This is a genomic window from Flavobacterium sp. TS_SC_5 (genome assembly GCF_056156265.1).
In genome coordinates this window covers 3,667,084-3,724,754 of the sequence record NZ_CM149588.1, presented here as the reverse complement: position 1 = coordinate 3,724,754, position 57,671 = coordinate 3,667,084, and the positions used below count along the sequence as shown (strand labels likewise).

The 57,671-nt window shown below is 32.6% G+C and carries 52 protein-coding genes (2 of these 52 only partly in view); 28 read left to right on the top strand and 24 right to left on the bottom strand.

Features of this window, described 5'->3' with window-relative positions:
* Positions 1 to 2,769: the 5' portion of an excinuclease ABC subunit UvrA gene (uvrA, locus tag AC0J6S_RS16040; RefSeq protein ID WP_474954735.1), read on the bottom strand. Its footprint begins 27 nt before the window's first position; only the first 2,769 of its 2,796 coding nucleotides appear in the window; it begins with the start codon at positions 2,767 to 2,769; its stop codon lies off the left edge, out of view.
* Between the two features lie 246 nt (positions 2,770 to 3,015).
* Between uvrA and AC0J6S_RS16035 the strand changes: the two genes are divergently transcribed.
* The 10 genes from AC0J6S_RS16035 to AC0J6S_RS15990 all read left to right on the top strand — a co-directional run bounded on the left by AC0J6S_RS16035 (position 3,016) and on the right by AC0J6S_RS15990 (position 17,839).
* A complete protein-coding gene (locus tag AC0J6S_RS16035; RefSeq protein ID WP_474954734.1) occupies positions 3,016 to 5,757 on the top strand; it encodes a helix-turn-helix and ligand-binding sensor domain-containing protein in 2,742 nt (913 codons plus the stop codon).
* A 476-nt stretch (positions 5,758 to 6,233) separates the two neighbouring features.
* Entirely contained in the window at positions 6,234 to 9,359 is a 3,126-nt protein-coding gene (locus AC0J6S_RS16030) for a glycoside hydrolase family 2 TIM barrel-domain containing protein (protein ID WP_474954733.1), read from the top strand.
* Positions 9,360 to 9,371: 12 nt separating this feature from the next.
* The gene (locus tag AC0J6S_RS16025; RefSeq protein ID WP_474954732.1) at positions 9,372 to 10,778 is read left to right on the top strand and encodes a CIA30 family protein; all 1,407 of its coding nucleotides are present in this window, start codon (positions 9,372 to 9,374) and stop codon (positions 10,776 to 10,778) included.
* A gap of 35 nt (positions 10,779 to 10,813) precedes the next feature.
* A complete protein-coding gene (locus AC0J6S_RS16020; RefSeq protein ID WP_474954731.1) occupies positions 10,814 to 11,395 on the top strand; it encodes a glycoside hydrolase family 16 protein in 582 nt (193 codons plus the stop codon).
* Positions 11,304 to 11,654, top strand: coding sequence for a glycoside hydrolase family 16 protein (locus tag AC0J6S_RS16015; RefSeq protein ID WP_474954730.1), 351 nt, complete (start codon positions 11,304 to 11,306; stop codon positions 11,652 to 11,654). The genes AC0J6S_RS16020 and AC0J6S_RS16015 overlap by 92 nt, the downstream gene beginning before the upstream one ends.
* 27 nt (positions 11,655 to 11,681) lie before the next feature.
* The gene (locus AC0J6S_RS16010; protein WP_474954729.1) at positions 11,682 to 13,484 is read left to right on the top strand and encodes a carbohydrate binding domain-containing protein; all 1,803 of its coding nucleotides are present in this window, start codon (positions 11,682 to 11,684) and stop codon (positions 13,482 to 13,484) included.
* Between the two features lie 170 nt (positions 13,485 to 13,654).
* Positions 13,655 to 15,955 carry a beta-glucosidase BglX gene (gene bglX / locus AC0J6S_RS16005; protein WP_474954728.1) on the top strand — a complete coding sequence of 767 codons (2,301 nt, stop codon included), beginning with the start codon at positions 13,655 to 13,657 and terminating at the stop codon, positions 15,953 to 15,955.
* A 6-nt stretch (positions 15,956 to 15,961) separates the two neighbouring features.
* Positions 15,962 to 16,717 (top strand): glycoside hydrolase family 16 protein, encoded by a 756-nt coding sequence (locus tag AC0J6S_RS16000; RefSeq protein ID WP_474954727.1) that lies wholly within the window; start codon positions 15,962 to 15,964, stop codon positions 16,715 to 16,717.
* 341 nt (positions 16,718 to 17,058) lie between these two features.
* Positions 17,059 to 17,643, top strand: a complete 585-nt coding sequence (locus AC0J6S_RS15995) for an RNA polymerase sigma factor (RefSeq protein WP_474954726.1) — start codon at positions 17,059 to 17,061, stop codon at positions 17,641 to 17,643.
* Positions 17,644 to 17,695: 52 nt separating this feature from the next.
* Positions 17,696 to 17,839, top strand: a complete 144-nt coding sequence (locus AC0J6S_RS15990) for a hypothetical protein (RefSeq protein ID WP_474954725.1) — start codon at positions 17,696 to 17,698, stop codon at positions 17,837 to 17,839.
* A 115-nt stretch (positions 17,840 to 17,954) separates the two neighbouring features.
* On the opposite strand, the gene AC0J6S_RS15985 is transcribed toward AC0J6S_RS15990, so the two are convergent.
* Complete coding sequence (locus AC0J6S_RS15985; protein WP_474954724.1) at positions 17,955 to 18,605, bottom strand: endonuclease III domain-containing protein; 651 nt, start codon at positions 18,603 to 18,605, stop codon at positions 17,955 to 17,957.
* 89 nt (positions 18,606 to 18,694) lie between these two features.
* On the opposite strand from AC0J6S_RS15985, the gene bcp reads away from it, so the two are divergent.
* The gene (gene bcp, locus AC0J6S_RS15980) at positions 18,695 to 19,147 is read left to right on the top strand and encodes a thioredoxin-dependent thiol peroxidase (RefSeq protein ID WP_474954723.1); all 453 of its coding nucleotides are present in this window, start codon (positions 18,695 to 18,697) and stop codon (positions 19,145 to 19,147) included.
* 147 nt (positions 19,148 to 19,294) lie between these two features.
* On the opposite strand, the gene AC0J6S_RS15975 is transcribed toward bcp, so the two are convergent.
* Entirely contained in the window at positions 19,295 to 20,755 is a 1,461-nt protein-coding gene (locus AC0J6S_RS15975) for a TonB-dependent receptor (protein WP_474954722.1), read from the bottom strand.
* A gap of 94 nt (positions 20,756 to 20,849) precedes the next feature.
* Between AC0J6S_RS15975 and AC0J6S_RS15970 the strand changes: the two genes are divergently transcribed.
* From AC0J6S_RS15970 to AC0J6S_RS15910, 13 genes are all read left to right on the top strand, one after another.
* Positions 20,850 to 21,614, top strand: a complete 765-nt coding sequence (locus AC0J6S_RS15970) for an MBL fold metallo-hydrolase (protein WP_474954721.1) — start codon at positions 20,850 to 20,852, stop codon at positions 21,612 to 21,614.
* An 11-nt stretch (positions 21,615 to 21,625) separates the two neighbouring features.
* Complete coding sequence (locus AC0J6S_RS15965; RefSeq protein WP_474954720.1) at positions 21,626 to 22,126, top strand: hypothetical protein; 501 nt, start codon at positions 21,626 to 21,628, stop codon at positions 22,124 to 22,126.
* A gap of 113 nt (positions 22,127 to 22,239) precedes the next feature.
* The gene (locus AC0J6S_RS15960) at positions 22,240 to 22,785 is read left to right on the top strand and encodes a DUF6985 domain-containing protein (RefSeq protein WP_474954719.1); all 546 of its coding nucleotides are present in this window, start codon (positions 22,240 to 22,242) and stop codon (positions 22,783 to 22,785) included.
* A gap of 11 nt (positions 22,786 to 22,796) precedes the next feature.
* Positions 22,797 to 23,258 (top strand): hypothetical protein, encoded by a 462-nt coding sequence (locus AC0J6S_RS15955; RefSeq protein ID WP_474954718.1) that lies wholly within the window; start codon positions 22,797 to 22,799, stop codon positions 23,256 to 23,258.
* A gap of 11 nt (positions 23,259 to 23,269) precedes the next feature.
* Complete coding sequence (locus tag AC0J6S_RS15950) at positions 23,270 to 23,734, top strand: hypothetical protein (RefSeq protein WP_474954717.1); 465 nt, start codon at positions 23,270 to 23,272, stop codon at positions 23,732 to 23,734.
* 33 nt (positions 23,735 to 23,767) lie between these two features.
* Positions 23,768 to 24,835, top strand: coding sequence for a hypothetical protein (locus tag AC0J6S_RS15945; protein ID WP_474954716.1), 1,068 nt, complete (start codon positions 23,768 to 23,770; stop codon positions 24,833 to 24,835).
* Positions 24,836 to 24,841: 6 nt separating this feature from the next.
* The gene (locus AC0J6S_RS15940; protein ID WP_474954715.1) at positions 24,842 to 25,291 is read left to right on the top strand and encodes a hypothetical protein; all 450 of its coding nucleotides are present in this window, start codon (positions 24,842 to 24,844) and stop codon (positions 25,289 to 25,291) included.
* 8 nt (positions 25,292 to 25,299) lie between these two features.
* A complete protein-coding gene (locus tag AC0J6S_RS15935; protein WP_474954714.1) occupies positions 25,300 to 25,596 on the top strand; it encodes a hypothetical protein in 297 nt (98 codons plus the stop codon).
* Positions 25,597 to 25,633: 37 nt separating this feature from the next.
* Positions 25,634 to 27,436, top strand: coding sequence for a tetratricopeptide repeat-containing sensor histidine kinase (locus AC0J6S_RS15930; RefSeq protein WP_474954713.1), 1,803 nt, complete (start codon positions 25,634 to 25,636; stop codon positions 27,434 to 27,436).
* Complete coding sequence (locus AC0J6S_RS15925) at positions 27,429 to 28,157, top strand: LytR/AlgR family response regulator transcription factor (protein WP_474954712.1); 729 nt, start codon at positions 27,429 to 27,431, stop codon at positions 28,155 to 28,157. The genes AC0J6S_RS15930 and AC0J6S_RS15925 overlap by 8 nt, the downstream gene beginning before the upstream one ends.
* 99 nt (positions 28,158 to 28,256) lie before the next feature.
* Positions 28,257 to 28,583 carry a DUF4870 domain-containing protein gene (locus AC0J6S_RS15920; protein WP_474954711.1) on the top strand — a complete coding sequence of 109 codons (327 nt, stop codon included), beginning with the start codon at positions 28,257 to 28,259 and terminating at the stop codon, positions 28,581 to 28,583.
* 49 nt (positions 28,584 to 28,632) lie between these two features.
* A complete protein-coding gene (locus tag AC0J6S_RS15915; protein ID WP_474954710.1) occupies positions 28,633 to 32,433 on the top strand; it encodes a DUF6892 domain-containing protein in 3,801 nt (1,266 codons plus the stop codon).
* Positions 32,434 to 32,456: 23 nt separating this feature from the next.
* The gene (locus AC0J6S_RS15910; protein WP_474954709.1) at positions 32,457 to 32,942 is read left to right on the top strand and encodes a hypothetical protein; all 486 of its coding nucleotides are present in this window, start codon (positions 32,457 to 32,459) and stop codon (positions 32,940 to 32,942) included.
* 13 nt (positions 32,943 to 32,955) lie between these two features.
* On the opposite strand, the gene AC0J6S_RS15905 is transcribed toward AC0J6S_RS15910, so the two are convergent.
* The 4 genes from AC0J6S_RS15905 to AC0J6S_RS15890 all read right to left on the bottom strand — a co-directional run bounded on the left by AC0J6S_RS15905 (position 32,956) and on the right by AC0J6S_RS15890 (position 37,243).
* On the bottom strand, positions 32,956 to 33,600 hold the full coding sequence (locus AC0J6S_RS15905; protein WP_474956378.1) for an alpha/beta hydrolase: 645 nt from the start codon (positions 33,598 to 33,600) through the stop codon (positions 32,956 to 32,958).
* 5 nt (positions 33,601 to 33,605) lie between these two features.
* The gene (locus AC0J6S_RS15900; RefSeq protein ID WP_474954708.1) at positions 33,606 to 33,953 is read right to left on the bottom strand and encodes a hypothetical protein; all 348 of its coding nucleotides are present in this window, start codon (positions 33,951 to 33,953) and stop codon (positions 33,606 to 33,608) included.
* On the bottom strand, positions 33,946 to 35,211 hold the full coding sequence (locus tag AC0J6S_RS15895) for a dihydroorotase (protein WP_474954707.1): 1,266 nt from the start codon (positions 35,209 to 35,211) through the stop codon (positions 33,946 to 33,948). Before AC0J6S_RS15895 ends, AC0J6S_RS15900 begins: the two co-directional genes overlap by 8 nt.
* A gap of 103 nt (positions 35,212 to 35,314) precedes the next feature.
* Entirely contained in the window at positions 35,315 to 37,243 is a 1,929-nt protein-coding gene (locus AC0J6S_RS15890) for a BatA domain-containing protein (RefSeq protein ID WP_474954706.1), read from the bottom strand.
* A 182-nt stretch (positions 37,244 to 37,425) separates the two neighbouring features.
* Between AC0J6S_RS15890 and AC0J6S_RS15885 the strand changes: the two genes are divergently transcribed.
* Positions 37,426 to 38,538, top strand: a complete 1,113-nt coding sequence (locus AC0J6S_RS15885; RefSeq protein ID WP_474954705.1) for a lactonase family protein — start codon at positions 37,426 to 37,428, stop codon at positions 38,536 to 38,538.
* 123 nt (positions 38,539 to 38,661) lie between these two features.
* Here AC0J6S_RS15885 and AC0J6S_RS15880 read toward each other — a convergent pair whose 3' ends face one another.
* From AC0J6S_RS15880 to AC0J6S_RS15845, 8 genes are all read right to left on the bottom strand, one after another.
* On the bottom strand, positions 38,662 to 40,014 hold the full coding sequence (locus AC0J6S_RS15880) for a DEAD/DEAH box helicase (RefSeq protein WP_474954704.1): 1,353 nt from the start codon (positions 40,012 to 40,014) through the stop codon (positions 38,662 to 38,664).
* Positions 40,015 to 40,101: 87 nt separating this feature from the next.
* Positions 40,102 to 40,473: a response regulator transcription factor gene (locus AC0J6S_RS15875; RefSeq protein ID WP_165151554.1), complete on the bottom strand. Its 372-nt coding sequence runs from the start codon at positions 40,471 to 40,473 to the stop codon at positions 40,102 to 40,104.
* A gap of 10 nt (positions 40,474 to 40,483) precedes the next feature.
* The gene (locus AC0J6S_RS15870; protein WP_474954703.1) at positions 40,484 to 42,655 is read right to left on the bottom strand and encodes a DUF4838 domain-containing protein; all 2,172 of its coding nucleotides are present in this window, start codon (positions 42,653 to 42,655) and stop codon (positions 40,484 to 40,486) included.
* Positions 42,656 to 42,724: 69 nt separating this feature from the next.
* Positions 42,725 to 43,996: a YaiO family outer membrane beta-barrel protein gene (locus tag AC0J6S_RS15865; RefSeq protein ID WP_165151553.1), complete on the bottom strand. Its 1,272-nt coding sequence runs from the start codon at positions 43,994 to 43,996 to the stop codon at positions 42,725 to 42,727.
* A complete protein-coding gene (locus AC0J6S_RS15860) occupies positions 43,993 to 45,435 on the bottom strand; it encodes a glycosyltransferase (RefSeq protein WP_474954702.1) in 1,443 nt (480 codons plus the stop codon). Before AC0J6S_RS15860 ends, AC0J6S_RS15865 begins: the two co-directional genes overlap by 4 nt.
* Positions 45,432 to 46,496, bottom strand: a complete 1,065-nt coding sequence (locus tag AC0J6S_RS15855) for a HEAT repeat domain-containing protein (RefSeq protein WP_474954701.1) — start codon at positions 46,494 to 46,496, stop codon at positions 45,432 to 45,434. The genes AC0J6S_RS15860 and AC0J6S_RS15855 overlap by 4 nt, the downstream gene beginning before the upstream one ends.
* A gap of 436 nt (positions 46,497 to 46,932) precedes the next feature.
* On the bottom strand, positions 46,933 to 47,697 hold the full coding sequence (locus tag AC0J6S_RS15850; RefSeq protein WP_474954700.1) for a TIGR02757 family protein: 765 nt from the start codon (positions 47,695 to 47,697) through the stop codon (positions 46,933 to 46,935).
* A 139-nt stretch (positions 47,698 to 47,836) separates the two neighbouring features.
* A complete protein-coding gene (locus tag AC0J6S_RS15845; protein WP_474954699.1) occupies positions 47,837 to 48,499 on the bottom strand; it encodes an ABC transporter ATP-binding protein in 663 nt (220 codons plus the stop codon).
* A gap of 247 nt (positions 48,500 to 48,746) precedes the next feature.
* Between AC0J6S_RS15845 and msrA the strand changes: the two genes are divergently transcribed.
* Positions 48,747 to 49,295: a peptide-methionine (S)-S-oxide reductase MsrA gene (gene msrA, locus AC0J6S_RS15840; RefSeq protein WP_474956377.1), complete on the top strand. Its 549-nt coding sequence runs from the start codon at positions 48,747 to 48,749 to the stop codon at positions 49,293 to 49,295.
* Positions 49,296 to 49,342: 47 nt separating this feature from the next.
* Positions 49,343 to 49,642, top strand: a complete 300-nt coding sequence (locus tag AC0J6S_RS15835) for a hypothetical protein (protein ID WP_474954698.1) — start codon at positions 49,343 to 49,345, stop codon at positions 49,640 to 49,642.
* A 17-nt stretch (positions 49,643 to 49,659) separates the two neighbouring features.
* Here AC0J6S_RS15835 and AC0J6S_RS15830 read toward each other — a convergent pair whose 3' ends face one another.
* The 6 genes from AC0J6S_RS15830 to AC0J6S_RS15805 form a co-directional block, all read right to left on the bottom strand.
* Positions 49,660 to 49,962 carry a DUF6787 family protein gene (locus AC0J6S_RS15830; protein ID WP_474954697.1) on the bottom strand — a complete coding sequence of 101 codons (303 nt, stop codon included), beginning with the start codon at positions 49,960 to 49,962 and terminating at the stop codon, positions 49,660 to 49,662.
* 32 nt (positions 49,963 to 49,994) lie between these two features.
* Positions 49,995 to 50,429, bottom strand: coding sequence for a DUF6146 family protein (locus tag AC0J6S_RS15825; RefSeq protein WP_474954696.1), 435 nt, complete (start codon positions 50,427 to 50,429; stop codon positions 49,995 to 49,997).
* 106 nt (positions 50,430 to 50,535) lie between these two features.
* A complete protein-coding gene (locus AC0J6S_RS15820) occupies positions 50,536 to 51,099 on the bottom strand; it encodes a hypothetical protein (protein WP_474954695.1) in 564 nt (187 codons plus the stop codon).
* 94 nt (positions 51,100 to 51,193) lie between these two features.
* Positions 51,194 to 52,144 (bottom strand): D-2-hydroxyacid dehydrogenase, encoded by a 951-nt coding sequence (locus AC0J6S_RS15815; protein WP_474954694.1) that lies wholly within the window; start codon positions 52,142 to 52,144, stop codon positions 51,194 to 51,196.
* A gap of 122 nt (positions 52,145 to 52,266) precedes the next feature.
* Positions 52,267 to 53,337, bottom strand: coding sequence for a 3-phosphoserine/phosphohydroxythreonine transaminase (serC, locus tag AC0J6S_RS15810; protein WP_474954693.1), 1,071 nt, complete (start codon positions 53,335 to 53,337; stop codon positions 52,267 to 52,269).
* 93 nt (positions 53,338 to 53,430) lie between these two features.
* Positions 53,431 to 54,489: an acyl-CoA reductase gene (locus AC0J6S_RS15805; RefSeq protein WP_474954692.1), complete on the bottom strand. Its 1,059-nt coding sequence runs from the start codon at positions 54,487 to 54,489 to the stop codon at positions 53,431 to 53,433.
* A gap of 139 nt (positions 54,490 to 54,628) precedes the next feature.
* Here AC0J6S_RS15805 and AC0J6S_RS15800 point away from each other — a divergent pair, with 139 nt between their 5' ends.
* Positions 54,629 to 54,979 carry a 4Fe-4S dicluster domain-containing protein gene (locus tag AC0J6S_RS15800; protein ID WP_131909957.1) on the top strand — a complete coding sequence of 117 codons (351 nt, stop codon included), beginning with the start codon at positions 54,629 to 54,631 and terminating at the stop codon, positions 54,977 to 54,979.
* 71 nt (positions 54,980 to 55,050) lie between these two features.
* Here the strand turns inward: AC0J6S_RS15800 and AC0J6S_RS15795 are convergent, their stop codons facing one another.
* The 3 genes from AC0J6S_RS15795 to AC0J6S_RS15785 all read right to left on the bottom strand — a co-directional run.
* A complete protein-coding gene (locus tag AC0J6S_RS15795) occupies positions 55,051 to 55,587 on the bottom strand; it encodes a hypothetical protein (protein WP_113666808.1) in 537 nt (178 codons plus the stop codon).
* Positions 55,588 to 55,704: 117 nt separating this feature from the next.
* Positions 55,705 to 56,445 carry a class I SAM-dependent DNA methyltransferase gene (locus AC0J6S_RS15790; protein ID WP_474954691.1) on the bottom strand — a complete coding sequence of 247 codons (741 nt, stop codon included), beginning with the start codon at positions 56,443 to 56,445 and terminating at the stop codon, positions 55,705 to 55,707.
* Between the two features lie 95 nt (positions 56,446 to 56,540).
* Positions 56,541 to 57,671, bottom strand: the final stretch of a protein-coding gene (locus tag AC0J6S_RS15785) for a TonB-dependent receptor (protein WP_474954690.1). It continues 1,518 nt past the right edge of the window; the window shows 1,131 of its 2,649 coding nt (coding positions 1,519–2,649); its start codon lies off the right edge, out of view; the stop codon is at positions 56,541 to 56,543.

Below are 57,671 nucleotides of genomic sequence, written 5' to 3'. Positions count from 1 at the left end.
AGTAACAGATTCTTTTATTTTCACAACTTGTTCTGGAGTTCCTACCGCGAGTAATTTGCCTCCATTTTCTCCTCCTTCAGGTCCTAAATCTATAATCCAATCCGCGCATTTTATTAAATCAAGGTTGTGTTCAATAACAATAATCGAATGACCTTTGTCAATCAACGCATCAAAGGAAGCCAATAGTTTCTTGATGTCATGAAAATGCAATCCCGTTGTAGGTTCATCAAAAACAAACAAAGCTTTATCTTTTGTCGCTCCTTTCACCAGGAAGGAAGCTAGTTTTATTCGCTGCGCTTCACCACCGGAAAGTGTAGAAGATGATTGTCCTAATTGCACATAACCCAATCCCACATCTTGCAAAGGCTGTAGTTTTTGAGTGATTTTAGTTTGTTTGTTCGCAATGAAAAACGCAATGGCATCATCAATGGTCATCGTAAGAATATCGTGAATGTTTTTACCTTCAAAAGCGACTTCCAAAACTTCTTTCTTAAATCGTTTTCCATTACAGGTTTCACAAGGCAATTGTACATCGGCCATGAAAACCATTTCTACGTTAATAGAACCTTCTCCTTTGCAGGTTTCGCATCTGCCGCCATCAACATTAAAAGAAAAATGTTTCGCTTGATACCCTCTTATTTTTGATAGCTTTTCTTTGGCATACAATTCCCGAATGTCATCATACGCTTTAATATACGTCACAGGATTAGAACGGGAACTTCTTCCTATTGGGTTTTGATCAACATATTCAATATGTTTAATTTGAGAGAAAGAGCCTGTCATTTCAGTAAACTGTCCAGCTTTTTCTCCTACGTTTTCCAACTTTTTCTGCATCGCAGGAAAAAGGATTTTCTTAACAAGTGTACTCTTTCCGCTTCCAGAAACTCCAGTGATTACTGTTAACACATCCAATGGGAAAGTAACATCAATATTTTGAAGATTGTTTTCTCGAGCTCCTTTTATATCGATGAAATTCTTGAATGATCTTCGTTTTTTGGGGACGGTAATTTCTAAATCTCCGTTCAAATATTTTGCGGTAAGTGAAGTCGATTTTAATATTTCATCGTACGTCCCTTGGGCGACTAAATGCCCGCCTAAAGTTCCCGCTTCCGGACCAATATCTATAATCATATCAGCGGCTTTCATGATATCTTCATCGTGTTCTACAACGATAACCGTATTTCCTAAATCGCGTAAGGAAAGCAATACTTTTATCAGTCGTTCGGTATCTTTTGGGTGTAAACCAATGCTTGGTTCATCCAGAATATACATAGAACCCACTAAACTGCTCCCCAGCGACGTTGCTAAATTAATACGTTGCGATTCTCCTCCGGAAAGTGTTGCTGAATTTCTGTTTAATGTCAGATAATCCAATCCTACTTCGGTTAAAAAGGCCAAACGGTTGTTGATTTCCACCAATAATCTTTTTGCAATTTGTTTTTCATAAACATCTAAATCGATGTTTTTGAAAAAGGTAACCAAATGTTTTATCGGTAAGTCTACTAAATCAGAAACTGTTTTCTCATTGATTTTCACATAGGAAGCTTCAATTCTCAAGCGTTTTCCTTTACAGGAATGACATTTAGTTTTTCCTCTGTAACGCGAAAGCATCACTCTGTTTTGGATTTTATAATTTTTTTCTTCCAGTTCTTTGAAGAAATCATTCAACCCTTGAAAATAAGTATTTCCATTCCAAATTAATTCTTTTTGATCTTCAGATAACTGATAATATGGTTTGTGTATTGGAAAATCAAATTTGTACGCCTTGTTGACCAGTTCATCTTTATACCAACTCATGCTTTCGCCTCTCCAAGGGAAAATAGCATTTTCAAAAACGGATAAAGTAGTATTTGGCACCACTAATTCAGCGTCAATTCCTATGATATTTCCATAGCCTTCACAAACGGGACACGCTCCGTATGGATTATTAAAACTGAATAAATGAACGTTTGGTTCCAGAAATGTAATGCCGTCTAATTCAAAATTATTAGAATAGGAATACTTTTTATCGGAGTTAACTTCTTGTAAATGGCAAATTCCTTTTCCTTCAAAGAAAGCAGTTTGCACCGCATCAGCCAATCGATTATAGAATTCTTCTTCACCCGAAGTGTCGTGATTAATGACAATTCGGTCAATGATTAGGAAAATTTCTTTTTTATCCAAAACATCCGGTAAATCGTCTAGACGTACCATTTCATTATTTACTAATATTCGGGCAAATCCTTGTTGTAAAAGTACTTTTAATTTGTCTTCCAGTTTTCGTCCTTCTTCAAGGTGAATGGGTGCAAGAAGTAACCATTTGCTGTCTAATTCAAACGTTTTTACATCAGAAACCACATCAGTAACCGTATTTTTTTTGACTTCACGACCAGAAATAGGGGAGTAAGTACGTCCTATCCTTGCAAAAAGCAATTTTAGATAATCGTATATTTCTGTTGAAGTTCCTACTGTAGAACGCGCGTTAGTCGTATTTACTTTTTGTTCGATAGCAATCGCAGGAGCAATTCCCTTGATATATTCTACTTTTGGTTTGTCCAATCGCCCAAGAAATTGTCTCGCATAAGACGATAGGCTCTCTACGTAGCGACGTTGCCCTTCAGCATATAAAGTATCAAAAGCCAAACTTGATTTTCCGGAACCCGAAAGTCCTGTGATAACCACTAATTTATTACGGGGAATGGCTACATCTACATTTTTTAGGTTATGTACTTGTGCGCCTTTTATTATGATATTTTTCTTTGGATCTAATTTCGAAAGGTCAACTTGCATAAAAATGATAATTTTTACAAAAGTAATCAATTATCAACAGAGAAAAGGGATTGAACAACTCACAAATATTGTTTAAAAAATCGTGTGAAATCTCTTTTTTCTTCTTGTATGGTTTTTATGTTTTCTATCCCGTAAATAAATACTAATTTTAGGTTTATTTTTGAAAAAAATTAACAACAAGACCCTTTGAAAACAAAACTTTACTTTTTTCTTTTTTTAATATCCTTCTGTGCTTTTTCTCAAGAATTGCCCCCAATTGTAAAATATGCATCTAGTATTTACGGTGCGGGAAATCAAAACTGGATGATTGCTCAAGATCAAAATCAGTATGTTTTCTTTGCTAATAATGAAGGATTATTAGAGTTCAACGGTTCTAATTGGGAATTATATCCATCGCCAAATGAAACTATTGTTCGCTCTGTAAAAGTGATTGGGAATAAAATTTTTACGGGTTGTTATATGGAATTTGGTTTTTGGACCCGACAAGCAAATGGAAAACTAAAATATACGTCGCTTAGCAAAACATTAAAAAATAAGATACTTGACGACGAACAATTTTGGAATATTTTAAATTATGATCAATGGATAATTTTCCAATCCTTGGATAGGATTTACATTTATGATACTAAGACGGGAGGTTTCAAAATTATTGCTCCAAAAAATAATATTACTAAATCATTCCGTACCAAAAATGCAATCTACTTTCAAACACTAAACGAAGGACTTTTTGAAATTGAAAGCGGAAAAGGACTCTTGGTTTCTAATAATCCAATTTTACAAACCAATAAAATTGTCAATGTTTTTGCTATTGATGAAGGGCTTTTGATTCAAACACAGCAAAATGGATTTTATAAACTTGTAGGAACTGTTTTGACTAAATTTTCTACTGAGGCTGATTCGGAATTAGCAGCGAGTAGTTTGTATAGCAGTCAAGTGCTTTCAGACGGGAGTTTTGCTTTGGGAACCGTTTCCAATGGGATATTTATTTTAAACAATAGCGGAAAAATTAAATATCACATTACTCAAAACAAAGGATTGAGTAACAATACGGCGCTATCTTTGTATGAAGATGTCGATAAAAATCTTTGGGTAGGACTGGACAACGGAATCAATTGTATAAACCTACAGTCTCCAATACAAAATTTTGTCGATGACACGGGAATTCTGGGGACGGTTTATACTTCAAAACTGTATAATGGAACTTTGTATGTAGGAACGAATCAAGGTCTATTTTATAAAAGTTATCAGAGTAAAGATGACTTCAAATTTGTAAATGGAACTAAAGGACAGGTTTGGTCATTGTTTGAACACGATGGGACGCTTTTTTGCGGTCATGATTCGGGAACATTTATAATTGAAAATGCTGTTGCAAAAAATATATTTTCAGCATCTGGAACATGGAAATTTGAAACGGTGTCGAATCAAAAAGGACTTTTGCTTCAAGGGAATTATTACGGAATTTCAGTTTTGGCAAAAACGAATAACCAATGGGGCTTCAGAAACAAAATAGCGGGATTTGATTATTCTTCAAAATATTTTGAAATCACAAACGATTTGAATGTGTTCGTAAGTCATGAATACAAAGGGGTTTATCGGCTGGAATTAGACAGTAAATTTTTGAAAACAAAGCCTTTTGTGAAATATAAAACACCTATAAAAGGGAAAAATGCCAGTTTGACAAAGTTTAACAATAGCATTTATTATGCAAATAAAGAAGGTATTTTTAAATTGAATGAAAAGACAAAACAATTCAGTAAAGATACTTTGTTAAGTGCTGTTTTTGAAAAAGATGAGTACACTTCAGGAAAATTAATTGTGGATAATTCCAACAAAATATGGTTGTTTTCAAAAAATTATATTCATTATTTCTCCCTGAGTAAATTAAGTAATCAGCTGAAACAAAATGTAATTCCTATTCCAGCTTCATTGACTAATTCGATGTTAGGCTATGAAAATATTACTCAAATTTCTAATTCAAATTATTTGATTGGAACCACTGACGGATATTATATTTTAAATCTTAACGAGTTGAGTTTTAAAAACCATAACGTCTCTATTTCAGCAATAACTACAAATAAGCTTAATGAAAGCACTGAAAATCGTTCGATTCAGGGAGAAGGTAGTTTTAAATATGATGAAAATAATATTACCATCAATTATACGGTTCCTGAATTTAATAAATACATCAATGCGGAATTTCAATATTTATTGGAAGGATTTCAGGAGGAGTGGAGCGAATGGAGTGCTAAATCAACGGTAAATTTCAAAAATCTACCTCCCGGTGAATATACTTTTAAGGTTAGAGCTAAATTTGCTAATTCTCCTCTGGAAGATATAGCGGTATATTCTTTTACGGTTGAAAAACCTTGGTATTTAACAAATATTGCACTGTTAGTATATTTAATTCTTATGATTGTAATGGCTAGATTTATTCATAAGGCATATAAAAGCTACTATCAAAAACAAAAAGAAAAATTGATAGAAGAGAATAATCTTTTATTAGAAATTAAAGAACTTGAGAACGAGCAGGAATTGATGCGCATCAGGAACGAACAACTTTCGCAAGATGTCGATACCAAAAGTAGAGAATTAGCTGTTTCCACGATGAGTTTAAACAGTAAAAATGAGTTATTGGCATTCATTAAAGATGATTTAAAGAAAACACCAGACGATGGCAACAGAAGCATAAAATCAGTTATTTCTACAATCAATAAGAATATTACAGAAGGGGATAGTTGGAGTGTCTTTAAGGAAGCTTTTGATAATGCAGATAAAGACTTTTTGAAAAAAATGAAAGTAGCTCACCCATCCTTAACACCAAATGATTTGAGATTGTGTGCCTACTTGAGGTTAAATCTTTCCTCGAAGGAAGTGGCGCCTTTGTTAAACATTTCAGTACGAAGTGTCGAAATAAAAAGATATCGTTTGCGTAAAAAAATGGAATTAGCGCATGAACAAGGGCTTGTTGAGTACATATTAGCTGTATAGTTTTCTTCAATTCCCTCAAATAGAACTATACATTACCACAACATTAACGTTATTGTTGTGGTTTTTTTGTTTTGTAGAAAAAATGGTTATCACAATTTCTTCTTAATTTTCAATGCTTTTTTAAGTATTGTTGTTTAAACCAGTAATTTTTTACATTGTATGTTTTTTGTTGAGGTTCTTTTTGATTTATTATTAGTGTTTCCGATTAATTTTATAATATCATAAAAAGCCAAAAAATGAAGAAACCAATTTACATTAGTACTTACTTATTATTGAAGACAAGTTATTGTCTTTATAAACCAATATTGATAAATAGAAATTAGTCCAATTAGTTAAGACTTTTTGCAATTCGGATAAATATAAAATTGTGAGCAAGAAACTATAAGCGAAATATGATTTATACTTTATTTGCTCATTGCACTAAAATAATTATCGTTCAATAATTTTTGAAAGAATCAAATTAAATTTATTAAAATATGAAAATCAATATTCTAAGATTACTATTTTTCTTAATAACAACAACTGTTATTGCGCAGTCTAATAACGTTTCGGTCGTTTCTAACGAGAAGGGAATGAAATTAGTTGTTGATGGAAAAGATTTTATGATCAACGGTATGAACTGGGATTATTATCCTATTGGGACTAATTTTTCCTATAGTCTATGGAAACAACCAGATGACGTTATTAAAGCTGCACTTGACTCTGAAATGGGTTTGTTGAAAAACATGGGAGTTAATGTTATTCGTCAATACACTGGTGTCCAACCAAAATGGATTCAATATATTTATGAAAAATATGGTATTTATACTATGCTTAACCATTCTTTTGGACGTTACGGACTAACTCTAAATGGAAATTGGGTGCCTAACACCGAATATTCTGATTCTCGAACTCGTAAATTACTTTTGAAAGAAACAAAAGATATGGTTCAAGAATATAAAAATACTCCGGGACTTTTATTATTCTTATTAGGAAATGAAAATAACTATGGTCTTTTTTGGGATGGTGCTGAAACGGAAAATATTCCATTGGAAGATCGAAAATCTACTGTAAGAGCACATTCATTATACAAGCTTTTCAATGAAGCTGTTTTAGAAATGAAACAAATTGATGCCTCACATCCTATAGCGATTTGTAATGGAGACTTATTGTTTTTAGACATCATTAAAACGGAATGTCCGGACATTGACATTTTAGGTACTAATATGTATCGTGGTGTTTCTTTTGGTGATGCTTTTGCAAAAGTTAAAAATGAAATAAATAAGCCTATTTTATTTACAGAATTTGGAGCTGATGCATTTAATACCATTAATAATAGTGAGGATCAAAAGTCTCAGGCATATTACATGGTGGGAAACTGGAAAGAAATTTATGAAAATGCAGCAGGAATTGGTAAAGCGGGAAATTCACTTGGAGGTTTTACGTTTCAATTTAGTGATGGTTGGTGGAAATATGGTCAAACTAAAAATCTAGACATCCATGATAATAATGCCTCTTGGTCGAATGGAGGGTATTCATTGGATTTAGAAGGTACTAATAATAATATGAATGAAGAGTGGTTTGGTATTTGTGCCAAAGGACCAACAAATGAACGTGGCTTATATGATCTTTATCCACGTGCAGCTTATTATGCATTGAAGCAAGCACATAATGTAAATCCATATGCTTCAGGCGAAAATCTTGAGAGCATACAAAATTCTTTTGCAAATATTGAGTTAATGGATGCTGTTTTAAAAGCTCGTGGAGATAAAGCGGCGCTATTGGGTGGTAGTAGCGAAAAAATTCGTATTAGTAATATGAGAGCTGAGTTTACTACATTTAATACTGGTGGAAGTTTAATTACAACCCCGAAAACTGCAGATCCTGAATCAACTGTATATCCTAAAAAACTTGGATTTGACCACATGCAATCCTTTTTTGTAGGAGTTGAAGGTAATCCTTCTTCAAACATGCGTGCCAATGTCAATTTCAGCATACTTGGAAATGTTGCTGAAAATCCAATTGATGAAGTTTTTTATGAAAACCGTGGTCGTAGTAGAACTGTATTAACTGATAACGGTCCCCTTTTATTAGATGATATAAATAGAGTTAAAGTTTACAATGCAAGTTACACTTGGGATGCAAAAGATTTTGAATTAAGAGGTTTCTACAGGACAGGCCATTATCATTGGGGTTACGAAGGCGATTTTTTCGGATTGTATCCTGAGGCAAATTATGGAGCAAATTTAGATATTTATAATGGAGAAACTTCTGGTTTTGAAATTGATGGTAAAAGAGCATTAAAAGGTTTTAAAGCTGCTTTCGGACCACAATTATGGTGGGGTGCAAATCCAGCAGTTCTATTGAAATATGCTACAAAACTTGGTAGGTTTGATCTTGCTGGTATTTATCATGAAGATATTGCTGATGCTCCGGAAGCTGTTTCATCAATTGCGGTTCCGCTACCTAAAACAAGAAGACTTTCTATTTATTCAAAAACTAAATTTGGAGATTTAGGTGTTGAGCTTGGTGCTATTTGGGGTGGACAACCTTTAAATGGTAGAAGATTTCAATTTACTGAAGGACAACCAGGAAATTATGTAATTTATACTGATGAAGTTAAATCAACTGATAATTGGGGAGGAAAAGCTAAATTAACGTATTCCAAAGGTTCATTCAATTGGTACGGACAAGCTGCAGCTATGGGCTTAGTCGCTAATGGTGGTGCTGATAATACCAGAACATTTACCGGCTGGAGATTAAAAGACAGTGGAAGTGGAAACCAAGTAAATGTTCTTTCTGGATTTACTTATACCACTGGAAATTTCCAAATTGCTCCAAACTTTTTGTGGCAAAAACCAATTGTGGCGGCTATGCCAAATGATGTGCAAGCGCCAGGAAGATTACGAAATATTCAAGATGATCCATTTGCTGTAAGAGGAAATAGAGAAACAGTGGGAGGAGAATTATTGTTGACTTATGATCCAACACCTGCGACTTGGATGTACGATTGGGATAATGACATGACGGAGGACGCTAAGTTTGCCGTAAGTACCGGATTTGTATTTCGTCATTTACCAACTACTCAAGATGCTGCTGTTGGAATTCTTGCCGATGGGCGACAAACGTTTGCTTTTCCTACTTCGGCTCCTGCACATGACTTATGGGAATCAAATACACGTATAGTTTCTAAGTTAACTCCTGATTTTGGATTAATAGGTAATATTTACTTTGGAAATGCGCAAGCAAATGGTGGAGATGCAAGATTAGTGGAGCGTTTAGGAGGTGACATACGAGTTATCTATAATAAATCGAAATTAGTAAGTTCTATAAAACTTAATGATTGGGGTCCATTTGATTATCATCGAGATTTTAACTTGACGTATCCTTTGCAGTTGATGCTAGATTTATCTACTTCAGTAGGAAAGCCTAATTGGTTTATATTACCTGACACTAAAATTGGTATACGTGGAACGTGGCGTACACTTGATCAATATTCTCCACGCTACCTTCCAAATGTTGCTGATGAATTTGCCACTTCACCGATAATAAGTCCAGTAGGATTCCCTAACGGAAATGAATGGGAAATTAGAACATACATACATATTAATATTGGAAAATAATAAAAATAAAATATGAAAAAGAGTAACTATAGAGATTCAAAAATCATATTCCTACTGGGATTGATACTCATTGTAACAGTTGGATGTGAAAGAGAGCTTTCCGATGATGTTGAGTTTGCAACGTTTCCTAAAACAGCTGAAGTTTTTATTGATGGTTTTAGTGGAGGTTTAAATTATTTCCCCTTTAGTGGTTCAAAAGCAAATGCATTTACAGTAGACCAAGAGGTAAAATATAAAGGTACGGCATCAATGCGATTTGACGTTCCAACAGTAGGTGATCCTAATGGTGCCTTTGCAGGGGCAATTTTTCCGGATGCTACGGGACGTGATTTATCGGATTATGATGCATTAACTTTTTGGATTAAATCTACACAAGCAGCAACGTTAAATGAAGTGGGTCTTGGGAATGATTTTGGGGCGAATAAATATTTAGTCACAATGACTAATGTTCCTTTATCTACAAATTGGACTAAAGTTATAATTCCTATACCTGATGCTACTAAATTGACGCTTGAAAAGGGGATGTTTTGGTATGCTGAAGGAGCTGAGAATGGTAATGGATATACTTTTTGGATTGATGAATTGAAATATGAAAAATTAGGGACTGTTGCACAACCAAAACCTGCTATTTTTAATGGTGTGGATAAAAAGGAAAATAGTTTCATTGGTTCAAATGTTACAATTGATGGTCTGACTCAAACTTATAATTTGGCTTCGGGTATAAATCAAACTGTTTTGGCAGCACCTTCTTACTTTAAATTTAGTTCCTCAAATATTGAGGTTGCAAGAGTTAGTGAGTTAGGAATCGTTACAATTGTTGGATTTGGTACAGCCAAAATAACCGCTGCTGTAGCAGGTGTTAAAGCGACAGGTTCCTTGACAATTGAAGCTTCTGGTAGTTTTGGTTCTGCACCTGTGCCAACTCAAGCAGCCGCTAATGTAATATCGTTGTTTAGCAATGCTTATACAAATGTACCAGTTGATTTTTTCAATGGATTTTATGATGGTTCAACAACTAAAACGTCTGATATAAAAGTTGGTTTTGATGATTTTAAATATTATTCGGATTTAAATTATGTGGGTATTGAGTTTAAAAATCCTGCAATAAATGCGACAACAATGGGTTTTCTTCATTTAGATATTTGGACCGCAGATACAACAAATACACCTTTTGTAGTCAAAATAAGAGATAGAGGCGCTAATGGTGTAATTGATACAAATATTTTTACAGGAGGACCAACAGTAGATGATAAAGAAATATCATTTACAGTTCCTGCAAATCAAATAACTCCTGGACAATGGATTTCAATAAATATTCCATTAACTGGTGATATTGCTTCGCAAAAGGGAAATTTAGCACAAATTGTTTTTGTAGGAGATATTAATTTTTTACTTGATAATCTATATTTCTATAAATAATTTATTGGTTTTAATAAATAATAAAAATACTTAAGATGAATAAAATAAATCAATTTAAAATAAGAGCACAACAATTATCCATAATACCTTTTTATGCAGTTTTTTCCTTTTTTGTATTTTCTAGTTGTTCAACTGATGAGAAGCAAACGGTAGCAACATTTAATAATTTGGTAATGTCGGATGAGTTTGATGTTAATGGTAAACCAAATAGCGAAATTTGGAATTATGATATTGGAACTGGAAACAATGGTTGGGGAAATGGAGAGTTGCAATACTACACAGATCGCACTGAAAATGTAACGGTACAAAATGGTGTACTGCTTATCACTGCAAGAAAAGAATCTTTTAATGGTTCTTCCTATACTTCTGCAAGATTGTTGACTAAAGGTAAATTTGAACAAGCTTATGGTCGATATGAAGCGCGTATACGAGTGCCTTATGGGCAAGGGATATGGCCTGCTTTTTGGTTATTAGGGGCTAATTCCGATACTGTTGTTTGGCCAGCAATGTGGGGAAATAGACATTATGGAATATCGCGGACAAAATCCCACAACAATTTTAGGAACAGTTCACGGTCCAGGTTATTCAGGTGGGAATTCAATATCAAAAAGTTATAATCTTTTAAATGATCGTTTTGATACTGGTTTTCATGTCTATGGCATAGAGTGGGGACCTGAATATATTAACTTCTATGTAGATGATGTGTTATACAATCAAATTACACCAAGTGATGTAACAGGAGAATGGGTGTTTGACAAACCTTTTTACATCATCATTAATTTGGCTGTAGGAGGATCTTTTGTTGGTTCTCCAAATAGCGAAACGGTCTTTCCACAAACTATGTTAGTAGATTACGTAAGAGTTTATAAAAAATAATACCAATTAACCCAAAATATAATAATTATGAAATACTTAATCAATAGCGCTAAGCAAATTGCAATTTTGATCTTAACGATATGTTTATTTGGATGTACAAATGATGATTCTAAATATCCTAAAGTTGTTGCTGGATTTACATATACAGTAAATCCAGCAACAGGAACAGTTACATTTATAAATATCTCAGAGAATTCTAAAAACTACGAATGGGATTTTGGAGATGGTGAGACTTCTACTGAAATAAATCCTATAAAGTCATATGCTGCTGGTACGTATACAATCGTTTTAATAGCAAATAATGTAGCAGGTGGTTCGGATACGTTTGAGGACGAAATTACCATTACAATTCCTACTACTCCTTGTACTTCTGAAGCACTAGAATCAATTGATGCCGCAACTTTAAATATGACATTTAAAACAGAACCTGCAGCAGGAACTATTATAAATGACGGGGCTGATTTTGCATGGGTGTCAAACCCTAGTTTCGATAATGCATTAAATAGCTCATGTAAAGTGGGTAAAATTACAAAATTAGGAAACAATCCCTGGGATAACACACAAATTAATTTAAATGCCAAATTAGATTTCAATACTAACGGAGGATTGAAAATGAAAGTTTATTCTGCAAAACCTGGCTTTAAAGTTAGGATTAAATTAGAAGAAATTGGTAATCCAAATAATAACACAGAATTAGAAGTCCCTACAACAAAAACCAGTGAGTGGGAAGAATTAACGTTTCCTTTTGCAGCTTCTCAAACCAATAAGTTTAATAAAATAGTTCTTTTCTTTGATTTGAATGCAAATAATAAAGATACTTATTATTTCGATGACCTTAAAATATATGCAGGAACTGGTGGTGGAGTTATTCCTGGCGCATTTGATGATGGTTTATTAACTAATGGTAATTTTGAAAGCGGTAGCAGCTCTTGGATTATTGGAGTTGGTACTGATCCTGCTCCAGTTAAAACTGTAAACGGTGATACTTTTTATTCGGTAAACGTGACCGCTGCAGGAAATTCTTATGATGTCAATGTAAGTCAGAAATTAGCGATATTACAAGGCGCAACATACACATTGAGTTTTGATGCATGGTCAGATAGAGCAAGATCTATCCTAGCAGGAATAGGATTGAGTGGAGGAGATTTTTCTAATACGGTTCAGACAGTAAATATTACTACAACTCGTACGAAATATACAATTACTGTAACAGCGAGTAACTTTGGCGCAAGCGATGCACGTGTATTGTTTGATTTAGGTGCAGCAATTGGTGAAGTAAATATTGATAATGTATCTCTATTTTTACAAGGTTCAGGAGGCGGTACTGGTGGGTCAGGAACGACTACAGGATTAGCACAAAACAGTGATTTTGAAACAGGAGCGCTTTCTGGATGGATTGTTTTTCAAAATGGAGGTACTGCAGCTTTAGATAATACAACAAGTAATAATGGAGGAACATGGTCAGGTAAATTAGCGACAAATGGACCAAGTAATCCAGCCTTTAAACAAGAAGCTGTTGGTGCTGGAAAGGTAAAATCTGGGGACAAAATAACAGTTAAGTTTGATGTAAAAGGTTCTATTGTACAACCAGGTGCTGTATTTAATATTCTACTTTTTGGTGAAGGTGCTGCTGGAGCTTCGTTTACACATGTTTTCAATCCAACTCCTACTTTAACTTCAACATGGACAACATTTACGGGTACTTTCACAATACCTTCAAATGCGGATGTGTCTAAAGGATTATCGTTCTTAATTGAAGCAGTTTGTGGCGGTGATGCAGGGTGCAAAGTAACTGCTAATATCGATAACGTTTCTGTGACAATTAATTAAATTTAAGTTTTTTAAATAGTTAAAGTGTACGTTTGCTATTTCAAAAAAGAATATAATCTTAGTTTTTACTAATGTTTTTTTACAAGTTTAAAACTATAATAATTTGATATGATGAAAATAAAAAGGTCGAAATTTATTTCGGCCTTTTAAATATAATAAATTGAATAAAGATGAAAAATAAATCCCTGTTAGCATCATTTGCTATAGCAGCTCTACTAGTTGCAGGTTGCAGTAATAAAATCTTGAAATCGCCTGTTGCTTTTTCCAAAGAAAATGTTTTAGAGACTAAAGTAGATTCAGTACTCCGGTTGATGACTCTCGAAGAAAAGGTAGGGCAACTCAATCAGTATAACGGATTTTGGGATATTACTGGTCCAACTCCAAAAGAAGGTCAGGCGGCTAAAAAATACGAAGACCTAAAGAAAGGTTTAGTCGGCTCGATGCTGAATGTGAAAGGAGTTAAAGATGTAAAAGCATTGCAAAAAATAGCGGTAGAACAAACCCGTTTGGGAATTCCGTTACTTTTTGGGTTTGATGTTATTCACGGTTATAAAACCATAAGTCCAATTCCACTTGCTGAAGCAGCAAGTTGGGACTTAGAAGCGATGAAAAAGTCGGCAGCAATTGCAGCTGAAGAAGCCGCTGCTGTTGGATTGAACTGGACTTTTGCACCCATGATTGATATTTCCAGAGACGCCCGCTGGGGACGCGTTATGGAAGGCGCCGGCGAGGATCCGTTTTTAGGGAGTAAAATCGCCGTTGCGCGTGTGCAAGGTTTTCAAGGCGAAGATTTAGCAGCGTCGAATACTATTTTGGCTTGCGCCAAACATTTTGCAGGATATGCTTTTGCCGAATCCGGGAGAGATTACAATACCGTTGATATAAGCGAAACCGTGTTGCAAAATACCATTTTTCCGCCTTTTAAGGCGGCAGTTGATGCAGGTGTACGAACTTTTATGAACTCTTTCAATGAATTGAATGGAATTCCTGCAACAGGAAATGCCTATTTGCAAAGAGAAGTTTTAAAAAGAGATTGGAAATTTGATGGTTTCGTAGTTTCGGATTGGGGATCTATCAACGAAATGATTCCTCATGGTTATGCTAAGGACAGCAAACAAGCGGCTGAAATAGCGATTAATGCAGGTTCCGACATGGATATGGAATCTAGTGCTTATGTGGAACATTTGGTTGCATTAGTCAAAGAAGGCAAAGTCAAAGTAAGTGTTATTGATGATGCTGCAAGACGAATATTGAAAGTAAAATTCGAATTGGGTTTGTTTGATGATCCTTATAAATATTGTGATGAAAGTAGAGAACTGGCAACCGTTGGAAAATCAGAATTTCAAGAAGGAGTTTTGGATGTAGCTAAAAAGTCAATCGTGCTTTTGAAAAATGAAAAGGAATTATTGCCTCTTAAAAAAGAAGACCAGAAAATCGCATTAATTGGTGCTTTGGCAAATGATAAAACGAGTCCGTTGGGAAGTTGGAGAATCGCTGCTGATGATAATTCGGCTGTTTCGGTTCTGGAAGGATTACAAAAGTACTCAGGAAATCAACTCACCTATGTAAAAGGAGCTGATGTTACTGAGGGAAGAACACAATTTATTTGGGAAACTAAAATCAATACAACGGATAAGAGTGGATTTGCGGAAGCTATTTCAGCTGCAAAACAAGCTGACGTAGTAGTTATGGTTTTGGGAGAACACGGTTTACAATCTGGTGAGGGAAGAAGTAGAGCCGATATTGGTTTGCCAGGTGTTCAGCAAGAATTATTGGAAGCAGTTTATAAGGTCAATCCTAACATTGTTTTGGTTTTAAATAATGGTCGTCCATTAGCAATTCCTTGGGCCGATGAAAATATTCCTGCAATAGTCGAAGGATGGCATTTAGGAACACAAAGCGGTAATGCAATTGCGCAGGTTTTATACGGCGATTATAATCCAAGCGGAAAATTGCCAATGACTTTCCCAAGAAACGTAGGTCAAATTCCTATTTATTACAATTATAAAAATACGGGGAGACCAGTAATGAACGAACCTGAAAGTGTATTTTGGTCTCATTATATTGATGAAAAAAATACGCCTTTGTATCCTTTTGGTCACGGTTTGAGTTATTCTATATTTGAATATTCGGATTTACAATTATCCTCCAATAAATTTTCGAAAAATGGTAAAATTGAAGTTTCTGTAAATTTAAAAAATACGGGGAAAGTTGCAGGAAAAGAAGTGGTTCAATTGTACATTAGAGATTTAATAGGAAGTATTACGCGTCCGGTTAAGGAGTTAAAAGGATTTGACATGATAGAATTACAACCCAACGAAACCAAAAAGGTGGTATTTACAATCGATGAAAAAGTAATCGAATATTTCACTGCAAACAGAAAATGGGAAGCAGAAGCTGGAGATTTTAAAGTATTCATCGGAGGAAGTTCAGTAACAAAATTGGAAGGTGATTTTCAATATTCTAATTAAATTAAAATGAAAAAAATACTAGTACTATTACTTGTAGTCAATTTTTCATTTGCACAGCAGAACAAACGAAAATTGGTTTGGGAAGAAAATTTTCGTGGTAAAACTTTAAACGAAAATAGTTGGAATTTTGAGCTTGGCGATGGTTGTCCTAATTGCGGTTGGGGGAACAATGAACGACAATTGTACACGAAACAAAATCACAAGATTGCTAAAAATAAGTTAGTTATTACTGCTAAAAAAGAAGGGAATAAATACACTTCCACACGTATTACTACTAAAGGCAAAAAAGAGTTTCAATACGGTCGTTTTGAGGTCAAAGCTAAGTTGCCTGTTGGACAAGGTGTGTGGCCTGCTTTGTGGATGTTAGGTTCAAATATAAATGAAGTTGGCTGGCCTAAATGTGGTGAAATCGATATTTTAGAATATGTTGGGAAAGAACCTAATATGGTTTTTACATCTTTGCACACGCAGGACAGCCATGGAAATACTATCAATACAAAGAAAACGAGATTTGATGATATTGAGGAAGGTTTTCATATTTACGCAATGGAATGGACGAAAGACAAAATTGATTTTTTTGTGGACGATACTTTAGTGTACACATTTCAGCCTGAAAATAAAACAGAAGCAATTTGGCCCTATAATCAGCCCTTTTATTTTATTGTCAATATGGCGATAGGTGGAAATTTTGGTGGTCCAGAAGTTGATGACAATATTCTACCGCAGGACTTCAAAGTTGATTACATTAGAGTCTACCAATAATGGTACACAAACAGTAAAATAGTTGAAACTAAAATGAGGTTTGATTCTAATCGATTAACAATCAGACTTTATTTTAGTTTTTTTATTTTTAAGAATTCCTTGACATAAACTATTCTTTTTTATTCAACGGCATGCTATTTGGTTGGTAAATGTAAAAAAAGAAGAAAAATTTTAACAAATTTTAATATTGATATGTTAATTTTTATTAATTTTACTTGCATCTTAAATTAATAATTAGCTAAATTTGAAAACTTAACGAACGTAATCCAATTTAGCCTATAATAGAAAATTACTTTTTAGAGAAAACTCTCAATTTTAATTAAAAACTAAAAAGTATTATTATGGTTAATATACAACTCCCAGACGCGTCATTAGTTAAGGAATATGTCGCAGGTAATGAGGATGCCTTAGCTAAACTAATAAAAAGGCATGAATCAAAAATCTATGGATTTATTTATTCTAAAATCCCGGATAGAGATATTACCAATGATATTTTTCAAGATACTTTTATCAAAGTGATAAAGACTTTGAAATCAAATTCTTATAATGAGGAAGGTAAGTTTTTACCATGGGTAATGCGTATTTCCCATAATTTGGTGGTAGATCATTACCGAAAAACCAAAAAAATGCCAATGTTCAGAGAAACAGAGGAGTTTTCGATTTTCTCAATTATGTCTGATGATTCTATGACGATAGAAAATAAAATAATTTCGGAACAAGTCCAAATGGATTTGAAGAAATTAATTGAAGAACTTCCAGCGGATCAAAAAGAAGTTTTAGTGATGCGAATGTATCAAGACATGAGTTTTAAGGAAATTTCGGAATCTACCGGAGTGAGCATCAATACTGCCTTAGGGAGAATGCGTTATGCTTTAATGAATTTGAGAAAGGTAATTGACAAGCACCAAATTGTTTTAACCAATTAACAATATTTTAAAACTTGCTGCGTTGTAATAGAAAACAAATATGTATTACTTTATGGCAAAAACTTACTCAAAAAAATCATCAGTTGCTCAAGCGATGAAACCAAGTAAAGAAACAATTTCTTTTTTATTAGGCTTTTCAAAAGCATTAACCATAATAAAAATAGACAACAAAAGTTTCGAAATTATTTCGAATTAGAATTTTATTGATTGATTGATAAAAAGTCAGTTTTTACTTTTCTAAAGGGTAATAACAAACATAAAAAAACCGCTGATTCTTAATGTGAATCAGCGGTTTTTTGTGTTGAGACAACTTATTTTTTATAATATGCATCGAGGACTGTTTTTCGACCAATTGTTTTGGTAATAATATCTTTTTCTAAATCCCATCCGCGAGCCGGAGAATATTCTCTTCCGTACCAAATAATCTGAAGGTGCAAATCATTCCAGATTTCCTCGGGAAAAATCCGTTTGGCATCTTTTTCTGTTTGGATAACGTTTTTTCCATTTGTTAAATTCCAGCGGTACATCAAGCGGTGAATGTGTGTGTCTACAGGAAACGCAGGAACTCCAAAAGCTTGCGACATCACGACACTGGCCGTTTTATGTCCTACTGCGGGTAATTCTTCTAGAAATTCAAAACTTTGGGGTACTTTCCCTCCATGTTTATCAATTAAAATATGTGATAAACCGTGAATTCCTTTTGATTTCATTGGCGATAAGCCGCAAGGTCTAATGATTTCCTTTATTTCCTCCACAGACATTTTTATCATATCATATGGATTATCCGCTTTTGCAAAAAGCAAAGGTGTAATCTGATTTACTCGCACATCGGTGCATTGTGCAGATAACAGAACAGCTATTAATAATGTATATGGATCTTTGTGATCCAGTGGAATTGGAATTGTAGGATAAAGTTCTTTTAACGTATTTATAACAAAAGTTACACGTTCTTGTTTATTCATTATTCATTAAATTTGAGTGGTAAAGGAAAACAATTTCAATTGCAAAAGCAAAATTCAATTTCAATTCAAATAAATAAAAAATATAAATAATGACAACATTAAAAAAAGGAGATAAAGCCCCTGATTTTTCAGGCGTAGATCAAGACGGGAAATCACATCAATTAGCGGATTATTCAGGAAAAAAATTAGTCGTTTTCTTTTATCCAAAAGCAAGTACTCCCGGATGCACAGCAGAAGCTTGTGATTTAAGAGACAATTTTGAGCGATTTCAAGCTAATAATTATGAATTGTTAGGCGTAAGCGCTGATTCAGCGAAGGCACAAGCCAAATTTAAAGACAAGTATGAGTTTCCCTTTCCATTACTTGCTGATGAAGATAAATCGGTAATTCAGGCTTTTGGTGTTTGGGGACCTAAAAAATTCATGGGTAAAGAATATGATGGAATTCACAGAACTACATTTGTAATAAATGAAAACGGAATCATTGAAGAGGTGATTTCTGATGTAAAAACGAAGGCGCATGCGGCTCAAATACTAAAATAAGTATTCGTGTTGCGTTTTTAGGAGTTAGTTGCTAGTGCAATTTAATTAAATTTCTAAAACTGAATTTAGATTTTGATGGACAAATAAAAGTCCAGAGTTGAGGTTATATTTAACCGCAATTCTGGACTTTTTTATGATTTTAATCTATTAGTTGCTTTCATTTAAGACTTTGTTTGGATCAAATCCAAAAAGTCTGTGCTCTTTAATTATTTCTGCAATACCAGAAGGAAGCATATGTTCCCAGCCTGGTTTCCCATGATTAATCATGTTCAAGACTTCACGGGAGAAAACCTCTAAAATTGTAGGATCATAATCATTAATATCAACTACTTTTCCGTTGAATTTGAAGAATTTATAAAGTTCTTTCATTCTAGGATGTACTTTCAAATTTTCAGAAGTAATAATTTCTCCATTTTCTCCAATCATTGGATAAAGGAATACTTTCATATCACGATAAAATAATTTTCCAAAAGCTTCAAGAATTCCACCGCTTAAATGACGGTAATATTTTTCATCGAAAATATCTACTAAATTATTCACACCCATGGCTAATCCCATTCTGGCTTTGGTGTAATTCGCAAAATACTCTACTACTTTATAGTATTCCTGAAAGTTTGAAATCATTACTGTTTGTCCAAGTGAACACAGTAATTCGGCGCGATCCATGAAATCTCTTTCATCAATCTCACCATCGGATCGTAAATTTGATAATGTAATTTCAAAAACAACCAGTGTGTTTTCAGCATTTACTTTATTCTCGTTCAAGAACATTTTCAATGATTTCTCATACATATCCATATTTACTTTTGTAACGGGACGGAAACTCCCTCTAAAAGCAAGAATGTTTTTTTTATAAAGTATGGCTGCAGGAAGTATGTTTTTTCCATCAGGATTAAACATCACGGCATCAGTCATTCCATTTTTGACTAATTGTAAACTCATCAAACGATTGTCTACATCAGCAAAACGAGGTCCCGAGAAGTTAATCGTATCTATTTCTAGTTGATCTTTATCTAAATGGTCGTATAAATAACGCAAAAGACGTTTGGGATCATTGTATTTGTAGTAAGCGCCATAAATTAAGTTTACACCAAGGATTCCAAGAGTTTCCTGTTGCAAACGAACATCAGTTTCTTTAAAACGAATGTGAAGAATGATTTCGTTGTAGTCTTCATCCGGTTCAATTTGATAACTGATTCCAACCCAACCATGTCCTTTGAATTGTTTGGCAAAATCAATAGTAGCTACGGTATTAGCATAACTAAAAAACATTTTGTTAGGATGTTTTTCTCTGCTTAATCTTTGTTCTATCAGATTTACTTCATGAGAAAGCATTTTTTTAAGTCGGCTTTCAGTGACATAACGACCATCTTCTTCAATGCCATATACAGCATCACTAAAGTCTTTGTCATAAGCTGACATTGCTTTTGCAATTGTACCTGAAGATCCACCAGATCTGAAAAAATGTCTTACAGTTTCCTGTCCTGCTCCAATTTCCGCAAAAGTTCCGTAAATATTTTCGTTCAAATTGATACGGAGTGCTTTATCTTTAATAGAAGGGATTTGTTCGATGATTTTATCACCTTTTAATTTTATTGCTGTGTCCATTTTCTTTTAATATGGCTAATATTTTGCAAAGTTAGTGAAATAGGTTTCTAATGAAAGATAATTAACCCTATTTTTGCAAATAAAATCAAGAAAGTTGAAGGTATATTTTTTAGGAACAGGCACGTCACAAGGGATTCCTGTTATTGGGAGCAATCATCCCGTATGCAAAAGCACTGATTTTAAAGATAAAAGACTGCGCGTTTCTGTATGGATTTCTTGGGGAAATTATTCTTTTGTTATCGATTGCGGACCTGATTTCAGACAGCAGATGCTTTCGTCTAATTGTCAGAAAGTGGACGGTATTCTTTTTACCCATGAACATGCAGATCATACCGCTGGAATTGATGATATTCGACCTTTTAATTTTAAACAAGGTGAAATGCCAATTTATGCGCACCAGCGAGTGATTCATAATTTAAGAAAGCGTTTCGATTATGTTTTTGAAACAGTCAATAAATATCCGGGTGCGCCATCTGTGGAAACTATCGAAGTGGTCAATAATCAATCCTTTTCTATTGGATATAAAACAGCTGTTCCCATAAATGTGATGCATGGAAATCTTCAGGTTTTTGGGTACCGAATTGATGATTTTGCCTATTTAACAGATGTGAAAACTGTTGAAAACAGTGAAATTGCAAAGTTGAAAAATCTAAAAGTATTGGTAATAAATGCGTTGCGGGAAGAACCCCATGATACACATTTCAATTTGAAAGAAGCATTAGATTTTATAACTTTGGTGCAACCGGAAAAAGCATATCTCACACACATTAGCCACATTATGGGATATCATGAAGAAGTTCAAAAAAATCTTCCGGAAAATGTTTTTCTGGCATACGATAATTTAGAAATTAAAATTTAATTTTAACTACAATGAAAAAATCATTATTCCTTTATCTAACTATTTTGGCTGTTCTTTCGACTATTTTTACCTATATGTTCTTAAGCAAAGAGGTGACATTTGAGCAAAATAGATACGATAAGACCACAAAAAAATTAAGAGACAGTTTGAGTTTAGTTTCGAATCAATTAGTAAATGCCAACTATTTTTCTTTGGAAAAAAATGAAAATGCGCAAAATTATTTTGACAATGATAATGTAAAAAAACCGATGGATTATGCTAAAATAATTCCATTAGTGACAGAAAAATTGATGGATTTGAATGAAGATCCAAAAGGTAATCCTTATATTGGTCAAGACCAAATAGGGGCTAATAAGTTTATTATCAATAAAGTAAAATTGCTAAATCATCGTTGGATTATTGCTGATTATAGCGATGGTGAATATTGGGGTGAAGTTTTGATAAAATATTTTATCGATGATAATGAACAAGTAACTTTTGAAACAGTTAACTCAATTTTATATCAAAAATAAATGCGATAATATAATTTAGTGGTGCGTTAGTCAATTTTTATAACAACTATCCAACATATTAGATAACTTTGAAATGCAGATTTATTCTGCATTTTTTTTATAATTTTTTTTAAATGGAAAAAATCACTTCGAAAATAATTGGAGATTTAGTTCAAGATTCATTTGATGATTGGTGGAAAAGTCAACCTGTTTTTATACCGTATTTCAAGGAAAATTTAGAAATTGTTTTTATGGATTTTACTGCAAATGAAGATGTTAATTTCATTGAAGAAGCTGATGCTGCACTTTCAAATTTCCTTAATTTATCTGAAAATAACAGGAATGAAATTTCAGCGTTAGTTCATAAAAATTGCACTGATTTTCTTGATATGGTCGAATATGATGAATGTGACGAACCATTACATCAAATAAAAAATAGTAATAAAATTTGGAATTTTGTCCAACCCAACCAAATCTATATTTCAAGACGTCATCGAAGAGATAAAGATGTTTATATTCAAGTTTCTTGCAGTTGCGATTGGGAACAAGAACATGGTTTGCAATTGGTTTTTCGTCAAGGAAAAAAAATAACTAGGATAAGTGATGAAGACGGACATCTTACCGAAGCCGATGCTTATGATAAGCCTGATAGTGATGATGAATTATTATCAAAATTTTAATATGTCTTTCAATGAAAGTAACAAGAACAGTATTAAGTAGCAATGAAAAAAAACAATTAAAAAGGGCATTTTATTTTCGTCTTATTTTTTTAGGTTTTATCGGATTGCCTTTGGTTTCAATTTTAGTGATTCTTTTTTTGGAAGAAAATTTTATGATTTTGGCAATAGTCTTTTTGGTAATTTTATTCCTGTTGTATAAATATGTTTTTTCATTTTATATGCAATCCAAGAAAAACCTTTGTGCAACACATAAATTAGTGGTTGAAACTAAAGTTTTAAGTATTGAAAAACAGCTTCTTACTAAAGGTTTTAGGTTTTTTGTAATTACTGAATTTATTAAAATTGATAGTTGGAATTGTACTTTACACAATACTAAACTAACATTTGATAAACTGTATAATGGTATGTTGCTTGAATTGCATTTAATAGAAAACAATGCTGTTGATTTATTAGAAATGAAAGAGATAAATTGAAATATCATCTAATGAAAAAATTAATTTTATTTTTACTTTTCTGTCAATTTTCGTCTGCACAAGTTCAAGATTCAATTACTGTTGTAAATCGTGACTTGCATCATCATAGTGAGTCAGTTTCAAACAGTTTGCGGTTTGGATTTGACGTTCAGAAATCGTTTCAAGCAGAGATTGGTTTTGCCAGAATAAACAACTTTGTTGGTTGCACCGGATTTTTCTCGAAAGCTTATTATACTTCGTTTGAATATTCGCCAGAAATTAAAAATAATAATGATGTTTTCGGTTTTAAAGCCGGTTGGGAAGCCAATCTTTCAATTCTCGCTGTTGCTCTGGAAGCTAAATATGTAACTGATTTTGTACTTGTTCCTAAAATTGGTCTTGGAATAGGTTATGTCAATTTGATGTGTGGTTATGCAATTTCGACCAATCATCATCCGTTTTCATCTATTGGAAAAACATCAATTTTCATTGATTGATAATTTGCCTTTGACAACAAAAAAAGTAAATAAATGAGAAAAAGTACCATACTATTGTTCCTTGTTTTTAATTATAGTTTTGCTCAAGAAAGTGAAATTTGGCATAGCTTTTATAATTCTGATTCAACCTTGACTGGTTTTAAAGATGATAAGCAAAATGTAAAAATTGAACCTAAGTTTGGAATGATTTCTAATGCATACAAGTTTGACAAAATCATGGCGGTTTCTGAACCAACTGAAAAATCAACTAAATATTATCATCTAACAAAATCTGGAAAAAAAGTTGGAATAGATAGCTTATACATTTTCGATAATGGTTTTGATTGTGAAAATGAAGGTTTTATAAGATTTAAAGACAATAAAAATGATAAAGTTGGACTTTTTGATGCTATTGGAAATATAGCAATTCCAGCTGATTATAACGCTATTTCAAGAGTGCATAACGGAATGTTGTTTACGCTTAAAGATGCTACTAAAATACAAGACGGCGAACACTTTTTTTGGAAAGATGGAACGCAATCGCTAATTGATACTCAAAATAGTACTCTTATTGACAATTTTAGGCTTGATGAAAATATCAATTTGTATTCTGTTAAAATTGAGGATAAGTTGATTGAAAAAGAAGCAATTCGCGACTATTTTGAAGGTAAAAACGGAAAAACATATTCATTTATTAACTATGAAAAAGAATTCAAATTTTGGTTAGAAACAGTCTTTAAAAGTGATTTAAATTCTAAAAAAATAATGCATTATTCATTTGAAAAAATCTCTTATTGGGATGATGATAAAGGTTGGATTATGACAAAAAACAACGAAATCTCAACTGATGTTATAACTAAGATAATCAAAAAGTTAGGTGATTTAAATGACAATTCTAAAGTTTATAAAATTTTTAGTGAAAGTCTAAATCCCTACATTTATGAAACAAATGAATTTGCTTTATTTTTTAACAATTGCGTCGAAGCAATTCCCGAAAAATATCCTGTTATGAATGTTGTAATTGATGGCAGAAAAAGATATAAATATGTTCAAGATCACTTTGAGTTTTTAAGAACAGAAAATGGATATAAATTAGTTGGAGTTTCTATTAAAAGTAATTAATTTATTATGAGAAAAATCATTTGTTTGGTTTTATTGGGAATCGGTTTTAACTCATTTTCGCAAGAAATTTTGATACCAATTGGTTATGTTTATAATCAAAAGCACAATCTTCATTTAGGCTTGGATGCACAACTTACGGAGGAAACTTTTTTTATAGTTGGAATAAGTAGCAACACCACTTTCAATAATGGAAAGTTAAAATCGTTACCAGAAGTTCATGCAAGTATTATACCGTTTTCAAGTGAAAATAATAACTTATTTCTGAGCTGTTTTATGACTGAAATTGCTTCTACAAAAGAGTATTTTAATCCAAATTTAGGCTTTAGTATTGCTAATATTATCAAGTTAAAAGCAGGTTATAATTTTCCGTACAAATCTCAATATCAAGATGCAGAAGGAATTACTTTTGGTCTTGTTTTTTCACTTGGTTCAATGAAGAATTTTAAAATAATGTAATTTTAATAATGAAAAAATCTATTGGTTTACATATTCTAAAACGACTTGGAATTTTTCTTTCCGTTTGTATAGTTTTTTCGATTTTAGTAAAAAAAATATATGAACCTTACGATCATACTTCAATTGTTGGCAGCGATAGCGATTGGTTGATAATCATTTTCAACTTCATTTTCATCGTGATTTTCTTTTTCTTTTTATTGATTGAAGCTTTCAGATTTAATTCTGAAGAAAAAAAATACCGATATGCCAACTTGGGAATGTTACTGTTTTTGGTACTTTTTGTTATTGTCGTATTCAATTCTTAGTACATTTCATACGTTCGTTTGTTATAAATTATAAATTTTGAGAAAAAAACTTTTTATATTTTGCTTTATCAGTTTGGTTTTTGCTTCTGCATTTGCCCAAACGACTGAAAATTCCAAAAAATTTGAAAGTAGAATTTCAAAATTATCTGTTCAAAATCCTAATGAAGCAATAAAACAGATTGATTCGTTACTTCAATACGCCGATTTGAATGATACATTAAGAGCTATTTTGTATTATCGAAAAGGACATTCTTACCAAAACATCAATAACTACGAGGCTTCGTCACCTGAATATGATAAGGCTTTAAAGTTTTTTAAAAACACAAAAAACAATCCGAAAATTATCGACGTTTTAGCTTCACAAGCTTCCTCTAACGCTATTTTGGGGAACCGAAGAAAAGCAATTGTCTTGGCATTTGAATCATTAGATTTGGCAAAAAAAAATAAAAATGACGATTTAATTGCTTCAAGTTATTCAACAGTTGCCCATGTTTATTATACTTTAGAAGACTGGGATAATGTTTATAAATACCTAACATTAGCCTACAAACTCGAAAAGAAAAACAATAATATTGCTGGATTAGCTTCAACTTACAACAATTTGGCGAGTGTTTATCAAAACAGAGGTCAATATGAAAAAGCCTTATATTATTACAATTTTGCTTTAGAAAATAGTTTCAAAATGAAGAATAGCATTTACGTTATGAATTCTTATGAAAACATTGCGCAAGTTTATACCGAAACAAAACAGTACGATAAAGCAATAGAATATTTCAATAAACTAAAGAAAATTGCTAATTCTCTCAAGATTTCAAATTCTAGTGTTAACATAAGTATTTCCCGTGTTTATCAACTTAGGAATGATTATAAAAACGAAAAAAGTGAACTTATTGCAGCAAAGTCGATTGAAGAGAAGCTAAAAAACTTTCCAGCTCAAAAAAGAATCACCAAAAAACTTTTAGAAAATGCTATCAATACCAAAGATTTTCAAAGTGCATTGCAATATAAGAATGAAATAGATTCTTTAGACGAGCAAATCGCAATAAAAGATAGAGAAGATACCAAAGTCGTTATTGAAAATCAAAAGAAAATTTTGCTAAAAGAAAAAGAATTAGAGCTTTCTAAAGAGCGAAATTGGAATATAATTATTACATCGGTAATTTTATTTTTCTTGTTCTTTTTCGGATTGTTGTTTTTGGCGCAACGTACTAAAAATAAAGCTTTGAAAGCAAATCAGCAACGATTAGTTTTAGAGCGAAAAGTATTGCAATCGCAAATGAATCCGCATTTTATTTTCAATGTACTTTCGGCAATTCAAAATAGTTTGTTGGATAATAATCCGATTAAATCGGCGGGTTATTTAGCTAATTTTGCTAAGCTAATCCGTCAGAATTTTAATTTTATTCAAAAAGAAAAAATTTCACTTGCAGACGATTTGGACGCTTTAGATAATTACATCAAAACGCAACAATTTCGTTTCAATGATTCATTTGATTATAAAATTGATGTTGATGAAGAATTAGATACAGAAGCTGTTTTTATTCCGCCAATGTTACTTCAACTTTTTGTTGAGAACGCAATTGAACATGGTTTAAAATCGATAGATTACAAAGGATTTCTTGAGATAAATATTCAAGAAATTGAAAATAAAATTCATTTCACAATTACAGATAATGGTGTTGGATATTTCCCAAATAATGATGCCAAAGAAGATCATGCCATAGCCATTTTCAGAAAGCGATTGGCGTTAATGGGAAACAATGACGAAAGCAGTTTTGAAATCAATAATAATCCAAATGCAAGGGGAACGCAAGTTAAATTTTGTTTAAAAAATGATTAAAGCAATTGTAATAGAAGACGAAGTAAATGCTGCATCGGCACTCAAAAAAATGCTCCAAATTATTGCGCCTGAAATTGCAATTATAAACGAAGCAACAAATGTAAAAGAAGCTGTTCAGATTATAAATGCGTCTCAATTTGATTTGTTATTTCTTGATATTCAGCTTAAAGATGGCAATGCTTTTGAACTTTTAGACCAATGTGCAAATTTGAACTTTTCGATTTTGTTTACAACGGCTTACAATGAATATGCTATTAAAGCTATCAAATACAGCGCGTTAGATTATTTATTGAAACCAATAAATCCAGAAGAATTAGAACAAGCCTTAGAAAAAGTAAAAGAAACCATTAAGAAAAAAACGGATTACGAATTGATGTTAAAAAACTTCAACGATAATCATAAAAACCAAGAAAAAAATATCGTTTTGCACACGCATACACAAACGTACATCGTTGCTGAAAAAAACATAATTGCATTGCAGGCAGATGGCGCTTACACTAGATTTATAACTACAAAAGGCGAAATTTTAGTATCAAGAAATCTTAAGTATTATCAGGATGTTTTGAATGCAACTATTTTTCTTAGACCGCACAAATCTTATATTGTCAACAAAAATTACATTCAATCTATTTCGGATAATTTCATTAAAATTAATGATGTAATTTCAATTCCAATTTCTGTCCGAAAACACCAGGAAATTAACCAATTGTTCAAGCGATAAAACGTTTATCAAATCAAACTTTACGCTTATTAATAATGTCATTTTGCATCTTTTTTTGTTCTTTATATTTGATTAACTAATTAAAAAAATCAAATTAAAATGAATAACAAAATAGCTTCTATTATTTCGTATGTTACTATTATTGGATGGTTAATAGCTTACTTTGGCACACAAAACCAATCTAGAAATGAACTTTTAAAACTGCATCTTAAACAAAGTTTAGGACTTGCTATTCTTGGTATTGTTTTTGGGATTTCAGTTAATATTATCTCGTTAATTGTTCCGTTTTTATCTTTTTTAAGCTTTTTAAATCTGGCTTTTTTAGCATTTATGGTAATTGGAATTCTTAATGCCAATAGCGAAAAGATGGAAAAATTGCCAATAATAGGTAATCTTTTTGAAGGGAAATTTGATTTTCTAAAATAGAATTCTTCAGTTTTCAAGATATATTTAAAATCCAACTATTGAATTTTTTATGATGAACGAAAATCAAAAAATAATATTCAAAGATTTTAATTTCAAGTTACAAGTTATTGACTTTTTCATTGGAAAAAATATTTTTGATACTGAACTAGATGAATTAATAAAAAAGTACAATAATATTGAAACCGATTTCTCATACAAGCCAATTCCTGAAATTGTAGAATTTTGCGAAGAACTTGAGTTTACACCCGAAATGCTTGCTTCTATAACACATTTTAATCCAGATGGTGGTGATGAAATTTACCTAAAAATTATTGCAAATTGGGATGGTGAAGACGATATATTTGATGTAAAATCGTTAGAAGATGTTCAATATTTGCCCAATTTCAACTCGTTTGATCCGAGTGCATTGATTGATCCAGCGATAGATTTATCACCATTGCTTTTATGCGAAAAATTAGAACAAATTACCGTTTTTGATTCAAGATTTAATGATGCAATTCCTTTTTTAGAAAAAGGTGTAACTGTAAATCTTTGGGGAAAGTCGATTGTTTCAATTTGTTTTGTGAGCTATGACGATATCAAAATTCTTATTCCAGAAGATTCGCTTCTTGTAAAATATGGAAATCTTGAAAGCGATAGTTCGTTTCTGTTAATTGATGGAGATTATGAAATCGAAAACATCGACTTAGATACGCCGTTTATTTCTTTTGAAAATAGAAATCAGTATTATTCGGCTTATCTAAGACAAGAAAGCACACTTGCGATTATAATAAATGGCAATTTTACAGCCAAAAATATTTATAATCACACCACTGATGGCGCAATGGGTTTAATTGTTTTAGGAAATCTAATAGCAGACAATATGTTGGTTGGCGGTCAAGAGATTTATGTTGAGAAAAATCTTCAAGTCAATGAGCTTTTTTGGGGTGATTACAATCATGGAGATTTGACTGTTAAAGGTAAAATCAAAGTTAATTATTTCCTGCAAACCGACGAATATCATTACCCTGAAACTATTTCTGATGAAGGTCAGAACGGCGATGTTCTAATTAACCATCTTTTTTTAGATTCGATGTTGACAGAAAATCCGATGGAATTTTTGGATCAATTTTTTGCAGATGAAATAATTAGAGATGCAGAGGAAGATCAAGAAGATTGGTACACTTGGTTACAATTTCTTGATAGAAGTAAAGCCATTGAGTTATTAATAGATAATATGCCAATTGTCTACGAATCGCCAAAGGAAATTATAAAAGGAGAAATTCCAAAATTATTTTCGGATGCTTCATTTTCTAACAAAGAAGATTTGCAAAATCAAGTTCCCAATTTTGATAAACTAATTGATTTAATTCCAGAACATGATCCTGAACAAGTTTTCAGAACTTCATTAGTTGACGATTCTTTTCCTTGTCAAGTTTTTATATCGCGACCACATTTTAACCAATCTGGTTCTAAAGTTGATGCTGCCATAATTGTTTATGGAAATGATGGTTCTGAATTCTTTTTTTGGAAACGTCAAATGAATCCGTTGAAACGATTAGTTGGTAAAAATCCACCATTAATTGCTTATTATAAAAATGTCGATTTAAATGTTTTTTCGCCAATTTCTATTTTTCAAAGACCAGATTTGTTTAAAATAATGCAATTACTTTGGATAGAAATTCTTGAAAGAGCAGAAAAAGGTGTTTATTATGCAATTGAATATCAAAAAGTTGTAAAGCTTGATGAAATTCTAAACATGATTCAGTTGCCCATTGTTCAGGAATTATATTATGATTGGTTTGATGGAGATAAAAATTCATTTTGGCGCGGATCGTATAACTTTTGTTTTAGAAGACCAGAAACGTGTGACGAACAAAGAGCTATCTTAAGAATTGGAGTTGAAAATAAAAGCAGTGAAGTTTTTGACATGCTATCGTATGATTTCAGAATTGATTTGAATGAAAATCCAACAATGGTCAAGCTTCAATTTAAGAATACGCATAACGATGATGTAAAAATTGATCGATATAGTGAATATGGTATAAATGTGTCATTGTTTGATAGTCATTTGATAAAAGAAGCTATCAAATGGTATAAAATTGCACTAAAAAGTGTACCAGCTGAAAATTTGGATTATCTAATAAATAAAGAACGAGACGAAAGAGAAAAGCAAAACGAAATGGAAAATTCGGAAAAATTACGTCATAAGAAATTTGTAAAACCTTATGACAAAATGATGGTTGATGGCATTGAATTTCAAGTGTTGGATATTCATGAAGCACATCAACTTATTGGTGAATTAAATGATTTAGAAGGTAATTTGCTTTACGATGTTTACGAAGATACTTGGCGTTTTCCTAATTATGAAGACAATCCCTTTTTTCTTTATACCAACAATGAAGTTGAAGTCGAAAAATTAGAATTGGTTTACAGTACAAATGAGAATGCTGATATTTTTGTTTTAGGATATATTTTAGGTAAAAAATTGGAATCGAAAAGCTATATTATGGCATGTGATACCGATAATTCTCCTGCATTAATAGCACTTTCAGATGTAAAAGCTCAAAATATTCACTTGTTCGGAAACATTCATTATGTGGGTGGAGACATGACTTGCGAAGTCGTTATGGGCGAATATAATCATGGCCTTTTGTATGTAAAAGGAAACTTAACAGCTCATTTTGCATACGCCGATGATATGTCGATGTATTTTGCCAAAGCAGATAGTTTGTATGCTAGTTATGGTGATACAATTTATACATTAATTCCTGTAATTATTGATGGCGAAAACAAGTTTTTCCAAGAGTATTTGCCAAATTCTTGTTCGCCTTCCGAAATTCTAAAAGATGGTTTTGAAAGTGGCGAGTTCATCACAACTTCAATGTTAGACTTAGAGAAAGTAAAAAAGTATGATAAAAATGAAGTTGATGCGGCTTTTGAAGCAGTCTTTGATAATTACAGCGAAGATAAACTTGTTCTTGGCGATAACGAAGCACATTATCATGCCATGCAATATGAAACCAATGGAGTGAAGTATAATTATATTTTCAAAATGCAATTAGCTGGTTTTAATTACAGAGTAGGCGTGATGCAAAATATTGCTGATAAATCCTATATGTTTTCGATTGAATATTATACCGATGATAAATTTACATTAGAAAAATATTTTTGGGAATTGCCTTTAGATGGTGATTCGCATATTAGCAGAATTGCATTATTTACATTATTTGAAAGTGTAGAACATTTGCTAGAAAATGATCACGAAAAATCGGAAGTTAATACCAATAAAAACTCAAATGATGAGTTTAGAAATCAGTTTGGTTCTTATAAAATTCCGGATAGTTTAGAAAAGTTATTGTTTTTTTCAAATGAAGTTGATTTTGATACTTTTTCAGATGGTTTTTATCTTAATGAATACGACAAAACTGGCTTAAAAACATTCAGTGATAATCCTGATTTTTTCAATTCTTTTATTGAATTTGCTAAAGCTAATGGTTCTGGAAGCAGTTATGCTTTTTGGTTGATTGATGATGATTTATATAACTGCCCAATTGTTGTTTTTGGCGATGAAGGCGGAATTTTTGTAGTAGCCGAAAATATGGTACAACTTATTCATTTGCTAACTTTTGATACCGAAATTTCAATTTATAGAAATGCTTATTTTTATAGGGATGAAAATGACGATGATTATGAAGAAAGTGATACACATTATGAATTTGTTGATTGGGTAGAAAGTAATTTTGGTTTGCAAAAAATTGAAACTAACGAGCAAGCAAATCTAATAACCGAAAAAGCTAGTGCAAATTATCAAGCAAGATTAAATGATTTTTTAAGCAAATTTGATATATATAATAACTGGGATTTATAATTTTACAATAAAAATAATTTTAAATGAAATCAATTACAATCGTACTAGCAATTTTAGCAACAATAATTACAAGTTGCCATTCTAAAAAAACAGAAGCAGAAGTAAAACAAACGGATAGCATTGCAACAAAAGAAATCATGAAACCAATAACTGAAACAGCGTTTGAAATAACGGATTCAGCTACTAATGAACTAGTCGAAGAAAACAAACAATTAGAAGAAGAACTTACAGAATTTGAAAATAAAAATAAAGAAATTCTCGGAAATTGGTTTACGCCACATGCCGCCGCAATAAAAATTAGCTTTTTTACTAATGGCTGGTTTGAATTTGATAATTACGACGCAGAATTAGACAAAAGCGAAGTAGTTTCTGGAAGATATGAATTTGATAATGAAAAAGTTACTTTGCTTTTTGAAGATAAAAGAGCAAACCAAGTTTTTAATTTTTCCATAGATGAAACGGCTTCGTACTTAAAGGCTAAAGGATATTATTTCGTTAAAGAAAATTAAAAGTTAAACGACTTCAATTCTCCAGCCAATTTTTGAAGTCATAAAAGTTCTGTGGAGCAACTCCATGACCTATTGGATATTCTTTGTACGTTATATTTATTCCTAAATTTTCTAGTATCGCAGGTGTTTTTCTAGCCCATTCTACGGGAATTACCTGATCTACCGTTCCGTGTGAGGCAAATATTTTCAAATTTGTAAAACTGTTTTTAAGATAATCCTCAGCGACAATTTCTAAATTTAAATACCCGCTCATGGCTACTACTTTCTGAATTTTTTCTGGATATGAAAGTGCAACTGCGTAACTCAAAATAGCACCTTGGCTAAAGCCAACTAAAGCAATTTGTTTCTCATCAATTGGATAATTTTGAATCAATTCATCAATAAATCCTGCTATTAAATCCCTTGAAACTTTAGCTTGTTCGTGGTCAGAAAATTTGTTTTCGTCCGCATCAAAGTTGATGGCGTACCACGCAAAAGCACCGTATTGCATATCATAAGGGGCACGCGCTGAAATAACATAATATTCTTCCGGAAGTTCAGTAGCGAAGGAAAATAAATCCTCCTCGTTGCTGCCGTATCCGTGCAATAAAAGTAAAAGTGGATTCTTGTCTAATTTTATTTTTGGTTCTCGTATTTTATATTCTAAAGATAAATTCATTGTAATTATGATATGTTTGATAGCCATTTTTGATAATAATTTCCCAATAAAGGAACTGGTTTTGTTTCACCTTTTATAGCACTTGTAATGCCATACGACCACAGAACAAGCACGAAAATCCACATGGGAGCGGATATCATTAAACTGTCAAAATTGCTGATGATTAATCCCAGTGATATAAACGTTAAGGTAAGTCCTAATCCTTGTCGGATGTGAAAGGAGGCAAATGCATTTTTATCCTCTGAGTTTATTGACATCGCTATAAACACGCCAATTCCTAAAATATAGCTTGTGATGGCAGCAGTTTTTCCTGACTCAGAATTATTATTATTATTATTATTATTATTATTCATTTTTCTTTGCTAAAATTAATTTTCCTTGATTCATAATTCCGTACACTTTCCCTTTTATTTCAGCACCTAGAAAAGCAGAATTTTTCGATTTTGATAAAATGGATAATTTTGTAAAAATGCTTTTTGGCTCTGGATTAAATAAGGTAATATTTGCTTTTAAACCTTCATTAATAGTTTCTGTTTCGATACCAAAAGTTATTTTTCCAGCGGTCAATTTATCTATTACGGTTTCTAATGGCAATACAGTCATCAAAGCACCAAAAGCACTTTCCAATCCAATTGTTCCATTTTTAGCGCCATCAAATTCCATTTTCTTATGTTCAATGTCCATCGGATTATGGTCGGATGTAATCATATCAATCGTTCCGTCTTTAATTCCTTTTAGCAACGCTTTTCTGTCGGTTTCAGTTCGAAGTGGTGGCGAAACTTTATAACGGGTATCAAAACCTTCCAGTTTTTCATCGGTTAAAACCAAATGATGTACAGCAACACTGCAGGTTACATTTAGTCCATTGGCTTTAGCCTCTTTGATTAATTGAACTGATTTTTTCGTCGAAATCGTCGGAATGTGGAGTTTTCCTCCGGTATATTCTAACAGAAATAAATTCCTTGCGATTTGTAATTCTTCAGCAAGATTTGGAATTCCTTTCAAACCCAATCGAGTAGAAACAATACCTTCATTAGCTACTCCGTTTCCTTTTATATTTTCGTCTTGGGAAAATGCAAGAATCAATCCATCAAAATCCTGAACGTATTGTAAAGCGATTTTTAGCAAATTAGCGTTGTGCAAACTTTTATTATAATCTCCAAAAGCAACGGCTCCGGCTTTTTTCATGTCATACAATTCTGCCATGTCTTTTCCTGCACTTTCTTTGCTCAACGCGCCAATAGGATACAGTTGAGTTGCAAATCCTTGTGCTTTATTCAAAACAAAATTCACTTGAGATTGATTATCAATAATAGGGAAGGAGTTGGGCTGTAATGCGATTGCGGTAAAACCACTTTTAGCTGCAACAGTAAGTCCGTTTGATATGGTTTCACGGTCTTCAAAACCAGGTTCTCCGAGAGAAACGCTGCTGTCAAACCAACCTTGTGAAACATGTAAATTATCTAATTGTATTTCGTCTGATTTATCTGGATTTGGAAGTGATGTTCCAATTTTTTTTATAAAACCATCAACAATTAAAATATCTGCAGTCTTATTATGAAAGGGACTTTTCGAATCGATAATTTTGGCGTTTCTGATGATTAATTTCATATGTAAAAAATGTTTTTTTTGACGGAAAATGGAATTCATATTACTGTATTAACTTTTTCAGACTAATTTCATATTAATTTTCCAAGGATTTAACCTCCGTTATTTACTTTACGAATCGTATAATTGCCATTTCAGTTATCAGAAATAACAGTGCAAAGATAACAAACCATTTCCAAATTTGATTGTCAGTCCTGTCAGTTTGTAAATTGTCAAATAGCGATGGGATGGATTCGATTGTTTTATAGTCAGAATAAATATTGTCATTGGCTGAAGCCAAATTACTTTCAGTTCTGTTATAATTAAAACTGATGTTTTCAATCCATTCTTTTTTATTGAAAATGCTAAAGTTTCCAGCTTGTTCCGGATAATCATTGAAAGTCATTTTGACTTTATTATTCAGAATTTGTTGGATGGGAATGAATTGTTCCTCCGAGCCTTTTACCGTTAAAATAGCGTCTTTATTTAGCGATACTTCTGTCAAGTGTGGATTGTTATTCCCAATTGTCAAAGCATTTACACCGTTGTTTTGATTGTTCATCGCCATCTTGTAAAATGTAGGTACAATTAATGGAGATTGCTGAAAATTTGAATTTTCGGTGTTGATAGGAGCTGCAAAAACTGCAACTGCTGAAACCGAATTCGCTATCGAAGTCAAGAAAACACTTTGGTCCTCATAAGACAAAGCAGCAGAACTTGAACTTGATAATACGAACGATTTTTTTGTTTTTGGATATTGAAAATTAGTCACTTTATTTTCAAAAACGCTATTGAATATAGGATGATTAAAGTTGATTTTAGTAATCAGTTTTTCTCTGTTTTCTAAAGAATTAAATCTCAGGTTTCCAAAATTCGAAATAAAAGAATTTAAATTGGTAATAGAACTTATTGCTGAAGGAATCACAATTAAATTACCGCCTTTTTCTACAAAAGATTTCACTGTGGTTGCCAACGCTTGAGGAATTTCATCTAATTCGTTGAGGACAATTGCGTCCTGTTCCTCCAGTTTATTGTAATCCAATGCGCTTGAGGTATAATTGCTAAAATTGAATTCTTCACTGGTGTAAATGCGGGAAAGGAAGTTGCTTTTTGCCGGTTCTCCAATGCTGATTACGTTAGTTTTCTTAGTTTTAGAAATACTAAAATATAAGATGTTATCATAAGACAATCCATTGTCAATTATCGAAAAATAACCATGAAATGATTGTTTTGGAATGGTAAAGTTGAGATTTTTTTTCTTCGTGTCTAATGTTACTATCGTCTTTGCAATAAGCTTATTTTCATTGTATAGAGAAATTGGAATCGGATTAAAATCATCTCCATAACCGGATATTTGGACGCTAATTTCATAAAAATTGTCCAATGTTTTATTGATGAAAACGCTATCAATTGATACATTATTTTTTTGTTCTGCTTTTGGGATTATAAATAAGGGAGAATCAGTTACATCGCTATTTTTCAGTTGTTTTTTATCAAGACCAACAGCGTCGGTAATGATAACGATATCTTTTTTAAAAGCCGATTTATGCGCTTTTATTTTGGCCATTATATTGTCTAATTGGAACGGAGTGGCGCTGTATTTTAGATTTTGTAAAGCACTACGAACCGACTTTATATCGGTGTTCCAATAATTCTCGGAATTAGTGAGCAAAGAAAAATTGACGTTTTCCGGAGTTTCTTCTAGCAGTTCCTGAACAGCTCGTTTTAGCAATTCCCCTTTTTTGCCCTTGGCTTGCATGCTAAAAGAATTGTCTAAAATGAAATACAATTCGTTGTTTGCATTTTTACTGTCTTTTGACTCAAAAAAAGGTTGTGCAAATGCTATAATAATACAAGTTAGCAGTAATAAACGACAGGCGAGAAGTAGCCATTTCTTGATTTTAGAACTTTTTCTGGTTTGAATTGAAAGAGCTTTTAAGAAACGAACATTAGTGAAATATTCTTTTTTGAAACGGCGTAATTGAAATAAATGAACCAAAATTGGAACAATCAACAAGAACAGAAAATATAAAATTTCGGGATGTTTAAAATGCATTCTAAGGTTGAGTTTACTTCACTGGATTTTATTTTCAATGAAGTTCATTGAATTTCGTGAGTCAAAAATACAAATTTGTTGACAGTTTTGGTTGAAGTTGTTATAATTTTTCAAAGGAATAAACAATTGACATTCATTATGGATATAATGTGTATTTTAGCTTTTCAATAAAATTTAAAAACATGAAAAAGCCGTTTGCTATTGTTCTACTAATTTTCATTTTTACAAGTGTTCATGCACAAAAAAATAAATTCAATTTACTGATTGGAACCTATACTCAAAGTTGTGACAGTAAAGGAATTTATGTGTATGAATTTGATTCGAAAACAGGTGATTTTAGTTTTAAAAATGCTACTGAAAAGGTTATAAATCCGAGTTATTTGACGGTTTCAGAAGAGAATAATTTTGTTTATTCCGTAAATGAATTTGGTGCCGAGAGCACGGTAAGTTCTTTTAGTTACAATCCATCAAGCGGAAAATTAGACTTAATCAACAAGCAAAGTTCAAAGGGTGCTGATCCTTGTTACATTATAAACGATGATAAAAATGTAATCGTTGCCAATTATTCCGGTGGCAATATTTCTGTTTTTGGTAAAAATAGTGATGGAAGTCTTACTGAAGCCAAGCAAGTAATCCAGCATTATGGTAAAGGAATTAACGCGCAAAGGCAAGAAGGTCCGCACGTACACATGGTTCATTTTTCTCCAGATAAAAAGTTTGTTTTGTCTAATGATTTAGGGAATGACAAAGTGTATTCCTATGGCTATAATCCTAATGCCGAACATACTGTTTTAGAATTAAAAGACAGTATTTCAGTAAAATCTGGAAGTGGACCAAGACATTTGACATTCAGTAAAAATGGAAAGTTTGTTTATTTATTACAGGAACTCGACGGTGCGTTAACGGTATTTAGTTACTCCAACGGAATATTGACAAAGATTGATGAAACGACTATTTTAGCTAAAGATTTCAAAGGAACATTTAGTTCTGCAGATATCCATATTTCGCCTGACGGGAAGTTTTTATATGCGTCTAATCGTGGTGAAGCCAATAATATTACAATTTTTAAAATTTTAAAAAATGGAAAATTACTTTTGAAAGGACAAACCAGTACTTTAGGAAAAGGACCTAGAAATTTTACAATTGATCCAAGCGGAAATTTTCTATTGGTATCACATCAATATACCAATGATGTGGTAATTTTTAAAAGAGATAAAAAGACCGGATTACTTACTGATACTGGAAAAAAAACAGCATTATGCGCTCCGGTTTGTTTAGTTTTTACTAATAATTAAACTTGAGAATCAATATAATTCACAAAAAAAAACGGGTTAAAAATGGAAACATTTTTAACCCGTTTTTATATTTTATCTTGTGACCCCGATGATTTAAAAATATCAGGATTTAGAAACTGAGGACTATTTATTCTTGTCTTTTCTCTTTTTATCTCTGGTTTTTAGCATATTTCTATTTACTGAACCGTGGGTTTTCTTTTTAGTAACACCAGGCCCACCCAAATTGACTTTCTTGTTCTTTTTGCTTTTTTCTTGAAAAGCACCATCTCCATCAAGTTTTTGTTTTTTCATCAAAAACTTAATCGGTTGTCTATCCTTTTCAGGTTCGATTAATTTAGATGAAACTTCAACGGTTTCCGGGAAAGGCTCAATTGCCAATTCCATATTCATAAGTACTTCGACCTCCACTTTGAATTCTTCTTCACGAGGTGCGACAAAACTTATTGCAGTTCCTGAAGCATCAGCGCGACCAGTTCTACCAATTCTGTGCATATATAATTCAGGCATTTCTGGCATTTCGAAATTGATCACGTGCGTAATATTCGAAATGTCTAAACCTCTGGCCATAATATCAGTAGTAATCAAACCACGTAAATTTCCTTCTTGAAAGGAAGCCATAGTGCTCAAACGATAATTTTGTGATTTATTAGAGTGAATTACTCCAAATTGACCATCAAAATCTTCTTCGATTCGCTCGAGAACCATATCCGAAATCTTTTTGTTATTGACAAATACCAGAACACGACTCATGTCATGGTTGTTTTGCAACAAGTGTTTCAGAAGATTTATTTTGGTGTTGAAATTAGGAACTTGATAGGATAATTGTTTGATATTTTCCAAAGGTGTTCCTGATGCCGAAAGCGTAACCTCTTCCGGATAATCAAAATAATCATTTAATATTGCATCTACTTCATCCGTCATAGTTGCAGAAAATAAGATGTTTTGACGTTTTTTTGGCATCATGGCTAAAATAGCCGTCAATTGCGTACGAAATCCTAAATTTAGCATTTCATCAAACTCATCAATTACTAGTTTTTGCATTTCTTCAAAACGAATGACATTGTCAAGCGTTAAATCCATGATTCTTCCCGGAGTTCCCACTAATATGTCACAACCTTGATAAACCGTTGTTTTTTGGGTATTTATATTGACACCACCAAAAATTCCTATAGTTCGAACCGACATGTATTTTGTAAGTTTTTCTACTTCTTCCACCACTTGAACTACAAGTTCACGGGTAGGAACCAGAATCACTATTTTGGGCGTATGTCCGGGCGTGAATTTATATAGTTTTAATAAAGGCAATAAGTATGCAAATGTTTTACCAGTACCAGTTTGAGCGATTCCCATCATATCTCTTCCTGACATTATCACAGAAAAGGTTTTTTCCTGAATAGGAGTAGGTGTTGTAAATCCTAAATCATCAATCGCTTTTTGTACGGATTTAGGAAGATTGAATTGCTCAAAAGTAGTCATTTGCTTAATTTTTTTGCAAAGATAGTCTTTTTGAAAGTAATGCTCAAAATCAACATTTTTCAGAGGCTATTTAGCTTCATATTTGAATCAATGATTTAATAATCGCTTCACTCTCAATACTAATTCGTTTGGATTAAAAGGTTTTGCAATGAAATCATCGGCACCAAGTTTAAATGCTTCGCTAACAGAATGTTCCTCTTCGCCTAAGGCAGATAATGCAATTATAGCTTTATTTTTGTAATTACTTTTTACAAAGCTAATTACTTCTAATCCTGATTTATATGGTAATAATAAATCAGTGATTACCATGTCAGGATTTATGGTGTGTAATTGTTCAATAGCACTTAGACCATCTCTAATTACGCTCAACTGATATCCTTCCTTGTTTAATATAAATGTGAGGATTTTAATCATTAACTCATCATCTTCAATAATTAGTATTTTTTTGTCGCTGTTCATTTGAGTTCTTTTATTTGTTGTAAAGTTCAATTTCATCAATCATTACCATCGGTTTTTTGTTTTTCCGTTTTCTCCAATTTGGTAAATCTTCCTGATTCTGCACGACTAATTTTATTTTTTCAAAAGTGCTGAAACTTTTATCCACAATCTCTATTTCACTACTTTTTACTTCATAATTTTCTATTAAATTTGCTAATTTTTTTTCAGTTATCAGGTTCCATTTTTTGTTTTTATATCCAAATATTGTGACTTTCTGTGGTAGAAAAATCCAACTTCTTTGGTTATCTAAAAAGTGCATCTTAATAAGATTAAAATCTAAATTTTTTGTAATTATTTCTATTTCAGGATTGTTTCCATACCATCCAATCCAATTGATGTTGTAATCTGTATGTCCAGTTATTCCATCAACAAGTCCAGCACTTCCTTTACCTGAGTATTCCGTTGATGATGGTGTCAGAATATTAATTTCTAGTTTTTCTCCAAGATGTGCTGCCGTGTTTTTAGTTATTTCCAGCCAATTCTGGTAATATTGGTCAGGAGGCAATCCATCTTCGCTCAGTTCGTAAATTCCAAATTCATTACACGCCTCAGAAAATTTCGACACCCTTTCAGTTAGGCTGGGTTTTACTTCTTTTTCACCATTGGCATTGACGATGAACATCCCATGTTGTTCTTTCCCGTAATACTTGGATTGCTCAAAAAACACATATTCTAATGCAAGACGTAATTTTTTTATTCGGGAATATAAAATGGGGTCTTCATTCACTGACATGGATGCTTCTTCCAGTAATTGATCATATTGTACCATCGCTTTTGGAGATAGAAAGGTATTTCTACTTTGAATAGGTCCAGAATAAATGTCTAAAGTGCGATTCGAATTTTCTTGGTTTTTGGACAAAAGATTTAAATATTCTTTAATTGAAGAGGCAGCATTTCCGTAAAAACCTCTTAAGAAGTCTTCGGTAGTTGCTTCGATATCTATTTCAGTATCCCATAATAATTTGGCTAAAAGATATTGTCGTAATTCCGAAAAATCTCCGGGAACATCAGCGTAACCTTGTACAAATAATCCTTTGACATTATTTTTTTTGAAAAGTTTATAATTATCTGAAAACGTATGTACGTTAGGAAAAGGAGATAAATAGTTTGAAAATTGTACGGTATAGTCCCATAAATATAAATTGGAAGCTGTTTTTCCCCAGTTTTGTAATATTTTTATAAAAGGTTTATTTTCAGTATCATTCTGTATCGATTTTCCTCGGTTTAATTCTATAGGGCAAAATAAAGTGTAAATATTTGATTGGATTTTTAAATTAGTTGGTGCTTTGAAGGTGTGTTGGTAAGCCAGTGTAGCAATTTTTGTTTTCGGAAAATGTTTTGCAATTTTATTCAAAAAAAAATACAGAGAGCCTTGCGGTCCTCCATGTTTTTCATTCAATGATTTGCATTTATCGCACTCACAATATACAGCATCATCATTTTGACTGACTGATATAAATGATGCTTTAGGATTGTCAGCAATAATTTGAGTCATTTTTTTTATTACCGTATTAACGACAGTTTCGTTAGTCATACAAAGTGATTCCGGTCTTCGTTTCCCCTCGTATAAAGCAAAAAATTCAGGATTTGTTTTGAAAAATTCTTTTGCTGGTAAAAGAATATGAAATGAGTGTCCCCAAATACTGAAATCGTCTAAATGCCAATCTAATTTGTGCCAATCGCGAAAATCTTCATCAAAAGCATCTGGATAAAAAAGTACCCGATATTCAAATGAAGGATTATGTATTTGGGTTGTGTTTTTTGGAAAAACTACACGGTTTAATTTTGGAATATAAAGATCTTTCGAAGTAAATTTTCTAAAGCCCCAATTTTCAAGTAAAGTATAAACGGCGTATCGAAGCAGTTTTTCACTGGCTGCAGCCAAAAAAATAGTGGTATCATCACTTTTGATACTAAAAGTATTTTTGTCTTTTTTATTTTTAGAATTTGTTATAGTTAGATGAATTGTCGCAGTAGTTTTCTCCGAATTTCCTGTGTTACTTTTGATGATGAAAGGATTAGAAAAACTTCGGTCTAAATACTTTTTTAAAATGTTTGCGGCTGGTTTTGCATTTTCGTTCATAATTTGAATAGCATTTTCCTCCCCAGGTTTATTCTCAATTATAATGTTAGATTGAGCCATAGTTTTGAAGTTAAAAAGAACCAAAAAAAACAGAAAGTAAATCAAGTTCAGCCTTTTATTTAACATATTTTAGAATTTATATTGGAACATTAATGAGAGTTCCAATTCATTTTGTGTTAAGTTTCGAACGTATTCTTGTTGATTATAGGTAAGTTGAATTCCTATAATATAATGATTGTTGAATATTCGGTAATAACCGGCACCCAACCGATACGAATCCAGTGAAATTCGCTCTTTAAATTGTCCTAAAGTAGTCCGCTCTTCCGGGGAAGAACCGTAGCCAGAGGTAAAAGTTACGTAATCAAATCGTGTATCAAAATAATATCGCATAGTCAAGGTAACAGCGGGATAATAATCTTGTTTGTCTTTTTGAATAAAAGTTCTCAGATTAATCCAATAGGACGCAATATATTTCCCGAGACCAATAACTACGGTATTAAATTCAGTACCATCTTGGGTTTTTAAATAGCGGAGACCTAAATCGCCTTCCCAGCCTTTTTTAAAATTTTGATAAAAAGAATATCCCAGTCTTATTTTTGGAAAAACAAGATCATTACTGTATGCCGCGCTCACATAGGAATAATTGTTTTTGCCCGTAAAAAAATACGATTCGGCTTCATATTGAATTCCGTCAGCTATACTCTGACCTGAGGATAACCGATCAGCATAATTGATTCTCCCAATCAAGGATCCCCATTGGCGTTCTCTTATGTATTGAAAACCCAGTAAATGCCATGGTCCGTATCCTTTTCTGTCAAAAGTGGTATAACTGTAATTGATACCTGCTCGATCCGATTTCATCTTTGATTCCAGTTGAAAAATCAGTTGTGTAATGGCATCATCATTTGGATTTTTTGCTTGTAACGTTTTTAAATATTCATATTCTTTTTTTCTATCCTTTTGCAACTGGAAAACAGTAAGTTTTTTTTGTTCAAAGTTTTTATTTCCAGGATGTTTCGTAAGGGCTTGGTCTATTGTAACTATAGCATTATTGTAATTTTCATCCTCTAATTCAAGATTGATTAAATAGTTAAAAGTGTCTTCATTGTCGGGATTTTTTTCTATATAATAGTTGTAATAATATCTAGCGCTATCCTTCTTTTGCAGTAAATCATAGTTTCTACCCAAAAGCAAATAGTAATCTAAATACGCAGGAGCAATTTTTTTCCCTAATAAAGCTCTTTCAATATTTTTTTCATAGTTTTTATTGGTTTGCATGTCTTTTATAATGACCGTGAGTAGACTATCAGAATCAATTTTTTGAGCTGATAAATTTGGGTTAGACAGTAATAATAAAAAAATTAAAAAACTGGCAGTGTTTAAAATTTTGTTTAGAATCATAATGTTACTTTTTCAGTTGTTGCAAATCCTTTTCGAATCATAACGCCCCATTTTTGTTCTGTTTGTCTAAAAAAGAACCAATAACCCTTTAACGATGCGTATACATTCAAAGGATGATATACGAATGGTTCTATGATGGCCATTAAAATCAAGACCATTAATTCTTTGTAATTAGCATAGCTTTTGTATAATAAATCGTCAATTAGGATGGATATTAGTGTAATTAATAAATAAAATATATAGACAAACAATCCCATAGTGACGAGATATTCAATATTTATGGAGTGGTTGAAAAATCCTATAATCAGTGCGATAATTCCAAGTAATTCAACAATTGGTACTAAGAATTCGAATACAAAGAAAAAGGGTAAAATCAAGAATGCTGTTTTACCATATTTTGGGTTTAAAAACATTTTTCGGTGCAGAAAAAGCGTCTGAACAAGTCCTCTGGCCCACCTGATACGTTGTCTCAGCAACACTTCCCTTGTATCTGGAACTTCAGTCCAGCACAACGATTCCGGAATGTATTTAATTAAGAATTTTTGCTTATTTTCATGCATGTGTTTTCGCATTCGGGTGATCAGTTCCATATCTTCGCCTAACGATTTATGCCAATAACCACCTACTTTAATAGCTATTTCTTTGTCAAACATTCCTAATCCGCCAGAAACTAAAAGCAAACCATTGATTTGGCTCCAAGCCATTCTGCCAAAAAGAAACGAGCGAACATATTCTAATTCCTGAAATCTAGGATACCAGTCTTTAGGGAAATGCACTTTATGCAAAAAGCCATCTTTCACCTCACAGGAATTCGATATTCTGATTCCGGCACCCGTTGCGATTACGCGGGTTTCATTTTCCATAAATGGCTTTGCTAATTTAAGAATTGTATCTCTTTTGAGAATACAATCGACATCAGTACAGAGAAACAAAGGATATTGTGACGAATTTATTCCTGCATTGGATCCATCCGCTTTACTTTTTCCGTTTTCTTTATCCACGACCATAAGTTTGGAATATATAGGATTAGTAGATTTATAATGCCCCCGAACAGGTCTGGTCACAATTTTTTCCTGATAATAGAAATCAATTTTTACTAATTCAAATTCCGTAATCAATTTGGTTAACGTGTCATCTGTGCTTCCATCATTGACAATAATGATTTCGTATTTTGGATACGTCAGTGACAATAATGATTTTACATTATAAACGATGCTAACGCCCTCATTAAAAGCTGGTGCAACAATGGATACGCCTAACAAATGATTCGATCTAATAAGAATATCTTCCGAAATATATTTTTGGTATCTAAGATGTTTTAGTATAGCAAAATAGGAAAGAATGGATAGTAAAACGTAGAATAAAATGTAGGTAAGCGAGAAAAGTGAAACGAATATTTCATAAAAGTGAATAAGCTGATATATGAGACTGTTTATCATAATAAATATATTTCTCTGACATGTTTTGTCATTTTTGTAATATCAAAATCATTGATTGCTACTAAATTCAGTTCTATTTTGTCTAATTCGTTTAGGCATGCAACCGCTTTTAGTTTTATGTCTTTATTAGTCGCTTTCGGAATTATATTTTCTAAAAAAGGAACTATACTTTCATCACCTATAACCATTAATGTTTCTAGAATTTCTAATTGAATATCGTGAGATACTTTATTGAAAAGTTGTATCAAATCCGTTTTAGCTTCTGTCAGAAACAGTTCTCGGATAGCGATAATAGCCTCTTTTTTTAAAGTATCATCATCATTATAAATTAATGCAATAATTCCTTTAGCCTGTTTTCTATAATTGTAGTACACCATTATCTTCAGCCCTAATTTCGTGACCGAATTATTTTCTGTTTCAATCCATTCATCAATATTTTTAGGAATAGCGATTTTTTTTTCATGTAAAATATCCATTATTTTTATCATATTCAGATGCGATATAGTGGACGATTGTTGTTTCAAACTTTCCATGTGATTTTCGGATAAGGAAATGTAAGCCATGTTAGCATTTGACCGAATCACAATATTCGGGTGTTTCAGATAAGGTTTAATTAAAGCACTTCCTTTTTTATAATCTAAAGCCTGAAAATGATAAAAGCCCTCACATTTATAAAAACTTCTAAAATCACGGATTAATCGTGCGGAGTATTTATCAAGATTCAAAGCTTGGTAAAAAACATTGATTTGTTCCGATGCTTTTCCTTTTAAACTGTGCTTAAAACGAATCATATCATTAATGATCATTTCCTTGCACCAAGTCTTATGAAGCGGTATTTCTTTTTTAAAGAGTGATAATTTAGTACTTAATTTTTTGTCCTTTCGATCTGACAGAATAATTTCAGTCAAAAAAGTTTCAGCTTTATTGCTTATTGCTTCTCTGCGGGGTTTGTTGTGTTCGTAGCGTATTCTTTTTAACAATAAAAAAATTGTCAATAATAAGCTTAAAAATAATAGGAATGGAATAATGTAATATTGCAGGTAGTTAGTGATTAAATCCATGATTAGCAGTATTTTATAATATAATATTACAAATAAAATAAAGTTTAAAGAAATATTTTCGACGTATAACATTTAAATCCTTTAAAACACATAATCCAAAAAAAGCAATGTTGTTTTTTGCAGAATTTCTATTTTTAGAAATTTATTTTTCGCAGTTTTATTAGAGTCTTTGAATTTAATTAAGGATTTTTTATCAAAGCTACTAGTTGAGTAGGGATTTCATTTTTTCACAGTGTATTATTCGAACATTGTACACCGAAACAATTCATAAGTCTAAATTGTATTAATGGTAAACCCCTTTTTTTTTGGAAGCTAAAGAAGGATTTACAAAGTAAATAGGTTGCTTTTATTTGAAGTTTAATCAACAAGATGAATCAACAGAGAATGCCCAAAAGGAAGTTCCTTGTTGAAATATTGTTTTTTGGTGTGAAAACGATTAAAATCCCTCGAAAACACCTAATCCAAATAAAGCAAAATCATATTTAACAGGATCAGCATTGTCAAATTCACGAAGTTTCAAATCCAATTCAGACAAGGCTTTGCCATCGTTCTGTTTTCTTGTTAATATTCCTAATTTTCTAGCTACATTTCCGGAGTGTACGTCCAAAGGGCAAGATAACGAAGCTGGTGAAATGCCTTTCCAGATTCCTAAATCGACTCCTTTGTTGTCTTGACGAATCATCCACCGGAGATACATGTTGATTCTTTTTGCCGCGGAATTATTCAGCGGATCTGATATGTGTTTTTGGGTTCGGTACTGGTGTGGAATTTCGAAGAATGTTCTCTTAAATTCATGGATGCTTTTTTGCATCGAATGGGTTTCCTGATGTTTCTTGAACACCGCTTCTAAACCGCCGTGATTGGCGTAGATGTGTCGTAAACTTCTGATGAAAGTTGTAAAATCAATTCCGTTGAACGTGCGGTGAACAAAAGTTTCCAATCGTTCCAAATCATTTTCGGTGTGTGACATGACAAAATCATATGGTGAATTTCCCATCAAATCCATCATTCTATGGGAATTTTTGATGATCATCGTCCGATTTCCCCAAGCAATTGTAGCGCTTAAAAAACCGGCAATTTCAATGTCTTCTTTTTGCGAAAATAAATGCGGAATTTGTACCGGATCACTTTCTATGAAGTCGAGTGTGTTGTATTGCAGGACTTTTTCGTCGAGGAAATCTTTAAGTTCTGATGAATTCATTATCGATTGATGACTTTGGATACTTAATTTTTTTAGTAAGTACGGCTTGTTGTTGCAAGGGATAGCCCAGATAGAAACGGCATCCTTTTTATTTTTTCTTTAAAAATAAAAAGATACAGTGTATAGCTGGAAATAGCTCCTAATTACTAATTAAACCGTCTACCATTATTAGTTTTCGGTCGGCCATATTGGCTAATTCCTCGTTGTGTGTCACAATAACAAAAGTTTGTCCCAACTCATCACGCAGTTTGAAAAATAATTGATGCAGGTTTTCAGCAGAAGCCGTGTCGAGATTTCCGGAAGGCTCATCAGCAAAAATGATGGCTGGTTTATTAATCAGCGCTCTTGCCACCGCAACACGTTGCTGTTCTCCACCCGAAAGTTCGTTGGGTTTGTGATTCATTCGGTGCGAAAGACCAAGGTAGGTTAACAATTTTTTGGCTTCAGTCTCCGTCTCTTCTTTGGGTTTATTGGCAATGAAAGCGGGAATGCACACATTTTCCAAGGCAGTAAATTCCGGTAATAATTGGTGAAATTGAAAAATGAAACCTAAATTCAAGTTTCTGAATTTCGATAAGGTTTTGTCATTCATCGTAAGAATGTCTTCATTGTTGATGCGCAACTCAATTCTGTTTTCAACGGTTGGCTTGTCTAAAGTTCCAAGAATTTGTAAAAGTGTTGTTTTTCCTGCACCGGAAGCACCTACTATAGAGACTATTTCTCCTTTTTGAATATGTAAATCAACTCCTTTCAACACATGCAGTTGATCGTAATATTTATGTAGATTTTTGGCTTGTATCATTTTGAAACTGTTTTTACAAAGAAACAAAGATTTTAATGATAATGAATTGGAACACCAATTATTTTCCTTTGACAAACTATAAACTTTAGTTAACAGAGAATATTCACAACGATTTATTGAATAAATTTGATTTTAAATCATACGAATTATGAAAAAAATAATTGGGGTTTTTTTGGCGCTATTGCCTTTTTCATTTTGTGCAAAAGAAAAGAATATTACTTTGCCAAAAAGTATAGAAACAAAAAATATGGAAATACAAAACGGAATGGAAGTTGCAACCTTTGCAGGAGGTTGTTTTTGGTGTACTGAAGCAGTCTTTTTAGAATTGGACGGTGTCAGTAAGGTGGTTTCAGGATATATTGGTGGAAACACGGTAAATCCCACATACCAGGAAATTAGTACTGGTGATACTGGTCATGCCGAAGCGATTGAGATTACGTTTGATCCCAGTAAAATAAGTTTTGGGGAATTATTAGAAATATTCTTTGCTACGCACGACCCTACGACATTAAATCGTCAAGGAAACGATATTGGAACACAATACCGAAGCGAAATTTTTTATCACAATCCTTTCCAGAAACAATTGTCCGAAGATTATATCGGTTTGATGACGACTGAAAATACATTTGGAAAACCAATTGTCACTAAAATTTCATCAGCAACAAAGTTCTATGTAGCGGAAGATTATCACCAAAACTACTACAATCAGAACAAAACTCAGGGCTATTGTAGTTATGTGATTACACCAAAGATTGATAAATTGAAAAAATTATATCAGGATAAGCTCAAAAAATAATTGGCATTAGATTTGTAAGTATTTTGAGAAATAATAATCTAAATACTATGACAGAACAAGTGTCCGTTAGCGCAGTAAATAACAAAACCAGAAATCTGGTGTTAGGAATTCTGTTTGATGCCATTGGAATGCTTTCGTTTACCGTACCTTTTATTGGTGAATTTTCAGATGTAATATGGGCTCCTTTAGCCGGTTTTTTAATGACTTGGATGTATAAAGGAACAATAGGACGCGTAGGTGGAGTAGTAACTTTTATAGAAGAAATTTTACCGTTTTCGGATTTTATTCCAACGTTTACCTTAACCTGGATTTATAATTATGTAATTAAAAACAAAAATGCCTCGTAAATTAGAGGGATTTTTCGTTAGTTTTTAAAAAGAAATCCCAATCCCAATCGTTTCAACATTTTTTTTTCGAAAGCCCAAAAGAATTTAAATTGTCCAAACAAAAATCCTATTAAGACTAATAAGACTTGGTATATGGGAAAAATTAGAATTAACCGAATTGGAGTAAACCAAAAGCCTAAATCTTCTTTTGTAATTCCAAGCCAAAAACAAAAAGGTTTAGACAGCCACGCCGATGCAGATCCGGTTATTGCAAAAACGATAAATATAATAGTAAGTTGAAAATTGCTGCTAATTCCCCAACGTTGTTTCAGTTTGTTCATTTTTATTTATAATGAATACAAATATAGTGACATTATCTTATGGGGACAAAACCAAAAAGTTTTTGTTTATAGGTGTTTTGAAAATAAATCATGTAATTGTATATTAGATAATTTACTTCGTACCCATAATTGATATTACGGTCATAATTGATTGTCATTTCATATAAATTAGGATCGTATCGTTGCGGTTGCAAGACTCTACTGTTCCATTCCGTCACATAAAGTTGGTTTTTCATTTCCAAAAAAGATTGTGAATGATAGTTGCGTGGCAAAGCCCTTGAATTTAACCACAAGTTAAAACCTGGGTCAATAATTATTACCTCGTATTCCAGTTCATCATTAGCAATTCTGACGGTATCGCCTTGAGCGGCAACAAATTTTTCAGTACTTGGAAATGAAGTTTTTGAAGTTGTACAACTCAAAAACACACAAAAAAGTACGATTATAATGTAGTAACTGTTTTTCATGACGGAAAAATTGAACTATAAAGTTACAAAAATAAAACGCTGTCTAATAGTGTTTTAAAAAAATAAATCATCTGTAATTAGCAGATGATTTATTATAATTTATATTTTATTTTCCGAAGAGTTTACCAAATATACTTCCAAGTCCTCCACCTTTTTGCGTCACTGCAGCCATAGCATCATTTATATCAACTTTTCCATCAGCATTTTGGTCTAAGCCAAATTGACCACCATACTTAGAAATAGCGTCCATGATTCCTGAATTTTGTCCACTAGTACCAGAAATTGCTGTAACAATATCCGAAATTTGAAAACTAGAGTCATTAGGATCTTTTGCTTTATTGATTAACGAACTTATTATTTGTGGAATTAAATTTCCAGCAACACCAGATGCAGCGCCTTCATTTAAACCAAATTTTTCTCCAAGGCTTCCCTTGAATTGCTCAGTTAGTTTTTGAACTATTGGATTCGAATTATTTTGAGCATTATTTCCTTGGAATAATCCTGCAAGTTGATCAACTCCGCCCTCTGAAATTATTTTCTGTAGACCTATAAATATAGAGCTGCTAGCCTCACTGATTACCGCTTCGTTTTGTTCATTTGGAATAGCGTTATTTTTTACAACTGATTCATTTCCGTGTTGCTGTGCTAATTGTATTAATTGTTCAAACATAAGATTTCGTTTAGATTTAAATCCAAATATAATAAAAAAAAGGATTCACTATATTTTTAGTGAATCCTTTTCTTTTTGCTTTATTTTACAGATACTAGCCTAGTATACTAATAATTTGTGAGGCTAATTCAGTACCAATTCTATCTTGAGCTTCTCCAGTTGCCGCTCCAATGTGTGGAGTCAACGAGATTTTATGATTCATCAAAATAGCCATTTCAGGAGTTGGTTCGTTTTCAAAAACGTCTAATCCAGCAAACAATACTTTACCGCTGTCTAATGCTTTTACTAACGCCACTTCGTCAATAACACCACCACGAGCACAGTTTACAATCCCTACACCATCTTTCATAATGGCAAGTTCTTTCTCTCCAATGATGTAACCATCTTGGGCAGGAACGTGTAATGTAATGAAGTCAGCTTCCTTGAATAAAGATTCCAGTGATTGTGAAGCAATAGTCGTCGTAATAGATTGTCCGTCAAAAAATTCCACTTTAACATCTACTTGCGGGATAAAACTATCGGCAGCGATAACTTTCATTCCCAACCCTAACGCCATTTTAGCGGTAGCCTGACCAATACGGCCTATTCCGACGATTCCCAGTGTTTTTCCTCTTAATTCGATTCCGTTTGCGTAGGCTTTCTTCAAGCCATCAAAGTTGGTATCGCCTTCAAGAGGCATATTTCTGTTCGAATCATGCAAGAAACGAACGCCTGAAAATAAGTGTGCAAAAACTAATTCTGCTACTGATTCTGATGAAGAAGCTGGAGTATTGATTACGTGAATTCCTTTGCTTTTAGCATAATCCACATCAATATTATCCATTCCTACACCACCACGACCTATAATTTTCAATCCTGGGCAAGCGTCAATGATATCTTTACGAACTTTAGTCGCACTACGTACCAAAACTACGCTTACATTATTTTCGTTTACAAAATTAGCTACTTGTTCCTGCGCTACTTTTGTGGTTATCACTTCAAATCCACCTTTTTCTAAAGCTAGAATTCCACTTTTTGAAATTCCGTCATTGGCTAATACTTTCATTTGTATTTTATATTTAAAGATTGAAAAATTTAAAGATTTAAAGATTCAATCTGTGTTGTTTAATGGAGTGATTGATTAGAAATTGATTTTTCAAATCTTTAAATCATTCAATATTTTAATTTTTAAATTGCTTTTTCCAAAGCCTGCATAACATCTACTAATACCTGAACACTTTCTAACTGAAGCGCATTGTACATAGAAGCTCTGTAACCACCTACTGAACGGTGTCCAGGCAAACCTGAAATACCCACTGCTTTCCACATCGCATCAAATGTTGCAGCATGTGCTTCATCATTTAATAAGAAAGTAGCATTCATATTCGAACGGTCTTCAACAGCTGCAGCTCCTTTGAATAAAGGGTTTCTGTCTATTTCTCCATAAAGTAACGCCGCTTTAGCATTGTTTATTTTTTCAATAGCAGCAATTCCACCTAGGTTTTTCAACCATTGTAAGGTTAATAATGAGGCGTAAACAGGGAAAACAGGAGGAGTATTATACATACTTTCTGCTTTGATATGTTTAGCGTAATCCAACATGCTTGGGATTATTCTGCCATTTTTACCTAAAATTTCTTCTTTTACAACAATCAGCGTAGTTCCTGCTGGTCCCATATTTTTTTGTGCTCCAGCATAAATCAAATCAAATTTTGAAAAATCCAATTCTCTTGAAAATATGTCAGAACTCATATCACAAACAATTGGCATATCGACTGATGGGAATTCCTTCATTTGCGTACCAAAAATCGTGTTATTACTTGTGCAATGGAAATAATCAGCATCTGCAGGTATTGTAAATGCTTTTGGAATGTGATTGTAATTTTCTTCTTTTGAGGAAGCGACAACGACAGTTTCACCAAAAAGTTTGGCTTCTTTTATAGCTGCTGCTGCCCAAGTCCCTGTATCTAGATAAGCCGCTTTTCCGCCTTCTTTCATCAAGTTATAAGGAGCCATAACAAATTCTAAACTCGCTCCGCCAGCAAGAAATAAGGCACTGTAACCTTTGCCTTCAAGTCCTAAAAGTTCAAGAACGATGGCTCTAGCTTCATCCATCACGGCAACGAAGTCTTTACTTCTGTGTGATATTTCTAAAAGTGATAACCCGGAATCGTTAAAATTTAAAATTGCTTGTGCTGATTTTTCAAAAACTTCTTGCGGTAAAATACAAGGTCCTGCGCTGTAGTTGTGTTTTTTCATGGTGTAGTTTATGTCCAAAAAATTAAGGTGTAAATTTCGACAATCACAGTTTAAAAAGCGTTAATTAATTCGGAATTATTGCACTTTTTTATACTATATTGTTAACAAAAACGAAATAGTATCTGTATTATCTGCATAATTCCATAAACGGGGATTTTGAGTTTGTCCAAATGCCACGCTGTTTTCTATAGTTTCATCAGCAACAATACATTGTAATAGCTCATTTTCAGACTTTAATCTTGTTTTTAATTCATTTATATCTTCGTAAAACTCATAAAAAACACTCGAAATAGGCGAGGCATGACTTTGATCTTCTTTCAAAGTCAAAAATCCATTGTCCAATAATTTGAAATTACTCATCAGGAAAACGGCTTTATTGTAATCGTAATTGTTGGCGTATTTTTCGTAATGGATGACATCTTGGTACGCAAAGATCGCTTCAAAAAACGGAACAAAAGAATATCCTTTTGGAACAAAGAGTTTAGATACATTGCGGCAACCCAATCCAAAATAGCGAAAAATATCTTCACCCAAAGCGGTAAGTTGTTCTTTGGTTTCATTTCCGGTTAAAACTGCCACTGAATTTCTGCTTTTTCGAATAATAGAAGGCTTATCTTTGAAATAAAATTCAAAATATCGGGCTGTATTGTTGCTTCCTGTTGCAATAACGGCATCAAAATTTTCTAGTTTTCCATCTACAAAAGCAATATTCTTAGCTAATTCTGGCTGAACAGCAATAATGTATTTCGCTAAAAAAGGCAATAAATGCTGATCATTTGAGGATGTTTTTACCAAAACAGTATTTCCTGTAATCAAAACCGAAAGGAAATCGTGAAAACCCACCAACGGAATATTTCCGGCTAGAATTAAAGCGACTTTTTTAGGCTCTTGAATTGGAATTGTATAGCTTGAAAGCCATTGATTCAGGTTTTCTGCTGTTAATGCTTCTGCCCAAGATTGTATGGAAAAATAGACGTTTTCAGGAGTATACCAACCATTGTGCGACTGCGACAATTTGATTAAATCAACAAAAGCATCAAAAAACGTTTCGTTGTGCAAAACAGCCGGATTTTTTAAAGTGTTATTTTCGGAAAACTGACTTAAAAATTTCCCTAATTCAACAAAAACACTTTTTTTTGTTTCTAATGTCATAATGTTTGCTTATGAATAGTTTTGATTGTAATTTTGCACAAAAATAAGCTATAAAACGTATAGTTAAAAGATTAAAAGAGGAAAGATATGAGAATCTTAAATCCAAAATCTTATTTCCTTAATATCCTAAATTAAAAAGATGGCAATTATAATAACTGATGAATGTATTAATTGTGGTGCTTGCGAACCCGAGTGCCCAAATACAGCAATATATGAAGGAGCAGACGATTGGAGATACAAAGACGGAACAAAACTGAAAGGAAAAGTGATTTTGCCTGATGGTTCCGAAATTGATTCTGATGAAGCTCAAACTCCAATTTCTGACGAAGTGTATTACATTGTACCGGGGAAATGTACCGAGTGTAAAGGTTTTCACGATGAGCCGCAATGTGCTGCCGTATGTCCTGTAGACTGTTGTATTCCGGATGACAATCACGTAGAAAGTGAGGAAACTTTGTTAAACAGACAAGCGTTTTTACACAACGAATAGGCAGAAGATCTTAATTTTATGCAAAAAAAAATCCTGAACTAATTCAGGATTTTTTTTGTTTTACAACTTTCTTATTCTTTAACCATAATGAAAGTCTCTACTATTACTTTATCAGTTTTATCATCATAAGATTCTAAAACCAGATTTCCGTTAGCATCAAAATAACCAAAAGAAGTTTTATTTTTTGCTTTATAAATGTAATTGTTGTTTGATGTTTTTCTCAAAACTGCAGCTTTTTCTTTGTTTGGTAAATACATATTATATCCAGTCTCAGCCAGTGAAACTTGATATTTCTGTCCATTTAAATTATAATAAGCAGATCTGTCGATATCCACCACATTTGTAACTCCATTTGCCGTCACTGCAGTAATTGCCGTTACTTGAACAGGCGTATCTTTCATTTCTTTATTCAATACATTAGATTCAGCATCTTTTAGTTCAATATTTTGAATTTCTTTTACTTCCTGCGTTTTGATTAATTTTTTTTCGCCTTTTGAATCTTTAATCGTTGTTACAGTCGTTTTTACTTCTGATTTAACATTTTTATTTTGCGCTTGAATAGTTAATGTAAATAAAAAAGCAATCATTCCAAGAATTATAGTTTTCATAATATTTAATTTTGTGATTAATATGAAACAAATTTACAATCATCTGGTTAAGTACATGTTATGTAATTATGATAAAAGATTATATAATTTACATAAAGGCAGATAAAAACTATGTTTTTATTTTTGTCTAGCAACAATTACAAAAGTGTCATACGCATATGTTTTTCGATCAATAGTGTTGATTATTTCAAAACCATTTAGATAAAGAAATAATTGTATTTCATTTAAAGTAAATACGCGAACAGTGGAAAAATCATTTGCTATTATTTCTTTCGCGCTTTCTTTGACAGTATAATATTGAGCAGTCCATTCCAACATAAAATTTTCCGCTGAAGTTGTTTTCCAGCTGCTGTCTCTGTAATAAGTGATTCCTTCATGATTTGCCTCATGAATAATAATGGGATTCTCTTTTGTATATGGAATGTACCGATTGGCATCTATAAAATCAAAAATAAGAATTCCATTGCTTGTTAAATTTTTATGAATGGATTTAAAAGTATTGTTGATGTCATCATTTGTAATCATATAACTAGTAGTACGACCTGTAATTAGTATGGAATCTACAGGGTTTTCAAGTTGAAAATCTCGCATGTTGCCATGTATGAAAGTGCAGTCTTTATTCCTCTCTTTGGCGATTGCAATCATACTTTGACTATAATCCAGACCGGTGTAATCTTGATTGTTTTCCTTAAATCGTTTGGCAAGATTTCCCGTACCACTACCAATTTCAAGTATAGTTTTACAATTTTTTTCTTGGATCAAACGATTATAAAAATAATACTCTTCATCATAATCAATAAAGGTTTGGTACATAGCATCAAAAATTGCCGCCATCTTTCCGTTGTAAAGATTTGCCATGATATTTGTATATTAAGTATTAAATTTAGTGATAATAAACGAAATAAAAAAAGGGCTGTCAATGACAGCCCTTTTAAAATTATTCTATAACTGAATTAGAATTTATAATTTAAAGATAAATTAAACATTGTTCCCAATTGGCTAAAATGATAACCATCATATGTCATTTGAGAATAACGTTGGTTGAAGGTAATTAAGTTTGATTGATTTTTTACTTGAGCAGGATTGTTTAATATTGCAGTTCCAGCAGCGTTTTCAGCTTTGAATTTCCACTCAGGTAATACATTCAATAAGTTGTTTACATTCAATGCCAAAGTTAATTTTTCAGTAGCAGAGAAAGTAATTCCTAAATCAGTAACAACTTTTGGAGTAAATTCAGTTCTTAAATTGTTATCTAAACCTGCTTGTTTGAAAGTTGATTTACCAAAATAAGTATTGTTAAGTGAGAATCCTAGTTTTCCTATTTCATAGTTACCTCCTAAAATCCATTTAGTTATAGGTCTTGACGTAAACATTAATGCTTCAAGAGTTTGGCTAAAGTTGTTCTTTTTAACTGGTGATATTCTTTCGTTTTGAATTGTATAATTTCCAGATAAGTTAACTCCTAATTTTCCAGCTCCTATCATAATATTGCTAAAGTTAGCAACCACGTCTAAACCTGATGTTCTAGTATCAAATGAATTTTCAAACCAAGCAACATCTCCAAAACGAGTTGCAGTAATATCACCCAGTACAATTCTATCTTTAACTTTGATGTTGTAGTAATCTACAGTAAAATTAAAGTTTTTAGATGGTTTCGCACCTAAACCAATAGTAATGTTTGTTGATTTCTCAGCATCCAAAGGATCAATATCTAGTTGTCTTGCTTGTGGCGAAACATTATTTATAATTCCACTGACTTGAATTCCTTCTCCAGGAACAAAAGAATATTGGGATTTTTGAGTATAAATTTGGTGTAAAGTAGGGGCTCTAAATCCTGTAGACACAGATCCTCTTAGGGTAATTTTATCGTCTAAGAATTTATATCTTGAACTAATTTTCCATACGGTAGCTCCACCAAAATCACTATAATCTTCATATCTTAATGTTCCGTTGATTAAAAAGTCTTCTGTGATGTCATACGCTAAATCAAAGTAAGCACCTAAATTATAACGATTCCATTTTCCTGAGTTTTCAGGTCTGTTACCTGCAAATGAGTCAGCTCCTATTCCGTCCCACGAAGCTTT

What these genes read in the sequence shown, in the direction of transcription:
- AC0J6S_RS16030 (WP_474954733.1), top strand. Translation starts at nt 6,234, where the DNA reads ATGAAAATCAATATTCTAAGATTACTATTTTTCTTAATAACAACAACT.
- AC0J6S_RS16025 (WP_474954732.1), top strand. Translation starts at nt 9,372, where the DNA reads ATGAAAAAGAGTAACTATAGAGATTCAAAAATCATATTCCTACTGGGA.
- AC0J6S_RS16020 (WP_474954731.1), top strand. Translation starts at nt 10,814, where the DNA reads ATGAATAAAATAAATCAATTTAAAATAAGAGCACAACAATTATCCATA.
- AC0J6S_RS16015 (WP_474954730.1), top strand. Translation starts at nt 11,304, where the DNA reads ATGGAATATCGCGGACAAAATCCCACAACAATTTTAGGAACAGTTCAC.
- AC0J6S_RS16010 (WP_474954729.1), top strand. Translation starts at nt 11,682, where the DNA reads ATGAAATACTTAATCAATAGCGCTAAGCAAATTGCAATTTTGATCTTA.
- bglX (WP_474954728.1), top strand. Translation starts at nt 13,655, where the DNA reads ATGAAAAATAAATCCCTGTTAGCATCATTTGCTATAGCAGCTCTACTA.
- AC0J6S_RS16000 (WP_474954727.1), top strand. Translation starts at nt 15,962, where the DNA reads ATGAAAAAAATACTAGTACTATTACTTGTAGTCAATTTTTCATTTGCA.
- AC0J6S_RS15995 (WP_474954726.1), top strand. Translation starts at nt 17,059, where the DNA reads ATGGTTAATATACAACTCCCAGACGCGTCATTAGTTAAGGAATATGTC.
- AC0J6S_RS15990 (WP_474954725.1), top strand. Translation starts at nt 17,696, where the DNA reads ATGGCAAAAACTTACTCAAAAAAATCATCAGTTGCTCAAGCGATGAAA.
- AC0J6S_RS15985 (WP_474954724.1), bottom strand. Translation starts at nt 18,605, where the DNA reads ATGAATAAACAAGAACGTGTAACTTTTGTTATAAATACGTTAAAAGAA.
- bcp (WP_474954723.1), top strand. Translation starts at nt 18,695, where the DNA reads ATGACAACATTAAAAAAAGGAGATAAAGCCCCTGATTTTTCAGGCGTA.
- AC0J6S_RS15975 (WP_474954722.1), bottom strand. Translation starts at nt 20,755, where the DNA reads ATGGACACAGCAATAAAATTAAAAGGTGATAAAATCATCGAACAAATC.
- AC0J6S_RS15965 (WP_474954720.1), top strand. Translation starts at nt 21,626, where the DNA reads ATGAAAAAATCATTATTCCTTTATCTAACTATTTTGGCTGTTCTTTCG.
- AC0J6S_RS15960 (WP_474954719.1), top strand. Translation starts at nt 22,240, where the DNA reads ATGGAAAAAATCACTTCGAAAATAATTGGAGATTTAGTTCAAGATTCA.
- AC0J6S_RS15955 (WP_474954718.1), top strand. Translation starts at nt 22,797, where the DNA reads ATGAAAGTAACAAGAACAGTATTAAGTAGCAATGAAAAAAAACAATTA.
- AC0J6S_RS15950 (WP_474954717.1), top strand. Translation starts at nt 23,270, where the DNA reads ATGAAAAAATTAATTTTATTTTTACTTTTCTGTCAATTTTCGTCTGCA.
- AC0J6S_RS15945 (WP_474954716.1), top strand. Translation starts at nt 23,768, where the DNA reads ATGAGAAAAAGTACCATACTATTGTTCCTTGTTTTTAATTATAGTTTT.
- AC0J6S_RS15940 (WP_474954715.1), top strand. Translation starts at nt 24,842, where the DNA reads ATGAGAAAAATCATTTGTTTGGTTTTATTGGGAATCGGTTTTAACTCA.
- AC0J6S_RS15935 (WP_474954714.1), top strand. Translation starts at nt 25,300, where the DNA reads ATGAAAAAATCTATTGGTTTACATATTCTAAAACGACTTGGAATTTTT.
- AC0J6S_RS15925 (WP_474954712.1), top strand. Translation starts at nt 27,429, where the DNA reads ATGATTAAAGCAATTGTAATAGAAGACGAAGTAAATGCTGCATCGGCA.
- AC0J6S_RS15920 (WP_474954711.1), top strand. Translation starts at nt 28,257, where the DNA reads ATGAATAACAAAATAGCTTCTATTATTTCGTATGTTACTATTATTGGA.
- AC0J6S_RS15915 (WP_474954710.1), top strand. Translation starts at nt 28,633, where the DNA reads ATGATGAACGAAAATCAAAAAATAATATTCAAAGATTTTAATTTCAAG.
- AC0J6S_RS15910 (WP_474954709.1), top strand. Translation starts at nt 32,457, where the DNA reads ATGAAATCAATTACAATCGTACTAGCAATTTTAGCAACAATAATTACA.
- AC0J6S_RS15905 (WP_474956378.1), bottom strand. Translation starts at nt 33,600, where the DNA reads ATGAATTTATCTTTAGAATATAAAATACGAGAACCAAAAATAAAATTA.
- AC0J6S_RS15900 (WP_474954708.1), bottom strand. Translation starts at nt 33,953, where the DNA reads ATGAATAATAATAATAATAATAATAATAATAATTCTGAGTCAGGAAAA.
- AC0J6S_RS15895 (WP_474954707.1), bottom strand. Translation starts at nt 35,211, where the DNA reads ATGAAATTAATCATCAGAAACGCCAAAATTATCGATTCGAAAAGTCCC.
- AC0J6S_RS15890 (WP_474954706.1), bottom strand. Translation starts at nt 37,243, where the DNA reads ATGCATTTTAAACATCCCGAAATTTTATATTTTCTGTTCTTGTTGATT.
- AC0J6S_RS15885 (WP_474954705.1), top strand. Translation starts at nt 37,426, where the DNA reads ATGAAAAAGCCGTTTGCTATTGTTCTACTAATTTTCATTTTTACAAGT.
- AC0J6S_RS15880 (WP_474954704.1), bottom strand. Translation starts at nt 40,014, where the DNA reads ATGACTACTTTTGAGCAATTCAATCTTCCTAAATCCGTACAAAAAGCG.
- AC0J6S_RS15875 (WP_165151554.1), bottom strand. Translation starts at nt 40,473, where the DNA reads ATGAACAGCGACAAAAAAATACTAATTATTGAAGATGATGAGTTAATG.
- AC0J6S_RS15870 (WP_474954703.1), bottom strand. Translation starts at nt 42,655, where the DNA reads ATGGCTCAATCTAACATTATAATTGAGAATAAACCTGGGGAGGAAAAT.
- AC0J6S_RS15865 (WP_165151553.1), bottom strand. Translation starts at nt 43,996, where the DNA reads ATGATTCTAAACAAAATTTTAAACACTGCCAGTTTTTTAATTTTTTTA.
- AC0J6S_RS15860 (WP_474954702.1), bottom strand. Translation starts at nt 45,435, where the DNA reads ATGATAAACAGTCTCATATATCAGCTTATTCACTTTTATGAAATATTC.
- AC0J6S_RS15855 (WP_474954701.1), bottom strand. Translation starts at nt 46,496, where the DNA reads ATGGATTTAATCACTAACTACCTGCAATATTACATTATTCCATTCCTA.
- AC0J6S_RS15850 (WP_474954700.1), bottom strand. Translation starts at nt 47,697, where the DNA reads ATGAATTCATCAGAACTTAAAGATTTCCTCGACGAAAAAGTCCTGCAA.
- AC0J6S_RS15845 (WP_474954699.1), bottom strand. Translation starts at nt 48,499, where the DNA reads ATGATACAAGCCAAAAATCTACATAAATATTACGATCAACTGCATGTG.
- msrA (WP_474956377.1), top strand. Translation starts at nt 48,747, where the DNA reads ATGGAAATACAAAACGGAATGGAAGTTGCAACCTTTGCAGGAGGTTGT.
- AC0J6S_RS15835 (WP_474954698.1), top strand. Translation starts at nt 49,343, where the DNA reads ATGACAGAACAAGTGTCCGTTAGCGCAGTAAATAACAAAACCAGAAAT.
- AC0J6S_RS15830 (WP_474954697.1), bottom strand. Translation starts at nt 49,962, where the DNA reads ATGAACAAACTGAAACAACGTTGGGGAATTAGCAGCAATTTTCAACTT.
- AC0J6S_RS15825 (WP_474954696.1), bottom strand. Translation starts at nt 50,429, where the DNA reads ATGAAAAACAGTTACTACATTATAATCGTACTTTTTTGTGTGTTTTTG.
- AC0J6S_RS15820 (WP_474954695.1), bottom strand. Translation starts at nt 51,099, where the DNA reads ATGTTTGAACAATTAATACAATTAGCACAGCAACACGGAAATGAATCA.
- AC0J6S_RS15815 (WP_474954694.1), bottom strand. Translation starts at nt 52,144, where the DNA reads ATGAAAGTATTAGCCAATGACGGAATTTCAAAAAGTGGAATTCTAGCT.
- serC (WP_474954693.1), bottom strand. Translation starts at nt 53,337, where the DNA reads ATGAAAAAACACAACTACAGCGCAGGACCTTGTATTTTACCGCAAGAA.
- AC0J6S_RS15805 (WP_474954692.1), bottom strand. Translation starts at nt 54,489, where the DNA reads ATGACATTAGAAACAAAAAAAAGTGTTTTTGTTGAATTAGGGAAATTT.
- AC0J6S_RS15800 (WP_131909957.1), top strand. Translation starts at nt 54,629, where the DNA reads ATGGCAATTATAATAACTGATGAATGTATTAATTGTGGTGCTTGCGAA.
- AC0J6S_RS15795 (WP_113666808.1), bottom strand. Translation starts at nt 55,587, where the DNA reads ATGAAAACTATAATTCTTGGAATGATTGCTTTTTTATTTACATTAACT.
- AC0J6S_RS15790 (WP_474954691.1), bottom strand. Translation starts at nt 56,445, where the DNA reads ATGGCAAATCTTTACAACGGAAAGATGGCGGCAATTTTTGATGCTATG.